The organism is Streptococcus oralis, from assembly GCF_021497885.1.
Taxonomy (GTDB): Bacteria; Bacillota; Bacilli; order Lactobacillales; family Streptococcaceae; genus Streptococcus; species Streptococcus oralis_BQ.
This window is the reverse complement of record NZ_CP046523.1, coordinates 1,487,273-1,544,943: the sequence shown is the minus strand read 5'-3', so window position 1 is coordinate 1,544,943 and position 57,671 is coordinate 1,487,273. Positions and strand designations below refer to the sequence as shown.

52 protein-coding genes, 20 tRNA genes, 3 rRNA genes and 2 pseudogenes (2 of these 77 running past the window's edge) are annotated in these 57,671 nt (G+C 41.2%); 68 read left to right on the top strand and 9 right to left on the bottom strand.

Annotation, left to right across the window (positions count from 1 at the left end; genetic code table 11):
* Positions 1-261 carry the 5' end (the start) of a bacteriocin secretion accessory protein gene (locus GOM48_RS07785; protein WP_235097044.1) on the bottom strand. The gene continues 1,101 nt to the left of window position 1, outside the view, so 261 of the gene's 1,362 nt are visible here — the first part of the coding sequence; the start codon lies at positions 259-261; its stop codon lies off the left edge, out of view.
* A gap of 10 nt (positions 262-271) precedes the next feature.
* A complete protein-coding gene (gene blpA, locus GOM48_RS07780) occupies positions 272-2,425 on the bottom strand; it encodes a peptide cleavage/export ABC transporter BlpA (RefSeq protein WP_235097043.1) in 2,154 nt (717 codons plus the stop codon).
* A 285-nt stretch (positions 2,426-2,710) separates the two neighbouring features.
* Between blpA and GOM48_RS07775 the strand changes: the two genes are divergently transcribed.
* From GOM48_RS07775 to GOM48_RS07615, 33 genes and pseudogenes are all read left to right on the top strand, one after another.
* Positions 2,711-2,947 carry a Blp family class II bacteriocin gene (locus GOM48_RS07775; protein WP_235097042.1) on the top strand — a complete coding sequence of 79 codons (237 nt, stop codon included), beginning with the start codon at positions 2,711-2,713 and terminating at the stop codon, positions 2,945-2,947.
* Positions 2,948-2,966: 19 nt separating this feature from the next.
* Positions 2,967-3,371: an immunity protein gene (locus GOM48_RS07770; protein ID WP_235097041.1), complete on the top strand. Its 405-nt coding sequence runs from the start codon at positions 2,967-2,969 to the stop codon at positions 3,369-3,371.
* A gap of 160 nt (positions 3,372-3,531) precedes the next feature.
* Positions 3,532-4,536 carry a thioredoxin domain-containing protein gene (locus GOM48_RS07765; protein WP_235097040.1) on the top strand — a complete coding sequence of 335 codons (1,005 nt, stop codon included), beginning with the start codon at positions 3,532-3,534 and terminating at the stop codon, positions 4,534-4,536.
* Between the two features lie 307 nt (positions 4,537-4,843).
* Positions 4,844-5,029: a bacteriocin class II family protein gene (locus tag GOM48_RS07760; protein WP_235097039.1), complete on the top strand. Its 186-nt coding sequence runs from the start codon at positions 4,844-4,846 to the stop codon at positions 5,027-5,029.
* A gap of 57 nt (positions 5,030-5,086) precedes the next feature.
* Positions 5,087-5,281, top strand: a complete 195-nt coding sequence (locus GOM48_RS07755; protein WP_235097038.1) for a hypothetical protein — start codon at positions 5,087-5,089, stop codon at positions 5,279-5,281.
* Positions 5,282-5,950: 669 nt separating this feature from the next.
* Positions 5,951-6,373: pseudogene (locus GOM48_RS07750) on the top strand (lysostaphin resistance A-like protein); the annotation flags it as partial.
* A gap of 162 nt (positions 6,374-6,535) precedes the next feature.
* Positions 6,536-7,330, top strand: a complete 795-nt coding sequence (ccrZ, locus tag GOM48_RS07745; RefSeq protein ID WP_000363015.1) for a cell cycle regulator CcrZ — start codon at positions 6,536-6,538, stop codon at positions 7,328-7,330.
* The gene (gene trmB / locus GOM48_RS07740) at positions 7,327-7,962 is read left to right on the top strand and encodes a tRNA (guanosine(46)-N7)-methyltransferase TrmB (protein WP_235097037.1); all 636 of its coding nucleotides are present in this window, start codon (positions 7,327-7,329) and stop codon (positions 7,960-7,962) included. The genes ccrZ and trmB overlap by 4 nt, the downstream gene beginning before the upstream one ends.
* A gap of 126 nt (positions 7,963-8,088) precedes the next feature.
* Positions 8,089-8,568 (top strand): ribosome maturation factor RimP, encoded by a 480-nt coding sequence (gene rimP, locus GOM48_RS07735; RefSeq protein WP_235097036.1) that lies wholly within the window; start codon positions 8,089-8,091, stop codon positions 8,566-8,568.
* Between the two features lie 43 nt (positions 8,569-8,611).
* The gene (gene nusA / locus GOM48_RS07730) at positions 8,612-9,748 is read left to right on the top strand and encodes a transcription termination factor NusA (protein WP_000032277.1); all 1,137 of its coding nucleotides are present in this window, start codon (positions 8,612-8,614) and stop codon (positions 9,746-9,748) included.
* A 21-nt stretch (positions 9,749-9,769) separates the two neighbouring features.
* A complete protein-coding gene (gene rnpM, locus GOM48_RS07725; protein ID WP_000857568.1) occupies positions 9,770-10,063 on the top strand; it encodes an RNase P modulator RnpM in 294 nt (97 codons plus the stop codon).
* Positions 10,056-10,355, top strand: coding sequence for a YlxQ-related RNA-binding protein (locus GOM48_RS07720; protein WP_235097035.1), 300 nt, complete (start codon positions 10,056-10,058; stop codon positions 10,353-10,355). The genes rnpM and GOM48_RS07720 overlap by 8 nt, the downstream gene beginning before the upstream one ends.
* 16 nt (positions 10,356-10,371) lie before the next feature.
* On the top strand, positions 10,372-13,167 hold the full coding sequence (infB, locus tag GOM48_RS07715) for a translation initiation factor IF-2 (protein ID WP_235097034.1): 2,796 nt from the start codon (positions 10,372-10,374) through the stop codon (positions 13,165-13,167).
* A gap of 166 nt (positions 13,168-13,333) precedes the next feature.
* Positions 13,334-13,684, top strand: a complete 351-nt coding sequence (gene rbfA, locus GOM48_RS07710; RefSeq protein WP_049549654.1) for a 30S ribosome-binding factor RbfA — start codon at positions 13,334-13,336, stop codon at positions 13,682-13,684.
* 201 nt (positions 13,685-13,885) lie between these two features.
* The gene (locus GOM48_RS07705; RefSeq protein ID WP_000368739.1) at positions 13,886-14,119 is read left to right on the top strand and encodes a DUF1858 domain-containing protein; all 234 of its coding nucleotides are present in this window, start codon (positions 13,886-13,888) and stop codon (positions 14,117-14,119) included.
* The gene (locus GOM48_RS07700) at positions 14,119-15,453 is read left to right on the top strand and encodes a DUF438 domain-containing protein (protein ID WP_235097033.1); all 1,335 of its coding nucleotides are present in this window, start codon (positions 14,119-14,121) and stop codon (positions 15,451-15,453) included. Before GOM48_RS07705 ends, GOM48_RS07700 begins: the two co-directional genes overlap by 1 nt.
* 9 nt (positions 15,454-15,462) lie before the next feature.
* On the top strand, positions 15,463-15,717 hold the full coding sequence (locus tag GOM48_RS07695) for a DUF1912 family protein (RefSeq protein ID WP_000119707.1): 255 nt from the start codon (positions 15,463-15,465) through the stop codon (positions 15,715-15,717).
* A 97-nt stretch (positions 15,718-15,814) separates the two neighbouring features.
* Positions 15,815-16,210, top strand: a complete 396-nt coding sequence (locus GOM48_RS07690; RefSeq protein WP_235097032.1) for a helix-hairpin-helix domain-containing protein — start codon at positions 15,815-15,817, stop codon at positions 16,208-16,210.
* Positions 16,211-16,491: 281 nt separating this feature from the next.
* Positions 16,492-17,052: a GNAT family N-acetyltransferase gene (locus tag GOM48_RS07685; RefSeq protein WP_235097031.1), complete on the top strand. Its 561-nt coding sequence runs from the start codon at positions 16,492-16,494 to the stop codon at positions 17,050-17,052.
* Positions 17,052-17,630 carry an AAA family ATPase gene (locus GOM48_RS07680; RefSeq protein WP_235097030.1) on the top strand — a complete coding sequence of 193 codons (579 nt, stop codon included), beginning with the start codon at positions 17,052-17,054 and terminating at the stop codon, positions 17,628-17,630. The genes GOM48_RS07685 and GOM48_RS07680 overlap by 1 nt, the downstream gene beginning before the upstream one ends.
* A complete protein-coding gene (locus GOM48_RS07675; protein ID WP_235097029.1) occupies positions 17,623-20,274 on the top strand; it encodes a valine--tRNA ligase in 2,652 nt (883 codons plus the stop codon). Before GOM48_RS07680 ends, GOM48_RS07675 begins: the two co-directional genes overlap by 8 nt.
* 73 nt (positions 20,275-20,347) lie before the next feature.
* A complete protein-coding gene (locus tag GOM48_RS07670; protein ID WP_158084953.1) occupies positions 20,348-21,925 on the top strand; it encodes an AAA family ATPase in 1,578 nt (525 codons plus the stop codon).
* A 9-nt stretch (positions 21,926-21,934) separates the two neighbouring features.
* Positions 21,935-22,894 carry a hypothetical protein gene (locus tag GOM48_RS07665; RefSeq protein ID WP_084917177.1) on the top strand — a complete coding sequence of 320 codons (960 nt, stop codon included), beginning with the start codon at positions 21,935-21,937 and terminating at the stop codon, positions 22,892-22,894.
* A 292-nt stretch (positions 22,895-23,186) separates the two neighbouring features.
* The gene (gene rpoE, locus GOM48_RS07660; protein ID WP_000418415.1) at positions 23,187-23,777 is read left to right on the top strand and encodes a DNA-directed RNA polymerase subunit delta; all 591 of its coding nucleotides are present in this window, start codon (positions 23,187-23,189) and stop codon (positions 23,775-23,777) included.
* A gap of 330 nt (positions 23,778-24,107) precedes the next feature.
* Positions 24,108-25,715, top strand: coding sequence for a CTP synthase (locus tag GOM48_RS07655; protein WP_235097028.1), 1,608 nt, complete (start codon positions 24,108-24,110; stop codon positions 25,713-25,715).
* Between the two features lie 175 nt (positions 25,716-25,890).
* The gene (locus tag GOM48_RS07650; RefSeq protein WP_084925594.1) at positions 25,891-26,190 is read left to right on the top strand and encodes a DUF4651 domain-containing protein; all 300 of its coding nucleotides are present in this window, start codon (positions 25,891-25,893) and stop codon (positions 26,188-26,190) included.
* The gene (locus tag GOM48_RS07645; protein ID WP_084948560.1) at positions 26,187-26,504 is read left to right on the top strand and encodes a thioredoxin family protein; all 318 of its coding nucleotides are present in this window, start codon (positions 26,187-26,189) and stop codon (positions 26,502-26,504) included. The genes GOM48_RS07650 and GOM48_RS07645 overlap by 4 nt, the downstream gene beginning before the upstream one ends.
* Positions 26,505-26,518: 14 nt before the next feature.
* Positions 26,519-27,145, top strand: coding sequence for a YtpR family tRNA-binding protein (gene ytpR, locus GOM48_RS07640; protein WP_235097027.1), 627 nt, complete (start codon positions 26,519-26,521; stop codon positions 27,143-27,145).
* Between the two features lie 41 nt (positions 27,146-27,186).
* A complete protein-coding gene (locus GOM48_RS07635) occupies positions 27,187-27,948 on the top strand; it encodes an SDR family NAD(P)-dependent oxidoreductase (protein WP_235097026.1) in 762 nt (253 codons plus the stop codon).
* Positions 27,949-28,024: 76 nt separating this feature from the next.
* Positions 28,025-28,420: a single-stranded DNA-binding protein gene (locus tag GOM48_RS07630; RefSeq protein ID WP_235097025.1), complete on the top strand. Its 396-nt coding sequence runs from the start codon at positions 28,025-28,027 to the stop codon at positions 28,418-28,420.
* A 159-nt stretch (positions 28,421-28,579) separates the two neighbouring features.
* Positions 28,580-28,864 (top strand): co-chaperone GroES, encoded by a 285-nt coding sequence (gene groES / locus GOM48_RS07625; RefSeq protein WP_235097024.1) that lies wholly within the window; start codon positions 28,580-28,582, stop codon positions 28,862-28,864.
* A gap of 15 nt (positions 28,865-28,879) precedes the next feature.
* The gene (gene groL / locus GOM48_RS07620; protein WP_235097023.1) at positions 28,880-30,502 is read left to right on the top strand and encodes a chaperonin GroEL; all 1,623 of its coding nucleotides are present in this window, start codon (positions 28,880-28,882) and stop codon (positions 30,500-30,502) included.
* A 125-nt stretch (positions 30,503-30,627) separates the two neighbouring features.
* A complete protein-coding gene (locus GOM48_RS07615) occupies positions 30,628-31,395 on the top strand; it encodes an epoxyqueuosine reductase QueH (RefSeq protein WP_000567567.1) in 768 nt (255 codons plus the stop codon).
* 69 nt (positions 31,396-31,464) lie between these two features.
* Here GOM48_RS07615 and GOM48_RS07610 read toward each other — a convergent pair whose 3' ends face one another.
* A complete protein-coding gene (locus GOM48_RS07610; RefSeq protein WP_000775318.1) occupies positions 31,465-31,998 on the bottom strand; it encodes a DUF402 domain-containing protein in 534 nt (177 codons plus the stop codon).
* A gap of 88 nt (positions 31,999-32,086) precedes the next feature.
* Positions 32,087-32,863 (bottom strand): recombination regulator RecX, encoded by a 777-nt coding sequence (gene recX, locus GOM48_RS07605; RefSeq protein ID WP_235097022.1) that lies wholly within the window; start codon positions 32,861-32,863, stop codon positions 32,087-32,089.
* A gap of 37 nt (positions 32,864-32,900) precedes the next feature.
* Here recX and rlmD point away from each other — a divergent pair, with 37 nt between their 5' ends.
* The 24 genes from rlmD to GOM48_RS07485 all read left to right on the top strand — a co-directional run bounded on the left by rlmD (position 32,901) and on the right by GOM48_RS07485 (position 41,179).
* Positions 32,901-34,262 carry a 23S rRNA (uracil(1939)-C(5))-methyltransferase RlmD gene (gene rlmD / locus GOM48_RS07600; protein WP_235097021.1) on the top strand — a complete coding sequence of 454 codons (1,362 nt, stop codon included), beginning with the start codon at positions 32,901-32,903 and terminating at the stop codon, positions 34,260-34,262.
* A 66-nt stretch (positions 34,263-34,328) separates the two neighbouring features.
* Positions 34,329-34,400: transfer RNA gene (locus tag GOM48_RS07595), tRNA-Glu, on the top strand.
* 242 nt (positions 34,401-34,642) lie between these two features.
* Positions 34,643-36,189, top strand: a 16S ribosomal RNA gene (locus GOM48_RS07590).
* Between the two features lie 51 nt (positions 36,190-36,240).
* A tRNA-Ala gene (locus GOM48_RS07585) sits at positions 36,241-36,313 on the top strand.
* Between the two features lie 121 nt (positions 36,314-36,434).
* Positions 36,435-39,337 (top strand): 23S ribosomal RNA (locus GOM48_RS07580).
* Positions 39,338-39,414: 77 nt separating this feature from the next.
* Positions 39,415-39,530, top strand: a 5S ribosomal RNA gene (gene rrf / locus GOM48_RS07575).
* The 16S, 23S and 5S rRNA genes sit together here with 20 tRNA genes alongside, the layout of an rRNA operon.
* Positions 39,531-39,534: 4 nt before the next feature.
* Positions 39,535-39,607: transfer RNA gene (locus GOM48_RS07570), tRNA-Val, on the top strand.
* A gap of 2 nt (positions 39,608-39,609) precedes the next feature.
* Positions 39,610-39,682: transfer RNA gene (locus GOM48_RS07565), tRNA-Asp, on the top strand.
* A gap of 22 nt (positions 39,683-39,704) precedes the next feature.
* Positions 39,705-39,777 (top strand) — tRNA-Lys (locus GOM48_RS07560).
* A 5-nt stretch (positions 39,778-39,782) separates the two neighbouring features.
* Positions 39,783-39,864, top strand: a tRNA-Leu gene (locus GOM48_RS07555).
* Positions 39,865-39,876: 12 nt separating this feature from the next.
* Positions 39,877-39,949, top strand: a tRNA-Thr gene (locus tag GOM48_RS07550).
* Positions 39,950-39,970: 21 nt separating this feature from the next.
* Positions 39,971-40,042 (top strand) — tRNA-Gly (locus GOM48_RS07545).
* Positions 40,043-40,049: 7 nt separating this feature from the next.
* Positions 40,050-40,135 (top strand) — tRNA-Leu (locus GOM48_RS07540).
* 11 nt (positions 40,136-40,146) lie between these two features.
* Positions 40,147-40,220 (top strand) — tRNA-Arg (locus GOM48_RS07535).
* 16 nt (positions 40,221-40,236) lie between these two features.
* Positions 40,237-40,310, top strand: a tRNA-Pro gene (locus GOM48_RS07530).
* A gap of 5 nt (positions 40,311-40,315) precedes the next feature.
* A tRNA-Met gene (locus GOM48_RS07525) sits at positions 40,316-40,389 on the top strand.
* Between the two features lie 13 nt (positions 40,390-40,402).
* Positions 40,403-40,476: transfer RNA gene (locus tag GOM48_RS07520), tRNA-Ile, on the top strand.
* A gap of 11 nt (positions 40,477-40,487) precedes the next feature.
* Positions 40,488-40,577, top strand: a tRNA-Ser gene (locus GOM48_RS07515).
* An 11-nt stretch (positions 40,578-40,588) separates the two neighbouring features.
* Positions 40,589-40,662, top strand: a tRNA-Met gene (locus tag GOM48_RS07510).
* Positions 40,663-40,665: 3 nt separating this feature from the next.
* A tRNA-Phe gene (locus tag GOM48_RS07505) sits at positions 40,666-40,738 on the top strand.
* A 15-nt stretch (positions 40,739-40,753) separates the two neighbouring features.
* Positions 40,754-40,824, top strand: a tRNA-Gly gene (locus tag GOM48_RS07500).
* A gap of 34 nt (positions 40,825-40,858) precedes the next feature.
* Positions 40,859-40,932 (top strand) — tRNA-Ile (locus GOM48_RS07495).
* Positions 40,933-40,938: 6 nt separating this feature from the next.
* A tRNA-Ser gene (locus tag GOM48_RS07490) sits at positions 40,939-41,026 on the top strand.
* A gap of 65 nt (positions 41,027-41,091) precedes the next feature.
* Positions 41,092-41,179: transfer RNA gene (locus GOM48_RS07485), tRNA-Ser, on the top strand.
* An 86-nt stretch (positions 41,180-41,265) separates the two neighbouring features.
* Here GOM48_RS07485 and GOM48_RS07480 read toward each other — a convergent pair.
* Positions 41,266-42,200, bottom strand: a pseudogene (locus GOM48_RS07480) (ISL3 family transposase); the annotation flags it as partial.
* Between the two features lie 220 nt (positions 42,201-42,420).
* On the opposite strand from GOM48_RS07480, the gene GOM48_RS07475 reads away from it, so the two are divergent.
* Entirely contained in the window at positions 42,421-43,125 is a 705-nt protein-coding gene (locus GOM48_RS07475) for a hypothetical protein (RefSeq protein WP_235097020.1), read from the top strand.
* 89 nt (positions 43,126-43,214) lie between these two features.
* Here GOM48_RS07475 and birA read toward each other — a convergent pair whose 3' ends face one another.
* Complete coding sequence (gene birA / locus GOM48_RS07470; RefSeq protein ID WP_235097019.1) at positions 43,215-44,153, bottom strand: bifunctional biotin--[acetyl-CoA-carboxylase] ligase/biotin operon repressor BirA; 939 nt, start codon at positions 44,151-44,153, stop codon at positions 43,215-43,217.
* A complete protein-coding gene (locus GOM48_RS07465) occupies positions 44,150-45,010 on the bottom strand; it encodes an AraC family transcriptional regulator (protein WP_235097018.1) in 861 nt (286 codons plus the stop codon). Before GOM48_RS07465 ends, birA begins: the two co-directional genes overlap by 4 nt.
* Positions 45,011-45,117: 107 nt before the next feature.
* Here GOM48_RS07465 and GOM48_RS07460 point away from each other — a divergent pair, with 107 nt between their 5' ends.
* The 9 genes from GOM48_RS07460 to GOM48_RS07420 all read left to right on the top strand — a co-directional run bounded on the left by GOM48_RS07460 (position 45,118) and on the right by GOM48_RS07420 (position 56,245).
* Positions 45,118-47,280 (top strand): alpha-galactosidase, encoded by a 2,163-nt coding sequence (locus GOM48_RS07460; protein ID WP_235097017.1) that lies wholly within the window; start codon positions 45,118-45,120, stop codon positions 47,278-47,280.
* Between the two features lie 12 nt (positions 47,281-47,292).
* Positions 47,293-48,543 carry an extracellular solute-binding protein gene (locus GOM48_RS07455; protein WP_235097016.1) on the top strand — a complete coding sequence of 417 codons (1,251 nt, stop codon included), beginning with the start codon at positions 47,293-47,295 and terminating at the stop codon, positions 48,541-48,543.
* An 18-nt stretch (positions 48,544-48,561) separates the two neighbouring features.
* On the top strand, positions 48,562-49,434 hold the full coding sequence (locus GOM48_RS07450; RefSeq protein ID WP_235097015.1) for a carbohydrate ABC transporter permease: 873 nt from the start codon (positions 48,562-48,564) through the stop codon (positions 49,432-49,434).
* Positions 49,435-49,450: 16 nt separating this feature from the next.
* On the top strand, positions 49,451-50,284 hold the full coding sequence (locus GOM48_RS07445; protein WP_000711270.1) for a carbohydrate ABC transporter permease: 834 nt from the start codon (positions 49,451-49,453) through the stop codon (positions 50,282-50,284).
* Between the two features lie 292 nt (positions 50,285-50,576).
* Positions 50,577-52,019 (top strand): sucrose phosphorylase, encoded by a 1,443-nt coding sequence (gtfA, locus tag GOM48_RS07440; RefSeq protein WP_044020299.1) that lies wholly within the window; start codon positions 50,577-50,579, stop codon positions 52,017-52,019.
* 131 nt (positions 52,020-52,150) lie between these two features.
* Entirely contained in the window at positions 52,151-53,344 is a 1,194-nt protein-coding gene (locus tag GOM48_RS07435; protein WP_008293041.1) for an O-antigen ligase family protein, read from the top strand.
* A gap of 143 nt (positions 53,345-53,487) precedes the next feature.
* Entirely contained in the window at positions 53,488-53,931 is a 444-nt protein-coding gene (locus GOM48_RS07430; protein WP_000872568.1) for a MarR family winged helix-turn-helix transcriptional regulator, read from the top strand.
* A 72-nt stretch (positions 53,932-54,003) separates the two neighbouring features.
* Positions 54,004-54,732, top strand: coding sequence for an ABC transporter ATP-binding protein (locus tag GOM48_RS07425; protein WP_084947165.1), 729 nt, complete (start codon positions 54,004-54,006; stop codon positions 54,730-54,732).
* A complete protein-coding gene (locus GOM48_RS07420) occupies positions 54,725-56,245 on the top strand; it encodes an ABC transporter permease/substrate-binding protein (RefSeq protein ID WP_235097014.1) in 1,521 nt (506 codons plus the stop codon). Before GOM48_RS07425 ends, GOM48_RS07420 begins: the two co-directional genes overlap by 8 nt.
* A gap of 90 nt (positions 56,246-56,335) precedes the next feature.
* On the opposite strand, the gene GOM48_RS07415 is transcribed toward GOM48_RS07420, so the two are convergent.
* Positions 56,336-56,668, bottom strand: a complete 333-nt coding sequence (locus GOM48_RS07415; RefSeq protein WP_235097013.1) for a glucuronide permease — start codon at positions 56,666-56,668, stop codon at positions 56,336-56,338.
* 26 nt (positions 56,669-56,694) lie between these two features.
* Positions 56,695-57,249 (bottom strand): TetR/AcrR family transcriptional regulator, encoded by a 555-nt coding sequence (locus GOM48_RS07410; protein WP_235097012.1) that lies wholly within the window; start codon positions 57,247-57,249, stop codon positions 56,695-56,697.
* Positions 57,250-57,381: 132 nt separating this feature from the next.
* On the opposite strand from GOM48_RS07410, the gene GOM48_RS07405 reads away from it, so the two are divergent.
* On the top strand, positions 57,382-57,671 hold the 5' end (the start) of the coding sequence (locus tag GOM48_RS07405) for a cation diffusion facilitator family transporter (protein ID WP_235097011.1). Its footprint extends 601 nt past the window's final position; only the first 290 of its 891 coding nucleotides appear in the window; its start codon is at positions 57,382-57,384; its stop codon lies off the right edge, out of view.

The following is a 57,671-nucleotide window of genomic DNA, read 5'->3' as shown; positions in this document are numbered from 1 at the left end:
AAGTAAGTCCCCTTTTTCAACTACTTGATTTGCCACTAAATGATTAGCAAGGATAGGATTATCACTGGTTGACTGAATGGATGCAATGACACTTGTAGGGGCGATTTCTCCTTGGGAAGTAACAGTAATTTCTTTTGTGGCAACAAGGGAGAAAATCAAGATGAAAGTAAACAGTAATGAAAGAGGTATAATTAACACTGTCGCATAGTTATGGTAACGTCTCTGATAAAACTCGACGCTTCTAAAAAGATTAGGATTCATGACATTCTCCTTATTTATTGAATAGATGATGGTAGAAGCCTTGCGCCTGCATTAACTCTTGGTGACTGCCAACTTCAATGATTTTCCCCTGGTCAAGAACAATTACACGGTTGGTTCGTTCGGCTATACTGAGACGATGGGCTACAAAGAGAATGGTTTTATCAGTTAGGGACATAAGATTATCTATAACTTTTTTCTCAGTCAAGACATCAAGACCGCTAGTAGCTTCATCTAGTATTAAAACAGGAGATTTAGTTAAAAGAGCACGAGCGAGGGCGATTCGTTGCTTTTGTCCTCCAGATAAGCCAGCTCCATCAGAGAGCTGAGTTTGATAGCCCATAGGCATTTTTTCGATATCTTGACGGATTTCGGCTAATTCACAAGCTTTTAGAATATCTTCTTGGCTAATCATATTATTACCGCCCAAGGTTAAGTTTTCCAAAATAGATCCATTAAAGATATAGGCTTGTTGGGGTAGGTAATTAATATGACGGCGCAAGACTTTTTTATCAATATTTTTAATATCCTGATGATTGATGGAAATATGTCCTTTGTAGGGTTCAAAGAAATTGACAATCATTTTGGCTAAAGTTGTTTTACCAGAACCACTAACTCCAACTAGGCTAACCTTATCTCCTTGTTTAATCGTGAGATTAATATCTGTTAAAGTATCTCGTCCAAAACCATACTTATAAGAAAGGTCATCAAATTCAATATCTCCCATCAAAAAATGCGAATGAACAGGGTTTTCTGGGGCTTGGAACTCAGATTCGACTAGATAGACTTCGTTCAAACGGTTATTAGCGACCTTCGCAGATTGGAGTTTGGTTTGGAGGTTGATAATATTTTCCATAGGAGTTGTAAAGTAAGAAAGGAGTGTGTTAAAGGTAATCAGCTGACCGATAGAAATTTTACTCGACATGACTAATTGAGCGCCAAACCATAGGATAAGGATATTCAGAACTAATTTTGTTCCCTGCTTTAAATTCGTTTGTAAAATAGAATATTTACTGAGCTTAAAGGATTTTTCCAAATAATCTACAAATTCGCTGTCTATATTTTGATAGCGATTTTCTTCACTCGTGAGCGACTTTATAGTTTCAATCCCATTGATATCTTCGATAATGGCAGAGCTAACCATAGAATTACTTTGCATGACATCATGGTTCATTTTTTCGAAAGGCTTCATAAAAGAAAAGATGATGAACACGTATATAGGAATGGAAATAAGAGAAAGAAGGAAGAGATTAGGGTTTTGTGCCAGTAAGACAGCCCCTACAAGAATCAGAATGGAAACATCAAGAAAAAGAGAGAGAATGGTAGAAGCCAAGGCATCTATGATAGAGTTGGCATCTGTGAACCGTGAAATGATTTCCCCTGTACGACGTGTCGCAAAGAAAGACATAGGAAGTTCAAAAATATGGCGAATATAGGATAAAATCACATCAATGCTTAATCTCTGACTCAGAACAGTTAGGAGATAATCACGGGAGAAGCCCATGACTTGTTGGAGGATATAAGTGATAACTAGACCGATTGAGATGATTCCTAAAGTTGATTTCATCTGATTTGGGATATACTCATCCAAGATTCCTTGGAGATAATAAGAACCACCGATATTGATAATAGTGACCAATAAGCTTGAGAGAACAATGTAAGTAATGAGAGATTTTTGTTTGAAAATCAGAGGAAGGAAGCTTAGTAGACCATTCTTTTTATCTTTATGGGGTTGATAGCTGGGTTTGGGAGCTAGAAAAATAGCTACTCCAGTCCATTCAGAGAAAAAGCGTTCTTTTGACATTTTGGTGATTTTTACAGAAGGGTCAGGATCACCAATAATCAGATAGTCTTTCTTTGTTTGATAGACAACATAGTAATGTTGGAGTTTTCCTTCTTTGTTAACGTGAACAATAAATGGATAGGGGACATCACTCATGTCAAAGAGCGTTTGATCTGCTTGAACAGGCCTTGTTTCAAATCCCATTTCATCAGCGGCTTTTACAATGCCAAGAGCAGTCGTCCCTTCTTTATTGGTCTTTGCAAGTTCTCTCAAGTGAGCTAGAGAAAAATCTGAACCATAGAATTTAGCAATCGAGGCTAAGGCAGCAACACCACAGTCTCTAGCATCTATTTGTGGAACAAATGTACGTTTATAAGAAGTCATTGGCAATTCCTTTCATATAATATAATGAGTTTATTATGCCATAATAATAAGTTTATATTTTATGAAATCTTGAATTGTCATTGAAACTTCCTGAATGGTAAAAAAGTAATTAGAAGCCATCTTTCTTTAAAAAGTTATAGAATATGCTTTGAAATAAAAAAGCTAATTCAAGACGTTTCGATGACAATTCAAGATTTGGATGAAAAATTTAAAAAAACAATGATATGCTAAACTTGTCAAAGTTGCAACAGGACAAAAATTAAAAATAAAAAAGGAGTATTTGTCATGAATACAAAAATGATGTCACAATTTGAGATTATGGATGCTGATATGCTTGCTTGCGTTGAAGGTGGAGATATTGATTGGGGAAGAACAATTAGTTGTGCAGCAGGGATTGCGTATGGAGCAATTGATGGGTATGCAACAACTTATGGTTCGACATTTCTATTGGGGCCATATGCTATAGGAACAGGTGCAATTGGTGCTGTACTAGGTGGGATTGGTGGTGCACTCACCTGTTAGTATAGGAAAGGAGATAGTAATGAAAAAAATATTTGCAACAAAACGCAATGTATTCTTAGTGAGGGTGTTGTTCGGACAGATACCTTTGGTTGTTTCTACTTATCTATTTCTATCTCGTCAGTTTTTAAATTTTTCCGTAGTTTTCCAATTTCTTTTAGTGGTTATTAACTTGGCTTCTATTTTGGTTACTGTTTATCTTACTAGGGAAATGAGATTAAGAGAGTTTGAAGATGATGATTTGGTTAGTCCTAGAACCAATCAACTCATGTTCATTGGTTTGACAGGCTTTATGTCTATTATTTGTCTGTATAGAGGTATCACAGCAGCAGAATCCTACCAACAAATAATCGCCTATATTGGCGCTGTTCTCTGCTTAATTATCATGTTTCTGCTTATGTGGGGTTTGAAGTATTATAAAAAGTAGAGCTTAATGAAGTATAAAGGGGTAAGTATTTTCGAAATACTTACCCTTTTATAATGAAGTTTTTGCAATTCAAGATGTTTCGATGACCATTTAAGATTTATATGAATTTGTAATCTTAAATAAGGTAAGATAAAGATAACAAATGTAAAGGAGTATTCTTATGAAGAAACAAAATATAAAATCGCTATTACTTGTACCACTTGTATTTGCATCTATTACTACGGGTGTTGTATATGCAGAAGAACAGCCTACTACTTCATCTATCCAGGCGAATGATAGTTCTGTTGTAGTACCAGATTTGCCATCGGATAAGGAAAAGGTGGAGCATAAACCTTCTGTTGTAACCCCAGAAGAGTATGAGAAGAATGTTACGGACTTTAAAAAGATAGGTATTGAAGCTGTACGTCAATCTTTTACAGAGGATCAATTGGAACATACTATTTATTTTGGTAGAAAAACTTGCTCTCATTGTCGTCAATTTTCTCCTGAATTGAAAGAATTTAATAACTTGATTGAAAAGAAGTTAGAGTATTATGATTTGGATGGTAAGGATTTTGATGGGGAAGCGAGAGAGTTTCTATTTAAAAAAGTCGGTATTCCAGGAACACCAACAATTTTGTATTTAAGAAATGGACATCCGATATCTGGATGGGTTGGTGGCGGAGCAACTGCACAACAGGTTTATGATTATATGTACTCGAGAAACTCACCTAAGCAAACGGAAACAGTAGCATCTTCTGAGGATACAGTAACAGAAAGTGTCCGTGATAAGAATACTAGAAGTGACAGCAAAGGTATGAGTGATGAAAAAAGAACCGAAATGAAAATATCCAATGATAATCCCAATTCTAATAGTAAAAATAGTGGGGGAGTGGAGAGTATAAACTCCACTTCTAAAGCTAAAACTACTCAATCTGGCAATTTAGCAATGTTAGACAATAAGAATCAATTGGAAACTCTCAAACCTATTTTTGATGTTGCTCAAGAAAATAAAACTTCTTTAACTGATGTTAAGGATGCTGATTATGTAAGCGAATCTATTACTTCGAATGAAAGATTATTACCGAAAACAGGAGAGGAAGAAAGTTACCAACTGCTTCGGCTGGCTATCGCGTTTTTTATGGCTTCTGTAATGATTAAAGTGAAACAAAAAATTCATAAATAAAAATAGATGGTAAACAGGTGAAATGATACTATTTGTTTTGTAATAACATATAGCTAGAATTTGCCTATAGACAAGAGTGAGGAAATAGATGTATTTAGTTTATATATAAAAGATTATAATTGTATATGAAATGAATGGTAAAAGGGTAAGTATGTTTTTCATGCTTACTTTTTAGATTCATTGTACAATTCAAGATGTTTCGATGACAATTCAAGATTTGGGTGAAAAATTTAAAAGAACAGTACTATACTAAACTTGTCAAGGTTGCAACAAGACAAAAATAAAAAATATAAAAGGAGTATTTGTTATGAATACAAAAATGATGGAACAATTTGAGAGTATGGATACTGATATGCTTGCTTGCGTTGAAGGTGGTAAAAAATTTGGTGATTGTGAAACTGCAATTGCTGCTGGAATTAGTGTAGGTGCTGTTTTTGGAGGTCCTTGGGGTGGTATAGGTTTAGGTATGGTAGCAGCCGCTTATTACTGTTAATAATTATTTGGACATTAGTATTTATAGTGATGTTAAACTGAATTTGGAGGTAAAAAAATGAATAAGGATAATATCAAGAAATTTGAAGTTGTTGATGTGGAGATACTCTCAACTTTTAATGGTGGAGACTGGCGTTGTGTAGTAGGAACAGCAGGAGGCGCGATATTTGGAGGTGCATTTGCAGGTCCTTGGGGTGCGCTTGGTGTAGGCACGGCGGCTAATATGTTTTTTTGTGCTACCCCTGTTAGTTGATACTTAATGAAAAACAAAGAATAAGCTAGAAGGCTGGTCACAGATAGCTCAAAATACTGTTTGTTGTGGATAAGGTTTACGAAGTCAGTAACATATACCTACTGAAAGGTGATGCCGATATGGTTTGAAGGGGGGCGAAGAGTATAAACAACAGATAATTTATAGGTTAATGTAAAATTTAGAGTTTTTATAGAAGTTTTTAAAATTTTTGAAGTTTATGCTAAGTAATATTGATATTGCTAAATAGTTTAAATATAGGTTAGTCAATAGATAACACTCCAGTACTCTTGTTTAGAGTGGGAGGGATGTTAGTTAGTATTAGAATTGAAAAATTACTTACTTAGTATATATTAAAGTAAAAGTGAAGGATGAAGTATCAATATGAAAAAGTGTGTAGATTTTTTAGATTTATTTGCCCGAGTTGTAGTAGTATTGACGTCTCTTTTTCTTTGTATAAGAGTACTCATGATTTCAACGGAACTCTGGAGAAATATTGTGGTACTGGTGAGTACTCCTGTTACAATCTATAGTCTGATAAAGCATAGATTAGATAAGAAAGTATAGAAAAATAAAGAACATTCATAGTAAGAAAAAGTTATGAAACTATTGATTTATAGAATTGTTTTACTTAATCTGTAAAAAACATAATGATAGTAGGTATTCTCAAATATTTTAAGTAAGAAACAACTCTTGCTGTTTATTGGAATCTTTCTTCTCGCTGTGCTTGTAAATATAGGCTATCATGCCTTTTTCTCAGTTGCTTCTGGTGCTTCAGCTCAACACCTTGAGAAAACGAGTAAAGGACTTTCGCTTTCCTTTATTGTCAGTGTCACAGATTTTGCACCTATTCAGGAGGAACTCCTGTTTAGAGGACTTCTCCAGGGTGCGGTTTTTGACAATTCGTGGTTAGGACTTGTGTTGACTTCCTCTCTCTTTTCTTTCATGCACGATCCTTATGATGTGCCTTCGTTTTTCTATTATCTACTTGGGGGGGTGTTGCTGGGCTTTGCTTATAAAAAGAGCCAAAACCTATGGGTTTCTACCCTAGTCCATATGTTTTACAACCATTTGCCACTTTTAACGTATTTATAAAAATCATGAAAAGGTAAGCAGAAGACGGTGCTTGCCTTTTTCAAGCTATAATGATAGCCCGAGCTAATCCAGATGCTTTTCTTTGAGAATTGGGTGTGGAGCGGTTGACGAATAGACCAAAAACTAGTAGAATAGTAAGGAAACTTTATACGGAGGAAAGAAATGGACTTGGGTGATAATGAGCTAACGCTGACCCCTATACCTGGGAAGAGCGGCAAGGCTTATATGGGAAGCTACCCTGATGGGAAGCGCGTCTTTGTAAAAATGAACACCTCTCCAATCCTACCTGGCCTAGCCAGAGAACAAATCGCTCCTCAATTACTATGGACTCGTCGTTTAGCGGATGGTCGTGATATGTGTGCCCAAGAATGGTTGACGGGCAAAATCTTGACTCCGTACGATATGAATCGCAAACAAATCATTACAATCTTGAACCGTCTCCACCGCTCGCGTCCCTTGATGAAGCAGTTGAGTCGTTTGGGATATACCATGGAAAAACCAGTTGATTTGTTGCGTTCTTGGCAACAAGAAGTACCAGAAATCTTGCAACAGAATCACTACTTGAACAGTGTGATTGCTGAACTAGGTAAGACGGTTCCTGGCTTTAGGGAAGATCATGCAACGATTGTGCATGGAGACCTTCGCCATAGTAATTGGATTGAGACAGAGAGTGGGCTTGTTTATCTAGTGGATTGGGATTCGGTTCGTCTGACGGATCGTATGTTTGATGTGGCGCATTTGCTATGCCACTACATTCCAGATCATCAGTGGCGCCAATGGCTGAGAGATTACGGCTATAAGTACAATCAGACAGTGTTAGATAAATTGTATTGGTATGGTCAGTATTCTTACTTGAACCAGATTGCCAAATACTGTGAAAATCAAGATTTAGACAATGTAAACCGGGAGATTTATGCCTTGCGTGTCTTCCGCGACAAGTATGGAAAGAAAAGATGAGAGTTAGAAATCGGAAAGGGGCGACAGAGTTACTAGAGGCTAATCCCCAGTATGTTGTCCTCAATCCCTTGGAGGCTAAAGGGAAATGGCGAGACTTGTTTGGAAATGATCATCCTATCCATGTTGAGGTTGGAAGTGGGAAAGGGGCCTTCGTATCAGGAATGGCCAAACAAAACCCTGACATCAACTATATCGGGATTGACATCCAAAAGTCGGTGTTAAGTTATGCCTTGGATAAGGTATTAGAAGTTGGAGTTCCTAATATCAAGTTGTTGTGGGTAGATGGTTCGGATTTGACGGACTACTTTGAAGACGGTGAGATTGATCGTCTCTACCTAAACTTTTCTGATCCCTGGCCTAAAAAACGTCATGAAAAACGCCGTCTGACCTATAAGAGTTTCTTGGATACCTTCAAGTGCATCTTACCTGAGAATGGGGAAATCCATTTCAAGACAGACAATCGTGGCTTGTTTGAGTACAGCTTGGTGAGTTTTTCTCAGTATGGGATGAAGCTCAATGGGGTTTGGTTGGACTTACATGCCAGTGATTTTGAAGGCAATGTCATGACGGAATATGAGCAAAAATTCTCCAACAAGGGTCAGGTGATCTACCGTGTTGAGGCAGAATTTTAAAAAATAGCTTGAAAACTAGTCGTTTGAGTGCTTATGCTTTACATAAATTGACAAACGTGCTATACTGATAGTAAGAATATAAGAAAGAGAGGCGGGGAAATATCTTCGCCTCTTGCTTATGAGGAGGTGGACGTAATCGCAACAATCGTAGAATTAGTCAGAGAAGTTGTAGAACCTGTCATCCAAGCACCTTTTGAACTCGTGGATATCGAGTATGGAAAGATTGGCAGTGACATGATTCTCAGTATTTTTGTAGATAAACCTGAAGGAATTACCTTGAACGACACGGCAGACCTGACAGAAATTATCAGTCCTGTCCTAGACACCATCAAGCCCGATCCCTTCCCAGAACAATATTTCCTAGAAATTACCAGTCCAGGCTTGGAGCGTCCTTTGAAAACCAAGGATGCCGTCGCTGGAGCAGTTGGGAAATACATCCATGTCGGGCTCTACCAAGCTATCGATAAGCAAAAAGTCTTTGAAGGAATCTTGCTATCCTTTGAAGAGGATGAGTTGACCATGGAGTATATGGACAAGACACGTAAGAAAACCGTCCAAATTCCATACAGTTTAGTATCAAAAGCACGTTTAGCAGTAAAATTATAGAAAAAGAAAGGATAGCTTTTGAGGATTCAAAAGTAAAAAGAACATGAGTAAAGAAATGCTAGAGGCCTTCCGCATTTTGGAAGAAGACAAGGGAATCAAAAAAGAAGACATTATCGACGCAGTAGTAGAGTCGCTTCGTTCCGCTTATCGTAGACGCTATGGTCAATCAGACAGCGTAGCCATCGACTTCAATGAAAAGACTGGTGACTTTACTGTCTATACTGTTCGTGAAGTTGTTGACGAAGTATTTGATAGCCGTTTGGAAATCAGCTTGAAAGATGCCCTTGCCATTAATTCAGCCTATGAGCTTGGTGACAAGATTAAGTTTGAAGAAGCACCAGCTGAATTTGGTCGTGTAGCAGCCCAGTCTGCCAAACAAACCATCATGGAAAAAATGCGCAAGCAAACACGTGCCATCACTTATAATACTTACAAAGAACATGAACAAGAAATCATGTCTGGTACAGTAGAACGTTTTGACAACCGTTTCATCTATGTCAATCTTGGCAGTATCGAAGCTCAATTGTCAAAACAAGACCAAATCCCTGGAGAAGTCTTTGCTTCCCACGATCGTATCGAAGTTTATGTTTACAAGGTTGAAGACAACCCTCGTGGTGTCAACGTCTTTGTCAGTCGTAGCCATCCAGAAATGATCAAACGCTTGATGGAGCAAGAAATCCCAGAAGTGTATGATGGAACTGTTGAAATCATGAGTGTAGCTCGTGAAGCAGGTGACCGTACTAAGGTTGCTGTTCGTAGCCACAATCCAAACGTGGACGCTATCGGGACAATCGTTGGTCGTGGTGGCGCCAACATCAAGAAAATCACTAGCAAGTTCCACCCAGCTCGCTACGATGCTAAGAGTGATCGTATGATTCCTGTTGAAGAAAACATCGACGTTATCGAGTGGGTAGCAGATCCAGCTGAGTTTATCTACAATGCCATCGCACCTGCAGAGGTTGACCAAGTTATCTTTGATGAAAACGACAGCAAGCGTGCCTTGGTCGTTGTACCTGATAACAAGCTTTCTCTTGCCATCGGTCGTCGTGGCCAAAATGTTCGCTTGGCAGCTCACTTGACAGGTTACCGTATCGATATCAAGTCTGCCAGTGAGTTTGAAGCTATGGAAGAAGCAGGTCAAGTTGATTACGCAGCTGCGGATGAATTGATCGAAGAATAAAAGCTGCTAGAGGAGGGAAAGATGAAAACAAGAAAAATCCCTTTGCGCAAGTCTGTTGTGTCCAACGAAGTGATTGACAAGCGTGATTTGCTCCGCATTGTCAAGAATAAGGAAGGACAGGTCTTTATCGATCCGACAGGCAAGGCCAATGGTCGAGGCGCTTATATCAAGCTAGACAATACAGAAGCCCTAGAGGCCAAAAAGAAGAAAGTCTTTAACCGCAGCTTTAACATGGAAGTTGAAGAAAGCTTTTATGACGAGTTGATCGCCTATGTGGATCACAAAGTAAAAAGAAGAGAGTTAGGACTTGAGTAAGCAAAAGATTAGCAATCTCTTGGGTCTTGCTCAACGAGCAGGTAGGATCATATCGGGTGAGGAATTGGTAGTCAAGGCTATTCAAGACCAGAAAGCCAAACTAGTCTTTCTAGCCCATGATGCTGGCTCTAATCTAACCAAGAAGATTCAAGATAAAAGTGACTATTATCAAGTAGAAGTTATTACCGTGTTTTCAACACTGGAATTAAGCATAGCAGTCGGAAAGTCAAGAAAGGTTTTGGCTGTGACAGATGCTGGATTTACAAAGAAAATGAGGTCTCTTATGGAATAGAAGAGGAGGACATGATTTGTCTAAGAAAAGATTGTACGAAATCGCAAAAGAACTTGGAAAAGAAAGTAAAGAAGTTGTAGCGCGTGCAAAAGAGTTGGGCTTGGATGTAAAAAGCCACTCATCGAGCGTGGAAACCGCTGCTGCTGAGCAAATTGCTGCCAGCTTTAAGTCTGCATCTGCTCCTAAAACAGAAGCAAAACCTGCAACACCAAAAGTAAGTGTAGAAAAGAAAGCGGAAAAGCCTGTTTCGGCTAAACCAGCTGCCGCAAAGGAAGAAAGCAAACCAGCTACACCTGTAGCTCCTAAGGAAGAAAAAGTGGTGGCTGCAAGACCACAGAGTCGAAACTTCAAGGCGGAGCGTGAGGCACGTGCCAAAGAGCAGGCAGAGCGACGCAAACAAAACAAGGGCAATAACCGTGACCAACAACAAAACGGTAACCGTCCGAAAAATGACGGCCGTAATGGTGGCAAACCTGGTCAAGGAAACCGCGACAATCGCCGATTTAATGACCAAGGGAAAAAACCACAAGGTCAAGGGAATCGTGGCAATGATCGCCGTCAGCAACAAGACTTCCAGTCAAAACAAGCTGGGCCACGTGTTGACTTTAAAGCCCGTGCAGCAGCCCTAAAAGCAGAGCAAAATGCAGAGTACGCACGCTCAAGCGAGGAGCGCTTCAAACAATCTCAAGCTGCTAAAGAAGCCTTGGCTCAAGCTAATAAACGCAAGGAGCCTGAGGAAATCTTTGAAGAAGCTGCTAAGTTAGCTGAACAAGCGCAACAAGTTCAAGCAGTGGTTGAAACAGCTCCTGTGAAAAAAGAAGCTGTAGTGGATACACGTCGTAAAAAACAAGCTCGACCAGACAAAGAACGTGACGATTATGATCACGAAGAAGATGGTCCTAGAAAACAACAAAAGAATCGAAGTAGTCAAAATCAAGTGAGAAATCAAAGAAATAGTAACTGGAATAACAACAAAAAGAATAAAAAAGGCAACAAGCAAAATAACCGCAATCAGGCGCCAAAACCTGTTACAGAACGTAAGTTCCATGAATTGCCAACCGAATTTGAATATACAGATGGTATGACTGTTGCGGAAATCGCAAAACGGATCAAACGTGAACCAGCTGAAATCGTTAAGAAACTTTTCATGATGGGTGTTATGGCCACACAAAACCAATCTTTGGATGGAGAAACAATCGAACTCCTCATGGTGGATTACGGTATCGAAGCCAAACAAAAGGTTGAAGTGGACAATGCCGACATCGAACGTTTCTTCGTCGAAGATGGTTATCTCAATGAAGATGAATTGGTTGAGCGTCCACCAGTTGTCACCATCATGGGACACGTTGACCATGGTAAGACAACACTTTTGGATACCCTTCGTAATTCTCGTGTTGCGACAGGTGAAGCGGGTGGTATCACTCAGCATATCGGTGCTTACCAAATCGTGGAAAATGGCAAGAAGATTACCTTCCTTGATACGCCAGGACACGCAGCCTTTACATCGATGCGTGCGCGTGGTGCATCTGTTACCGATATCACCATCTTGGTTGTAGCGGCCGACGATGGGGTTATGCCTCAGACTATCGAAGCCATCAACCACTCAAAAGCGGCCAACGTTCCAATCATCGTAGCTATCAACAAGATTGATAAACCAGGTGCCAACCCGGAACGCGTTATCGGTGAATTGGCTGAGCATGGGGTTATGTCAACGGCCTGGGGTGGAGATTCTGAATTTGTTGAAATCTCAGCTAAATTCAACCAAAATATCGAAGAATTGTTGGAAACAGTCCTTCTTGTAGCTGAAATCCAAGAACTCAAGGCAGACCCAACAGTGCGTGCGATCGGTACGGTTATCGAAGCGCGCTTGGATAAAGGAAAAGGTGCGGTCGCAACCCTTCTTGTCCAACAAGGTACCTTGAATGTCCAAGACCCAATCGTTGTCGGAAATACCTTCGGTCGTGTCCGTGCTATGACCAATGACCTTGGTCGTCGTGTTAAGGTTGCAGGTCCATCAACACCAGTTTCTATTACTGGTTTGAATGAAGCGCCAATGGCGGGTGACCACTTTGCGGTTTACGAAGATGAAAAATCTGCGCGTGCAGCAGGTGAAGAGCGTGCCAAACGTGCCCTTATGAAACAACGTCAAGCTACCCAACGTGTCAGCCTTGAAAACCTCTTTGATACACTTAAAGCTGGTGAGCTTAAGTCAGTTAACGTTATCATCAAGGCCGATGTACAAGGTTCAGTTGAAGCCCTTTCTGCCTCACTTCAAAAAATTGATGTGGAAGGTGTGAAAGTTACTATCGTTCACTCGGCTGTCGGTGCCATCAATGAGTCTGACGTGACTCTTGCCGAAGCTTCCAATGCCTTTATCGTTGGTTTCAACGTACGCCCTACACCACAAGCGCGCCAACAAGCCGAAGCTGACGATGTAGAAATCCGTCTCCACAGCATTATTTACAAGGTTATCGAAGAGATGGAAGAAGCCATGAAAGGGATGCTTGACCCAGAATTTGAAGAAAAAGTTATCGGTGAAGCAGTTATCCGTGAAACCTTCAAGGTATCTAAAGTGGGAACCATCGGTGGATTTATGGTTACTAGCGGTAAGGTTACCCGTGACTCTAAAGTCCGTGTAATCCGTGACGGTGTCGTTATCTATGACGGTGAACTCGCAAGCTTGAAACACTACAAAGACGATGTCAAAGAAGTTACAAACGGTCGTGAAGGTGGATTGATGATTGATGGCTACAATGATATCAAGATGGATGATGTGATTGAGGCATATGTCATGGAAGAAATCAAACGATAATAGAGAAACGATAGCCGATTTGACTCGTCGTCAACAGCGCCTTGATGAACCCCTAGTTCTATCTAAGGCTTGTTTCCTAGATTCAAATGGCTCTAGTTCCTCTATCTTCTAGAAATAGCTAGGTCTGCTGGCCTAGCTTTTGGTTCAAAGTAGAGAAAGGAATATCATGGCAAATCATTTCCGTACGGACCGTGTGGGCATGGAAATCAAGCGTGAAGTCAATGAGATTTTGCAAAAGAAAGTCCGTGATCCGCGTGTCCAAGGTGTGACCATTACAGATGTTCAGATGCTGGGTGACTTGTCTGTTGCCAAGGTTTACTACACCATTTTGAGTAACCTTGCTTCGGATAACCAAAAAGCTCAAATCGGGCTTGAAAAAGCAACTGGTACCATCAAACGTGAACTTGGTCACAATTTGAAATTGTACAAAATCCCAGATTTAACCTTCGTCAAAGATGAATCCATCGAATATGGAAACAAGATTGACGAGATGCTACGCAATCTGGATAAAAACTAAGAAGGAGGGGATACCCTCTTTTTTGGTGTATGCTAATCGTCCTTATGGTATAATATAAGCAGTAAAATCATTTTATACTCTTCGAAAATCAAATTCAAACCACGTCAGCTTCACCTTGCCGTACTTAAGTACAGCCTGCGGCTAGCTTCCTAGTTTGCTCTTTGATTTTCATTGAGTATTAGAACATACATGGAGGTCGTCATGGACAATATCATCGATGTGTCAATTCCCGTTGCAGAAGTGGTGGACAAGCATCCGGAAGTCTTGGAAATCCTAGTGGAGCTGGGTTTTAAACCACTTGCTAACCCCTTGATGCGCAACACAGTCGGTCGCAAGGTATCGCTCAAACAGGGTTCTAAGCTTGAAGGAACTCCTATGGACAAGATTGTCCGCACACTGGAAGCGAATGGCTATGAAGTGATTGGATTAGACTAATGGCAGATGAACGGATTCATATCCTACGGGATATTTTGTTAGAATTGCACAATGGTGCTTCTCCTGAGTCGGTTCAGGAGCGTTTTGATGCGACCTTTACGGGTGTTTCAGCCATCGAGATTTCCCTCATGGAACACGAGCTGATGAATTCAGACTCAGGTGTCACTTTTGAAGATGTCATGGAGCTCTGTGATGTCCATGCCAATCTTTTTAAAAACGCTGTTAAGGGCGTTGAAGTGGAAGATACCGAACACCCTGGTCACCCAGTTCGCGTCTTCAAGGATGAAAATCTGGCTCTCCGTGCAGCCTTGATTCGCATTCGGAGATTGTTAGATACCTATGAGTCTATGGAAGACGAGGAAATGCTGGCAGAGATGCGTAAGGGTTTGGTTCGTCAAATGGGACTTTTGGGACAATTTGACATCCACTACCAGCGCAAGGAAGAGCTCTTCTTTCCTATCATGGAACGCTATGGTCACGATTCACCCCCTAAGGTCATGTGGGGAGTGGATGATCAGATCAGAGAACTCTTTCAAACAGCTCTAGCGACGGCTAAGGCACTACCAGAAGTGTCGATTAACACTGTAAAAGAAGATTTCGAAGCTTTTGCGACAGAGTTTGAAAGTATGATTTTCAAGGAAGAGTCTATCCTCCTCATGATTCTTCTTGAGTCTTTCACTCAGGATGACTGGATTCAGATTGCGGAGGAGAGCGATGCCTACGGCTATGCCATCATTCGCCCGTCAGAGAAATGGGTGCCAGAGCGTCAGAGTTTCGTTGAGGAAAAGAGTGTAGAGGAACCCGTACAACTAGACACGACAGAAGGTCAAGTTCAGCAAGTTATCGATACACCAGAAGGTCAGTTTACTATTACCTTTACCCCTAAGAAAAAGGAGGCGGTGTTAGACCGTCATAGTCAACAGACTTTTGGAAATGGCTATCTCTCCGTCGAGCAGGCCAACCTCATCCTCAATCACCTCCCTATGGAGATTACCTTTGTCAATAAAGACGACATTTTCCAGTATTACAATGACAATACGCCAGCTGATGAGATGATTTTCAAACGGACGCCGTCCCAAGTCGGGCGCAATGTAGAACTCTGCCATCCGCCCAAGTACCTAGATAAGGTGAAGGCAGTTATGAAAGGCCTTCGTGAAGGTAAAAAGGACAAGTATGAAATGTGGTTCAAGTCGGAGTCGCGAGGCAAGTTTGTCCACATCACCTATGCCGCCGTACACGATGAAAACGGAGAATTCCAAGGCGTATTGGAGTATGTTCAGGATATCCAACCCTACCGAGAGATTGATACGGACTATTTCCGTGGATTAGAATAAGGAGAATCAATGAGTTACGAACAGGAATTTATGAAGGAATTTGAAGCCTGGGTCAATACCCAGATCATGATCAACGACATGGCGCACAAGGAAAGTCAAAAAGTCTACGAAGAAGACCAAGACGAGCGTGCTAAAGATGCCATGATTCGCTACGAAAGTCGCTTGGATGCTTATCAGTTCTTGCTTGGTAAGTTTGAAAACTTCAAGGCAGGCAAGGGATTTCATGATTTGCCAGAGGGATTGTTTGGCGAGAGAAATTATTAAAATAGTGATACTTTCTTGATTTTTTATCGAAATCTTGATAGAATATCTTTATTAAATCCTTGTCAGATCAGGGATTTTTTATTGAAAGGATTTTATCATGTCAAAGAAACTCCAACGTAAAAAACAATTGCGAAATAGCCTTCGCCGTTCAGGCGCATTTCCAAGTACAGTGACCAAGGTTGTGGAAGAAACCAAGAAAGTCGTGAAACATGCAGAGAAGTCTGCCAGCGAAGCTGGTAAAGCTGTTTCTAAAAAAGTTGAACAAGCAGTAGAAGCGACCAAAGAGCAAGCTCAAAAAGTAGCGAATTCAGTGGAAGATTTCGCAGCTACTTTGGGTGGTCTCTCAGTAGATCGTGCTAAGACTTTCTATGATGAAGGCATCAAGTCGGCTGCTGACTTTAAAAACTGGACGGAAAAAGAACTCCTTGCCTTGAAAGGAATTGGACCAGCTACAATTAAGAAATTAAAAGAACACGGAATCAGCTTCAAGTAATCTTTCTTGAGCCTTGCATTTCCGAGAAAAACTTGCTACAATAAAGCCATCAGAGGTGTTTTGAATCCCACATTTTACAGAAAGTGGCGGTGCTGAGAAATCCACAAATGTGTCAAAACTGGTTGCTGATGGATGAAAATGAAATAAAAGTGTCTTTGTATATCCTTCAAAGACAAGAGTTGCGGGCGTCTGCCCGAAATTGGGTGGTACCGCGGATAAGCACATTCGTCCCTGTCATGGATATGGCAGGGGCGATTTTTTGTAGAAAGCGAGGGAGAAGGATGACAAGAGCAGAGTTGCCAGAAAGAATCGAAACAGAACGTCTTCTTTTACGAGTCCGAACAGTGGCTGATGCCGAGGATATCCATGCCTACGCTAGTCTCCCAGAGGTCGCCTATCCAGCAGGCTTTCCGCCCGTCCAGACCTTGGAAGATGAGATTTATTATCTGAAGCATATCCTTCCTGAGCGTAATGAAAAGGAAAATCTCCCAGCAGGCTATGGAATTGTTGTCAAAGGGACTGACAAAATCATAGGCTCTGTCGATTTCAACCATCGGCACGAAGATGATGTCTTGGAGATTGGCTATATCTTACATCCAGACTATTGGGGTCTAGGTTATGTTCCAGAAGCAGCGTGTGCTTTGATTGACCTAGGCTTTAAAGATTTAGGTCTTCACAAGATTGAACTAACTTGTTTTGGCTACAATGTCCAAAGTCAACGAGTCGCTGAGAAACTTTGCTTCACTCTAGAAGCTCGTATCCGAGACCGCAAAGATGCCCAAGGCAACCGCTGTGATGATTTGAGATATGGCTTGCTTAGGAGTGAGTGGGAGGTGATTTGATGCATCTTTTCATCATTGGCGCTCCAGCTTCAGGAAAAATGACGATTGGGCAAGAACTATCTCGAAAGACAAATGCTACCCTCTTTTATAACCATCAAGCCATCGATTTTGCACTAGAAATCTATCAGGACTATACAGAGGAAATGTGGGAATTTGTTCGTGGAATTACCTTTTCTTTCCTTGGAGCAAGTGCTAGGAATCAGCGATCTGTGATTTTAACAGACGTAATTGATTTTTCAAATCAGTACCAGCTGCTGTATTTGAAGCAAATTCAGGATTTGTTGGATCACTATCATCAAAAGATTCTTTTTGTGGAGTTGGAAACAAGTCTTGAGGAGCGCTTACATCGAAATCGAACGGAGAATCGATTAAAGCACAAACCCTTAAAACGACATATTGAGGTGTCTGAAAGAGAAATTTTGGAGACTGCTGAAACACTTCAATTAAATTCCCAACATCAACCGAATGAGTTGCACCACTACCTTAAAATAAATAATACGAATCTGTCTTCAGAAGAGGTTGCTAAGCAGATTCAAGATAAAATGAATACAATAGAGAAAGGACAAACACATGTCTAAAGAACTTTCACCTAAATACAATCCAGCCGAGGTTGAGGCTGGTCGTTACCAGAAATGGCTTGACGCCGATGTTTTCAAGCCTTCAGGCGATCAAAAGGCTAAGCCTTATTCAATCGTTATTCCACCACCAAACGTGACTGGGAAACTCCACCTTGGTCACGCTTGGGACACGACTCTTCAGGATATCATTATCCGTCAAAAACGTATGCAAGGCTTTGATACGCTTTGGCTTCCAGGTATGGACCACGCGGGGATTGCCACTCAAGCTAAGGTTGAGGAGCGCTTGCGTGGTGAAGGCATTTCCCGCTATGACCTCGGTCGTGAAAAATTCCTCGAAAAAGTCTGGGAATGGAAAGACGAATATGCCACTACCATCAAGGAACAATGGGGCAAGATGGGGCTCTCTGTAGACTACTCTCGCGAGCGTTTTACCCTTGACGAAGGCTTGTCAAAAGCGGTTCGCAAGGTCTTTGTGGACCTTTACAAGAAAGGCTGGATCTATCGTGGTGAGTTTATCATTAACTGGGACCCAGCAGCCCGCACAGCCCTTTCTGATATCGAGGTTATCCATAAGGATGTCGAAGGTGCCTTCTACCACATGAACTACATGCTAGAAGATGGCTCACGCGCCCTTGAAGTCGCGACAACTCGTCCTGAGACTATGTTTGGGGACGTTGCCGTTGCGGTCAATCCAGAAGATCCACGCTACAAGGACTTGATTGGCAAAAATGTCATCCTTCCAATCGCTAATAAATTGATTCCAATCGTTGGAGACGAGCACGCAGATCCTGAGTTTGGCACAGGTGTCGTGAAAATCACACCTGCCCACGATCCAAACGACTTCTTGGTTGGTCAACGTCATAACTTGCCACAAGTCAATGTCATGAATGACGACGGAACTATGAATGATTTGGCCTTCGAATTTGCAGGTATGGACCGTTTTGAAGCTCGTAAGGCAGTCGTTGCTAAGTTGGAAGAAATCGGTGCCCTCGTTAAAATCGAAAAACGTGTTCACAGTGTTGGTCATTCAGAGCGTACAGGTGTTGTGGTTGAGCCACGCTTGTCTACGCAATGGTTCGTTAAGATGGACCAATTGGCTAAGAATGCCATTGCCAACCAAGATACAGAAGACAAGGTTGAATTCTACCCACCTCGTTTCAACGATACCTTCCTTCAATGGATGGAAAATGTCCATGACTGGGTAATCTCTCGTCAGCTCTGGTGGGGTCACCAAATCCCTGCTTGGTACAATGCTGAGGGTGAAATGTACGTCGGTGAAGAAGCACCAGAAGGTGACGGATGGACTCAGGACGAAGACGTCTTGGATACTTGGTTCAGTTCTGCCCTCTGGCCATTCTCAACCATGGGCTGGCCTGATATCGACTCAGAGGATTTCAAACGTTACTTCCCAACTTCAACCTTGGTAACAGGTTACGATATCATCTTCTTCTGGGTGTCTCGTATGATCTTCCAATCCTTGGAATTCACTGGCCGTCAACCATTCCAAAACGTCCTTATCCACGGTCTCATCCGTGACGAACAAGGGCGTAAGATGTCGAAATCTCTTGGTAACGGGATTGACCCAATGGATGTCATCGAGAAATATGGTGCCGATGCCCTTCGTTGGTTCCTTTCAAACGGTTCTGCACCTGGTCAAGACGTGCGCTTCTCTTATGAAAAAATGGATGCTTCTTGGAACTTCATTAACAAGATCTGGAACATCTCTCGCTACATTCTCATGAACAATGAAGGATTGACCCTTGAGCAAGCAACTGCCAATGTGGAAAAAGTTGTTAACAAGGAAGCTGGAAACGTCACTGACCGCTGGATTCTCCACAACCTCAATGAAACGGTCGGCAAGGTCACTGAAAACTTTGACAAGTTTGAGTTTGGTGTAGCTGGCCACATCCTCTACAACTTCATCTGGGATGAGTTTGCGGACTGGTACGTTGAGTTGACCAAGGAAGTCCTTTATAGCGATAACAAAGAAGAGAAAGTCATCACACGTTCTGTTCTCCTATACACTTTGGACAAGATCCTTCGTCTCCTTCACCCAATCATGCCATTCGTGACAGAAGAAATCTTTGGACAAATCTCAGAAGGCTCTATCGTCACAGCTGCTTACCCAACTGTCAACCCAGCTTTTGAAGACCTGGCAGCTCACACTGGTGTGGAAAGTCTCAAAGACTTGATTCGAGCTGTTCGTAATGCGCGTGCGGAAGTAAACGTAGCACCAAGCAAGCCTATCACAATTCTCGTAAAAACGAGCGATAGCGACTTGGAAGCCTTCTTTAACAGCAATGTCAACTACATTAAACGCTTCACAAATCCAGAACACTTGGAAATCGCATCAACCATCCCTGCACCTGAACTGGCTATGTCAAGCGTCATCACAGGAGCAGAAATCTACTTGCCACTGGCAGACCTCCTCAATGTCGAAGAAGAACTAGCTCGTCTCGACAAGGAACTGGCTAAATGGCAAAAAGAACTGGATATGGTCGGCAAGAAGCTCTCTAACGAACGCTTCGTATCCAACGCTAAACCAGAAGTCGTCCAAAAAGAACGCGACAAACAAGCCGATTACCAAGCTAAATACGACGCGACAGTCGCACGTATTGATGAGATGAAGAAACTGGTGAAATAAACACAGAAACACGGTGATAAACCGTGTTTTTTGATATAATGAAATTGACATATAAAAAGAAAGAGGAATGACTATGCTAAAAAATATTGGCATTAAGAGACTACGCTCATTATGGGATACAGATCTAATAAAGATTGCTCCACTCACTATTTTAGTCGGTAAGAATAGCTGTGGAAAAAGTACATGGTTAAGAAGTTTCCCTCTATTGTCTCAGACATTGCAAACAGATACGAATGAGCCTATTTTATGGTATGATCGAAATATGGTTGATTTTGGAAGTTTTGAAGAAAGTTTATCTAGATTTAAAAATTTTGGAGATACTCAAGATATTAATTTCACATTTGAAGTTACATCGACACGAGTTATAAAACCTATTTTCCCATATTTTCCCAGCAGTCAAAAAGAGTACTCAATTTTGATTTCAAAATACATTGATAAATCGAGTTTAACCAAAGAAATTATTGATATATTTGATTATAGTATTGAGGTTAATCTTAAAAAGAAAATCATAAGAGTAAAAATTGAGGATATTGGATTTGAAGAATCTTTTGGTATATTGGGGCGTATCGGCAAAGGATTTTTCTTACCAACCCTTTGGGGGCAAAAAGACGAGAAAAATCCTTCATTATTTCATAATATAATGAAAAACAAGTTGATAGAATTCATTCGTCCAAATCTTCATAGAAGCACTAGTACTGATACAATAGAACGTTCTCTAAGGGGGTTTCATTTATCATCTATCAATGATTTTGATAATCAATTACAAAAGCAAGTCAATGAGGCTAAGACTCAGAGTTTAAAACAATTTTATAATAATTTATTAAATAATAAAAACAAAAAGAATAAATTTATTTCTCTATTTATTTTATCCTCAATAGATAACATTTTAGAGATTGAAACAAGAGAATTACGTTCATTTTATGATAATCTAACATATATAGCCCCAGTACGTGCTAGTGCAGAAAGATATTATAGAATTCAAGGATTAGCGATTAATAAAATCGATCCTCTTGGAATAAATGTACCACTTTATCTCTATGACTTAAAACAAAAGAGAAAAAAAGATTATAATAATTGGACAGAATGGACACGTCAAAATTTTGGATTAGAATTTGATATAGAAGCAAATTTTGGACATATAAGTTTATTTTTTGTAGATGTAGATACTCAGGGAAAATATAATCTATCAGACGTAGGCTTTGGCTATTCACAGATTTTGCCTATTTTAATAAATCTATGGGATGCTCAAAACCATGACAGAAATCAATTAAGTTTTCATAATATTGCTTATAGAAAGAGAAAAAAAACAATAACAAAAACAAAAACAATTACTATTGAACAACCTGAATTGCATTTACATCCTGCAATGCAAGCTAAACTTATTAAAGTATTTTTCAATACTATAGTGTATGCTAAAGAAAATGATATAGATTTAAGAATTATAATTGAAACACACAGTGAAACTATGATTAATTATCTTGGGAGAATTGTAGCTGATTGTGGTATTGATGGGGTAGAAGAATTAATAAATATTCTGATTTTTAATCCAGAAACTCCGGAAAAATCAAATATCTCTATTTCTGGTTTTAATAAGCAAGGATATTTAAAAAATTGGCCTATTGGATTCTTTACCCCGGATTTAGATATATAGGTGGATGTTATGTTAATTGAACTTGATGATTCATTAAACGATATAGATTATTTAAATAGAAATTTAGAAAAATTAAAGTTAGTGATAGATGCACATATAAATGGTTTTCATTATTTATTTTTAAGTAAATCTTTAAGACAAACTTTACAAAGTATCTTTACAAAAGAACCTAAATATAAAAATGCAATAGAAAGAATATTTATCCACACAACTCAAACTGGATCGTTGAGAGAATTTGTAAAAAAAAGAGTATTAATTGTTAACGACATATCTTCTGGATTTATAGAAAAAGATAAAATTATTTATATAAAACTTTCTAAAATCATACCCAATATAAATGCAACCTGTTTGCTTGGAGAGAATATGCAAGATGCTAAATTTTATAAAAAATTATCTGAGCTTTACATAAGCAGAAAAAGAATTAATTACAGTGGAAAACTATCTTGCACATTGCGAGCAGGTGGAGGAGATACGACTGTAGATTCTTTAGAACAAATATCTAATGAAAAAAATTATTTTTGTTTATGTGTTCTTGACAAAGATAAAAAAGAAGATGGGCATTATGGTACAACTGCAAGCAAAGTTATAAATTTTTGTAAAGGATGTGAAGGAAGTTTTGATTATTTTGTAATCCCATGCTTGGAGATTGAAAATTTGATTTCACCAAAAATATATAAAGAAATTGCTTACGAAAATAATTTAGACTCTAATAAAATTGACTCTTTAAATCTCTTGGCTAACAAAGAATTTAATTTTGTTAAATTTTTTGATTTTAAAGAAGGGGATAGTACTCTAGAAGGTTTAGGGAATGATATTTTTAAAAAATTTCTTAATTGGTTGAAGAAAGGAAATGGAAAAAATGAGAATGAATTTCTTAAAAGTTTACCTAAAGAATACATAGACTTGCACTTGGAGGTTGTAACGATTGTTGTTAGTTGGACATGTGCACCAGAAAAAAGTATAATTTAAAATTAGAAAATAAGTAAGATATGATAAATTCTGTAAGTTCGAACCGCTTTAACAAGTACGACATTGTAGCTTAATTTTCATATATAACCAGCATCGAATTCATCTGGATTGATACCGAAAACCCACCAAGCGACACCATCGGCTGGGTAGCAAAGAAATAAAAAGTCCTGTCACTTTCTCCCATTTAACCTTTGACTATTCCGCAAAATTATCGTACAATAAAGAGTACATGATAAAATGAGGCCGGAGTCTGTTCGCTCTGGCGATAGTAGTAAAAATGAGGAGAAACGCTTTGGAATTAGAAGTATTTGCTGGGCAAGAAAAAAGTGAACTATCTATGATTGAGGTAGCGCGTGCTATCTTGGAACTTCGTGGTCGCGATCATGAGATGCATTTTAGTGATCTTGTAAACGAAATTCAAAACTACCTTGGAACATCAAACAGCGATATTCGCGAAGCTTTGCCTTTGTTCTACACAGAGTTGAACTTTGACGGTAGCTTCATCTCACTTGGGGACAACAAATGGGGGCTTCGTTCATGGTATGGTGTAGACGAAATCGACGAAGAAATCATCGCTCTTGAAGAAAGTGACGACGATGAAGTAGCACCAAAAGCTAAGAAAAAACGTGTCAATGCCTTTATGGATGGTGATTCAGATGCCATTGACTACAATGCGGATGATCCAGAAGACGAAGATGCATACGAAGCAGATCCAGCTCTTTCATACGATGATGAAAATCCAGATGATGAGAAAAATGAAGTGGAAGCTTACGATGCAGAAATCAACGAAATCGCTCCTGATGACTTGGGTGAAGATGTGGATCTCAACGAAGAAGACGACGAGTTTTCTGACGATGACGCTGAAACGAGTGAAGAAGAGTAAAAGACTTCACAAAGGAGATCGCCTGATCTCCTTTTTTGTTGCTTGGGCAAAGTAGTTGAGCAGGTCATCCGTTTGAATGCGGATCTTTAGTTGGTTTTCTGAAAGTAATCTTCTTATTTTCAGGTTTTACCGATTTGGGTTGACAAATGCTCTGCTTTAAGGTATCATATTGTTCGGGCACCTCTTTTAGAGGTCGGGGCTCCCTAGTTACTAGGGAGCTATTTTTGTTTTTCAGGAAGTTTTTCTTGAAAAGTCGTTATTCATAAGGGTCTTGTTTTCTATGTCCCCTCGTAGTTAACAAGGCCTTGAGCATTTTAGAAAGAGGAATCTATGTCTACGAAATATATTTTTGTAACTGGTGGTGTGGTGTCGTCTATTGGGAAAGGGATTGTGGCAGCAAGTCTGGGGCGTCTCTTGAAAAATCGTGGTCTTAAAGTAACTATTCAGAAGTTTGACCCTTATATCAATATCGATCCGGGAACCATGAGTCCTTACCAGCACGGGGAGGTCTTTGTGACGGATGATGGGGCTGAGACAGATTTGGACTTGGGCCACTATGAACGTTTCATCGATATCAATCTTAATAAATACTCAAACGTAACAACTGGTAAAATCTACAGTGAAGTTCTTCGTAAAGAACGTCGTGGAGAATACCTTGGGGCAACTGTTCAAGTCATTCCTCATATCACAGATGCTTTGAAAGAGAAAATCAAGCGTGCCGCTCTAACGACAGACTCTGATGTCATTATCACAGAGGTTGGTGGAACCGTTGGGGATATCGAGTCCTTGCCATTCCTAGAGGCTCTTCGTCAGATGAAGGCAGATGTGGGTGCAGATAATGTCATGTACATCCATACAACCTTGCTTCCTTACCTCAAGGCTGCTGGTGAGATGAAGACCAAGCCAACTCAACATTCTGTAAAAGAATTGCGTGGTTTGGGAATCCAGCCAAATATGTTGGTCATTCGTACCGAGAAACCAGCTGGCCAGGGCATTAAAAATAAACTAGCTCAGTTCTGTGACGTGGCTCCAGAAGCCGTTATCGAGTCTTTGGATGTTGAACACCTTTACCAAATTCCATTGAACTTGCAGGCACAAGGTATGGACCAAATTGTTTGTGACCATTTGAAACTAGATGCACCAGTAGCGGATATGACAGAGTGGTCAGCCATGGTGGATAAGGTCATGAACCTGAAAAAACATGTCAAAATTTTCCTTGTCGGTAAGTATGTTGAGTTGCAAGATGCCTATATTTCTGTGGTCGAAGCCTTGAAACACTCTGGTTATGCCAACGACGCAGAAGTGAAGATTAATTGGGTCAACGCCAATGATGTGACAGCAGAGAATGTAGCAGAACTCTTGTCTGATGCGGACGGAATCATCGTACCAGGAGGCTTTGGCCAACGTGGTACGGAAGGAAAAATTCAAGCTATCCGTTATGCGCGTGAAAATGATGTTCCAATGTTGGGTGTCTGCTTGGGAATGCAGTTGACTTGTATCGAGTTTGCTCGTCACGTTTTAGGTCTTGAAGGTGCCAATTCTGCAGAACTTGCACCAGATACAAAATACCCAATCATCGATATCATGCGTGACCAGGTTGATGTTGAGGATATGGGTGGAACCCTTCGTTTGGGACTTTATCCATCTAAGTTGAAACGAGGTTCTAAGGCAGCGGCTGCTTATCACAATCAAGAAGTGGTGCAACGCCGTCACCGTCACCGTTATGAGTTTAACAACGCCTTTCGTGAACAGTTTGAAGCAGCAGGCTTTGTCTTTTCAGGAGTTTCTCCAGACAATCGTTTGGTAGAAATTGTGGAGATTCCTGAGAATAAATTTTTTGTGGCTTGTCAGTATCACCCTGAACTTTCCAGCCGTCCAAACCGTCCAGAAGAACTCTACACCGCCTTTGTTACAGCAGCAGTTGAAAATAGTAACTAGTTATCTTCTAATCTCTGAGAGCAATCTCAGAGGTTTTTAAATCCATTCAGGAAATTCTTGTTAACTCAGGCGCTTGGCGATAAGAATCCGAAGTTTTCTTTTCTCACTGAGGGAAGTGATTTTCCTTGCTCCTATACGGCTTCCCTATTTGTCCTAGAGCCCTTTTTGTGTTACAATGAATGGTATGAAAGCTAAGAAATTATGGATGACTGGCTTGACTGTGGCTGGTCTAAGTGCCCTCGCTTTGGGTGCCAAAAAAGCAGCAGATAACCACAAACTGATGAAGACGCAAGAAGAGTTGACCGCTATCGTGCGCGAACTTTTCTCAGATATGGGTGAGATTGCGACTATCTATGTTCAAGTCTACGAAAGTAGCCTAGAGCGACTCGTCGGAGGAGTCGTTTTCGAGGATGGTCGTCACTATACCTTTGTCTATGAAAATGAAGACCTGGTCTATGAGGAGGAAGCCTTATGATTACTCCCGATAGTATAGAAGAACTAGCAGGTTTTGTCGAGCAAGATGGCAAGAAGGTCTTCCTTTTTGTGGCGGACTGGTGTGGCGATTGTCGTTATATCTATCCATCCTTGCCAGAGATTGAGGAGACCAATCCAGAGTTCACCTTTATTCGAGTGGACCGAGACCAGTATCTGGATCTGGCTAAACTCTGGGATGTGTACGGCATTCCTAGTCTTGTTGTTTTAGAAAAGGACAAGGAAATCGGCCGTTTTGTCAATCGTGACCGTAAAAGCAAGGAAGAAATTAACGACTTTTTAGCAGGACTGAAATAGGAGAAAAGGAAAGAATGATTTTTACATATAACAAAGAACATGTTGGCGATGTCCTTATGATCATCGCGAAAAACAGCGGAGATGCCAAGTTGGACGTGGAGCGCAAAGGAAAGGTAGCCCGTGTTTTCCTCAAAGAAAATGGAGAAACAGTAGCTTGGAATATTTTCGAAGTTTCAAGTTTGTTTGAAATTGCAGAGCGCGGTCAAGTCTTTTTATCAGATGAGCAAGTGGAACGTTTGAACCAAGAATTGCAGACGGAAGGCTTTGCAGAAGAAATTGTCAATGACAAGGAACCTAAGTTTGTCGTCGGTGAGATTGTTGAGATGGTAGCCCATCCAGATAGCGACCACCTCAACATCTGTCAAGTGGCCGTTGCAAGTGATAAGACAGTGCAAATCGTTGCAGGGGCTCCCAATGCGCGTGTTGGGTTGAAAACCATTGTAGCTCTTCCTGGAGCTATGATGCCCAAAGGCAATCTCATTTTCCCAGGCGAACTTCGTGGTGAAAAGAGTTTTGGCATGATGTGTAGCCCTCGTGAGTTGCATCTACCAAATGCTCCGCAAAAACGTGGGGTTATTGAATTATCAGAAGACCAAGTTGTCGGAACTCCATTTGACCCAGCCAAACACTGGACTGCCTAAGAAATTGTTAGTGTTTTATAGACCAGATAGAAGGAAATAAGATGGCAAAAAATGTAGTGATTACAGGGGCGACATCTGGAATCGGTGAAGCCATTGCGCGTGCTTATCTGGAGCAGGGGGAGAATGTCGTTCTAACAGGGCGACGGACAGACAGACTAGAGGCCCTCAAGTCAGAGTTTGCAGAAATTTTTCCAAATCAAACAGTTTGGACCTTTCCACTGGATGTCACGGATATGGCTGTGGTCAAGACTGTCTGCTCCGATATTTTGGAAACGATAGGGCAGATTGATATCTTGGTCAATAATGCTGGACTAGCTCTTGGCTTGGCTCCCTATCAAGACTATGAAGAATTGGATATGCTGGCCATGTTGGATACCAATGTCAAGGGTTTGATGGCGGTTACTCGCTGTTTCTTACCAGCAATGGTAAAAGTCAATCAGGGGCATATTATCAATATGGGATCGACCGCAGGAATCTATGCTTATGCGGGTGCAGCAGTTTACTCAGCCACCAAGGCGGCAGTTAAAACCTTTTCAGATGGACTGCGAATCGATACCATTGCGACAGACATCAAGGTGACCACCATTCAGCCAGGGATTGTCGAAACAGATTTCTCTACAGTTCGTTTTCACGGTGACAAAGAGCGGGCTGAGGCGGTCTATCAGGGAATTGAAGCCCTGCAAGCACAAGACATCGCAGATACAGTGATCTATGTGACCAGTCAGCCCCGCCGTGTGCAGATTACAGATATGACCATTATGGCCAATCAACAGGCGACAGGTTTCATGGTTCATAAAAAATAAAAAATTTTCTCGAAAAGTTACAAATTTCTGTAACTTCTTTTGATTTCCTGCGAATAGATAAGTAGGAGGATGAAAAATGTATAATAAAGTTATCTTAATCGGGCGTTTGACGTCTACACCAGAACTGCACAAAACCAACAATGACAAGTCAGTAGCGCGTGCAACTATCGCTGTGAATCGTCGTTACAAAGACCAAAACGGGGAACGTGAAGCTGACTTTGTCAATCTTGTTTTTTGGGGAAAATTGGCTGAAACCTTAGCAAGTTACGCAACCAAAGGTAGTCTTATTTCTGTTGATGGGGAGTTGCGTACCCGTCGCTACGAGAAAAATGGTCAGATGAACTATGTGACCGAAGTTCTCGCCACAGGATTCCAACTTTTAGAAAGCAGTGCCCAACGTGCCATGCGTGAAAATAACGCGGGTCAAGACTTGGCAGACTTGGTTTTGGAAGAGGAGGAATTGCCATTTTAGTACTCAACGAAAAGTCTGAGTTGGTCTCAGGCTTTTTTATCTTGAGAAAGTCAGACTTTTTTCTTGACTATTTCTGACCAAGTGATACAATAGAACTATGAATTAGCACTCGAATATAAAGAGTGCTAATAATATGTAGTTTATCATGGAGGAAAACAGATGTTGAAACCATTAGGAGACCGTGTTGTCTTGAAAATCGAAGAAAAAGAACAAACTGTTGGAGGCTTTGTCCTTGCAGGCTCAGCCCAAGAAAAAACAAAAACAGCTCAAGTTGTAGCTACTGGACAAGGTATTCGTACCTTGAATGGTGACTTGGTTGCTCCAAGCGTCAAGTCTGGAGACCGTGTCTTAGTTGAAGCCCACGCTGGTATTGATGTCAAAGATGGAGATGAAAAGTACATCATCGTTGGAGAAGCTAACATCTTGGCAATCGTGGAAGAATAATAGGAGGAAATAAGTATGTCAAAAGAAATTAAATTTTCATCTGATGCTCGTTCAGCTATGGTTCGTGGTGTCGATATCCTTGCAGACACTGTTAAAGTAACATTGGGACCAAAAGGTCGTAATGTCGTTCTTGAAAAATCATTTGGCTCACCATTGATTACCAATGACGGTGTTACTATTGCTAAAGAAATTGAACTAGAAGACCATTTTGAAAATATGGGTGCCAAATTGGTATCAGAAGTAGCTTCAAAAACAAATGATATCGCAGGTGACGGGACTACGACTGCAACAGTCTTGACTCAAGCGATCGTCCGCGAAGGAATCAAAAACGTTACTGCAGGTGCTAATCCAATCGGCATTCGTCGTGGGATTGAAGCAGCAGTTGCCGCAGCTGTAGAAGCCTTGAAAAACAATGCTATCCCTGTTGCCAACAAAGAAGCTATCGCTCAGGTTGCTGCCGTGTCTTCTCGTTCTGAGAAAGTCGGCGAGTACATTTCTGAAGCTATGGAAAAAGTTGGCAAAGACGGAGTCATCACCATTGAAGAGTCACGTGGTATGGAAACAGAGCTTGAAGTCGTGGAAGGAATGCAGTTTGATCGCGGTTACCTATCACAGTACATGGTGACAGATAGCGAAAAAATGGTGGCTGACCTTGAAAATCCATACATTTTGATTACTGATAAGAAGATTTCAAATATCCAAGAAATCTTGCCACTCCTAGAAAGCATTCTTCAAAGCAACCGTCCTCTCTTGATTATTGCGGATGATGTAGATGGCGAAGCTCTTCCAACTCTTGTATTGAACAAGATTCGTGGAACATTCAACGTAGTAGCAGTTAAGGCACCTGGCTTCGGTGATCGTCGTAAAGCTATGTTAGAAGACATCGCTATCTTGACAGGCGGAACAGTCATCACAGAAGATCTTGGTCTTGAGTTGAAAGATGCGACAATTGAAGCGCTTGGTCAAGCAGCGAGAGTAACTGTGGACAAAGATAGCACTGTTATCGTAGAAGGTGCTGGAAATCCTGAAGCTATTTCTCACCGTGTTGCGGTTATCAAGTCTCAAATCGAAACTACAACTTCTGAATTTGACCGTGAAAAATTGCAAGAACGCTTGGCAAAATTGTCAGGTGGTGTCGCAGTCATCAAGGTCGGAGCTGCAACTGAAACTGAGTTGAAAGAAATGAAACTCCGCATTGAAGATGCCCTCAACGCTACTCGTGCAGCCGTGGAAGAAGGAATCGTTGCTGGTGGTGGAACTGCTCTTGCCAATGTCATTCCAGCAGTGGCTGATTTGGAATTGACAGGAGACGAAGCAACAGGACGCAATATTGTTCTCCGTGCCTTGGAAGAGCCTGTTCGTCAAATCGCCCACAATGCAGGATTTGAAGGATCTATCGTTATCGATCGTTTGAAGAATGCTGAAGTTGGTACAGGCTTCAATGCAGCAACTGGCGAGTGGGTTGATATGATTGATCAAGGAATCATCGACCCAGTTAAGGTTAGTCGTTCAGCCCTTCAAAATGCAGCATCTGTAGCCAGCTTGATTTTGACAACAGAAGCAGTCGTAGCTAATAAACCAGAACCAGTAGCCCCAGCTCCAGCCATGGATCCAAGCATGATGGGCGGGATGATGTAAAAGTAACTTATAAAAAAACACAAAAGGAGGGAACATGCATCCCTCCTTTTATGGTTTTCTCTTCTAAATAGATTTGAGCTCTCCTAACTTATATGATAAAATAAGACTAGAAGAAGGAGAAGAACATGATCGATGTAGAAGAAATTCTGAGCAAGATGAATCCCAATCAGAAGATTAATTATGACCGTGTCATGCAGAAAATGGTTCAGGTTTGGGAGAAAAATGAGCAACGTCCCACTATTCTCATGCATGTTTGCTGTGCTCCTTGTAGTACCTACACCCTAGAATACCTGACAAAATACGCTGATGTGACCATCTATTTTGCCAATTCCAATATCCATCCCAAGGCAGAATACCACAAGCGAGCTTACGTCACCAAGAAATTTGTCAGTGATTTCAATGAGCGAACAGGCAATACGGTTCAGTACCTTGAAGCTCCCTACGAACCAAATGAATACCGGAAGTTAGTCAGAGGACTGGAAGAAGAACCCGAAGGTGGTGACCGTTGCAAGGTTTGTTTTGACTACCGTTTGGACAAAACAGCACAGGTAGCTATGGACTTGGGCTTTGACTACTTTGGTTCAGCCTTGACCATCAGTCCCCATAAGAATTCTCAAACCATCAACAGCATCGGAATCGATGTGCAAAAGATTTACACAACCCACTATCTTCCAAGTGATTTCAAGAAAAATCAAGGCTATAAGCGCTCGGTGGAGATGTGCGAGGAGTATGATATCTATCGTCAATGTTATTGTGGATGCGTCTATGCAGCTCAAGCCCAGAACATTGATCTTGTCCAGGTTAAGAAGGATGCCACGGCTTTCTTGTTAGATAAGGATGTTGAAAAAGACTATTCCCACATCAAGTTTACTGTCACTAAATTAGATATATAGAGATCAACCTAGCTACAAAGCTAGGTTTTTAAAATAAAAAACCAGGGTTCTCACCCCGGTTTGACAACTTTACCGATTCTTTAGTTCTATGTAGCGTTTGTACCAAATGTTGACATAGGCCTCTGAGAAAGGACCGCGTCCATTGTTGATCCAATCAACAAGGATTTTAACATGCTCCTTCAAAATATAGTCTAAATCATCAGAATACTTCATTTTGCGTTTATGGCGCTCATACTCTTCAACGTCCAAGAGACGCTTTTCACCATCAGTGAAGACCTTGACATCCAAATCATAATCAATGTATTTCAGGGCTTCTTCATCTAGATAGTAAGGACTTGCCATATTGCAATAGTAGGAAATCCCATTATCACGAATCATAGCAATGATATTAAACCAATATTTTTTGTGAAAGTAAACAATAGCCGGTTCTCGAGTCACCCAACGACGACCGTCACTTTCGGTAACAAGTGTGTGGTCGTTGACGCCAATAATAGCGTTCTCTGTTGTTTTTAGTACCATGGTGTCCCGCCAAGTACGGTGGAGACTCCCATCATGCTTATAACTTTGAATTGTAATAAAGTCGCCTTCTTTTGGAAGTTTCATAACTAACCAACTTTCTACAATTTATAAGTTTATCGTCAACTATTATATCATAAATTGGTCTAATTTTTTTGAATTTTACATGAAAATGTTAAAGATATTCTCTAAGAGCGCTCGCTATATCCGAAAAATCATAGCCTTTTCTAGCTAAAACTTGGGTTAAACGTTGTTTAAGTTCGTATCCTTCATACTTTCGAGCATACTTAGCATATTGTTTGTCTAGTTCTTTAAAAATGAGTTCCTGAGTCGTTTCTTGGTCAACTTGACTATCCAAGCTGTCAAAGGCATTTTTAGCATCAGAATAGGAGAAGCCTTTGTTCGTCAAGTTTTGAATAATCTTATCCTGCAAGGCACGAGCGGGAAGTTTTCCATTGTATTTTTTAAGCAGTTTTTCTGCAACACGTTGAGCAACCTCTGAAAAATCAAAATCCTTTAAAACATCTTCAATAGTTGATTTGGCAATCCCTTTTTGAGACAGTTTTTGAGCTAGCACATAAGGTCCCTTATCTCCAGAAAGTTGATTTGCATTGATGATAGAGTAGGCATACTGACGATCATTAATCCAGTTATCTTCTTTGAGGTTGGCGATAACTTGACTAGTGATTTTTTCATCCAGATCATACTTCTTCAAATATTCTCTTACTTCCTTTTCAGTACGAGCCTTGAAGGATAAATGGTAGAGAGCGAGGTTCTTACCATAAGAAAACTGAGCAAAGTCCTGAATCTCGATTAATTCTTCCTTGCTAACCACCTTATCTTTAGACAACATAAAACGGACAATGGTATCTTCCGTGATATAAGAGGTTTGCTGTCCATCTAGTTCCATCAAGTAGAGGCGTTTTTTCTTTTCAAGTTTTGTGATTTTCATAGTTCTATTATACCCTAAAATGTGATAAGATAGGGGTATGAATCTGAAAGTCAAACAAAAAATACCTTTAAAAATTAAGCGGATGGGCATCAATGGTGAGGGAATCGGTTTCTACCAGAAAACCCTCGTTTTTGTGCCAGGCGCCCTCAAAGGAGAAGATATCTATTGTCAGATTACTTCTGTTAAACGTAACTTTGTTGAAGCCAAATTACTAAAGGTTAATAAGAAGTCTAAATTTCGAGTCGTACCAGCTTGTACGATTTATAATGAATGTGGTGGTTGCCAAATCATGCACCTTCACTACGATAAACAGTTAGAGTTCAAAACGGATTTGCTCCACCAAGCCCTGAAAAAATTTGCTCCTACAGGATATGAAAACTATGAAATCCGTCCAACTATCGGAATGCAGGAACCAAAGTACTACCGTGCTAAGCTTCAATTCCAGACTCGGAAATTTAAAAATCAGGTCAAGGCAGGTTTGTATGCGCAAAACTCTCATTATCTCGTGGAGTTGAAAGACTGCTTGGTGCAAGATAAGGAAACCCAAGTGATTGCGAATCGCCTAGCTGAACTTCTTACTTATCACCAAATTCCAATTACAGATGAGAGAAAAACGCTCGGTGTTCGCACCATCATGGTGCGTCGAGCAAGAAAGACTGGACAAGTCCAGATTATCGTCGTAACTAACCGCCAGTTGAATTTGAATCACCTAGTCAAAGACCTAGTCAAGGATTTTCCAGAAGTCGTCACAGTTGCAGTCAATACAAATACAGCAAAAACAAGTGAAATCTATGGTGAAAAGACAGAAATTATCTGGGGCCAAGAGAGTATTCAAGAAGGAGTACTCGACTATGAGTTTTCTCTCTCGCCTCGAGCTTTTTATCAGCTTAATCCTGAGCAGACAGAAATTCTCTATAGTGAAGCAGTTAAGGCACTGGAGGTTAGCGAAGAAGATCATCTGATTGATGCCTATTGCGGTGTTGGGACAATCGGATTTGCCTTCGCAAATAAGGTCAAGAGTCTCAGAGGAATGGATATTATTCCAGAAGCCATTGAAGATGCCAAGCGAAATGCTAAAAAAATGGGATTTGGCAATACCCATTACGAAGCGGGAACAGCAGAAGAGATTATTCCACGCTGGTATCAAGATGGCTACCGAGCTAATGCACTGATAGTAGACCCTCCTCGTACGGGCTTAGATGATAAGTTGTTGGATACCATCCTGACTTATGTTCCAGAAAAAATGGTCTATGTATCCTGCAATGTTTCGACCTTGGCACGAGATTTAGTTAAACTAGTAAAAGTCTATGATCTCCAGTATATCCAGTCGGTCGATATGTTTCCCCACACCGCACGGACAGAAGCAGTCGTGAAGTTAGTGAAGAAAAGAAAAAATTAAATTCACTGAAAAATCCCTTGACAAAGAGGAAAAAGTAGGTATAATAGAAAGAGTTGAAAAACTCAAGGTCCGTTGGTCAAGGGGTTAAGACACCGCCTTTTCACGGCGGTAACACGGGTTCGAATCCCGTACGGACTATGGTATGTTGCGGATGGAACACTTGATGAAAAAAGTTCAAAAAAGTTTCAAAAAAGTGTTGACATAGGTCGACAGCTGTGATATACTAATATAGTTGTCGCTTGAGAGAGATTGAGTGACAAAGACCTTTGAAAACTGAACAAGACGAACCAATGTGCAGGGCGCTACAACTGACGTTGTAGTACTGAACAATGAAAAAACAATAAATCTGTCAGTGACAGAAATGAGTGAGAACTCAAACTTTTAATGAGAGTTTGATCCTGGCTCAGGACGAACGCTGGCGGCGTGCCTAATACATGCAAGTAGAACGCTGAAGGAGGAGCTTGCTTCTCTGGATGAGTTGCGAACGGGTGAGTAACGCGTAGGTAACCTGCCTGGTAGCGGGGGATAACTATTGGAAACGATAGCTAATACCGCATAATAGCAGTTATTGCATGATAACTGTTTGAAAGGTGCAATTGCATCACTACCAGATGGACCTGCGTTGTATTAGCTAGTTGGTGGGGTAACGGCTCACCAAGGCGACGATACATAGCCGACCTGAGAGGGTGATCGGCCACACTGGGACTGAGACACGGCCCAGACTCCTACGGGAGGCAGCAGTAGGGAATCTTCGGCAATGGACGGAAGTCTGACCGAGCAACGCCGCGTGAGTGAAGAAGGTTTTCGGATCGTAAAGCTCTGTTGTAAGAGAAGAACGAGTGTGAGAGTGGAAAGTTCACACTGTGACGGTATCTTACCAGAAAGGGACGGCTAACTACGTGCCAGCAGCCGCGGTAATACGTAGGTCCCGAGCGTTGTCCGGATTTATTGGGCGTAAAGCGAGCGCAGGCGGTTAGATAAGTCTGAAGTTAAAGGCTGTGGCTTAACCATAGTACGCTTTGGAAACTGTTTAACTTGAGTGCAAGAGGGGAGAGTGGAATTCCATGTGTAGCGGTGAAATGCGTAGATATATGGAGGAACACCGGTGGCGAAAGCGGCTCTCTGGCTTGTAACTGACGCTGAGGCTCGAAAGCGTGGGGAGCAAACAGGATTAGATACCCTGGTAGTCCACGCCGTAAACGATGAGTGCTAGGTGTTAGACCCTTTCCGGGGTTTAGTGCCGCAGCTAACGCATTAAGCACTCCGCCTGGGGAGTACGACCGCAAGGTTGAAACTCAAAGGAATTGACGGGGGCCCGCACAAGCGGTGGAGCATGTGGTTTAATTCGAAGCAACGCGAAGAACCTTACCAGGTCTTGACATCCCTCTGACCGCTCTAGAGATAGAGTTTTCCTTCGGGACAGAGGTGACAGGTGGTGCATGGTTGTCGTCAGCTCGTGTCGTGAGATGTTGGGTTAAGTCCCGCAACGAGCGCAACCCCTATTGTTAGTTGCCATCATTTAGTTGGGCACTCTAGCGAGACTGCCGGTAATAAACCGGAGGAAGGTGGGGATGACGTCAAATCATCATGCCCCTTATGACCTGGGCTACACACGTGCTACAATGGCTGGTACAACGAGTCGCAAGTCGGTGACGGCAAGCTAATCTCTTAAAGCCAGTCTCAGTTCGGATTGTAGGCTGCAACTCGCCTACATGAAGTCGGAATCGCTAGTAATCGCGGATCAGCACGCCGCGGTGAATACGTTCCCGGGCCTTGTACACACCGCCCGTCACACCACGAGAGTTTGTAACACCCGAAGTCGGTGAGGTAACCTTTTAGGAGCCAGCCGCCTAAGGTGGGATAGATGATTGGGGTGAAGTCGTAACAAGGTAGCCGTATCGGAAGGTGCGGCTGGATCACCTCCTTTCTAAGGATAAGGAACTGCGCATTGGTCTTGTTTAGTCTTGAGAGGTCTTGTGGGGCCTTAGCTCAGCTGGGAGAGCGCCTGCTTTGCACGCAGGAGGTCAGCGGTTCGATCCCGCTAGGCTCCATTGGTGAGAGATCACCAAGTAATGCACATTGAAAATTGAATATCTATATCAAATAGTAACAAGAAAATAAACCGAAACGCTGTAGTATTAAAAGAGTTTATGACTGAAAGGTCAAAAATAAGGTTAAGTTAATAAGGGCGCACGGTGGATGCCTTGGCACTAGGAGCCGAAGAAGGACGTGACAAACGACGATATGCCTTGGGTAGCTGTAAGTGAGCGATGATCCAGGGATTTCCGAATGGGGGAACCCAACAGGTACTACCTGTTACCCATATCTGTTAAGGATATGAGGAGGAAGACGCAGTGAACTGAAACATCTAAGTAGCTGCAGGAAGAGAAAGCAAAAGCGATTGCCTTAGTAGCGGCGAGCGAAACGGCAGGAGGGCAAACCGAAGAGTTTACTCTTCGGGGTTGTAGGACTGCAATGTGGACTCAAAGATTATAGAAGAATGATTTGGGAAGATCAGCCAAAGAGAGTAATAGCCTCGTATTTAAAATAGTCTTTGTACCTAGCAGTATCCTGAGTACGGCGGGACACGAGAAATCCCGTCGGAATCTGGGAGGACCATCTCCCAACCCTAAATACTCCCTAGTGACCGATAGTGAACCAGTACCGTGAGGGAAAGGTGAAAAGCACCCCGGGAGGGGAGTGAAATAGAACCTGAAACCGTGTGCCTACAACAAGTTCGAGCCCGTTAATGGGTGAGAGCGTGCCTTTTGTAGAATGAACCGGCGAGTTACGATATGATGCGAGGTTAAGTTGAAGAGACGGAGCCGCAGGGAAACCGAGTCTGAATAGGGCGCATTAGTATCATGTCGTAGACCCGAAACCATGTGACCTACCCATGAGCAGGTTGAAGGTGCGGTAAGACGCACTGGAGGACCGAACCAGGGCACGTTGAAAAGTGCTTGGATGACTTGTGGGTAGCGGAGAAATTCCAAACGAACTTGGAGATAGCTGGTTCTCTCCGAAATAGCTTTAGGGCTAGCGTCGACATTAGAGATTCTTGGAGGTAGAGCACTGTTTGGGTGAGGGGTCCATCCCGGATTACCAATCTCAGATAAACTCCGAATGCCAAAGAATTATGGTCGGCAGTCAGACTGCGAGTGCTAAGATCCGTAGTCGAAAGGGAAACAGCCCAGACCACCAGCTAAGGTCCCAAAATAATTGTTAAGTGGAAAAGGATGTGGGGTTGCACAGACAACTAGGATGTTAGCTTAGAAGCAGCTATTCATTCAAAGAGTGCGTAATAGCTCACTAGTCGAGTGACCCTGCGCCGAAAATGTACCGGGGCTAAAACAATTTACCGAAGCTGTGGATACCTTTATAGGTATGGTAGGAGAGCGTTCTATGTGTGATGAAGGTGTACCGTGAGGAGTGCTGGAACGCATAGAAGTGAGAATGCCGGTATGAGTAGCGAAAGACAGGTGAGAATCCTGTCCACCGTAAGACTAAGGTTTCCAGGGGAAGGCTCGTCCGCCCTGGGTTAGTCGGGACCTAAGGAGAGACCGAAAGGTGTATCCGATGGACAACAGGTTGATATTCCTGTACTAGAGTATGTAGTGATGGAGGGACGCAGTAGGCTAACTAAAGCAGACGAATGGAAGTGTCTGTCTAAGCAGTGAGGTGTGATATGAGTCAAATGCTTATATCTATAACATTGAGCTGTGATGGGGAGCGAAGTTTAGTAGCGAAGTTAGTGACGTCACACTGCCAAGAAAAGCTTCTAGCGTTAAACATACTCTACCCGTACCGCAAACCGACACAGGTAGTCGAGGCGAGTAGCCTCAGGTGAGCGAGAGAACTCTCGTTAAGGAACTCGGCAAAATGACCCCGTAACTTAGGGAGAAGGGGTGCTGACTTTAAGTCAGCCGCAGTGAATAGGCCCAAGCAACTGTTTATCAAAAACACAGCTCTCTGCTAAATCGTAAGATGATGTATAGGGGGTGACGCCTGCCCGGTGCTGGAAGGTTAAGAGGAGTGCTTAGCGGTAACGCGAAGGTATGAATTGAAGCCCCAGTAAACGGCGGCCGTAACTATAACGGTCCTAAGGTAGCGAAATTCCTTGTCGGGTAAGTTCCGACCCGCACGAAAGGCGTAATGATTTGGGCACTGTCTCAACGAGAGACTCGGTGAAATTTTAGTACCTGTGAAGATGCAGGTTACCCGCGACAGGACGGAAAGACCCCATGGAGCTTTACTGCAGTTTGATATTGAGTGTCTGTACCACATGTACAGGATAGGTAGGAGTCTATGAGATCGGGACGCCAGTTTCGAAGGAGACGTTGTTGGGATACTACCCTTGTGTTATGGCCACTCTAACCCGGATAGGTTATCCCTATCGGAGACAGTGTCTGACGGGCAGTTTGACTGGGGCGGTCGCCTCCTAAAAGGTAACGGAGGCGCCCAAAGGTTCCCTCAGAATGGTTGGAAATCATTCGCAGAGTGTAAAGGTATAAGGGAGCTTGACTGCGAGAGCTACAACTCGAGCAGGGACGAAAGTCGGGCTTAGTGATCCGGTGGTTCCGCATGGAAGGGCCATCGCTCAACGGATAAAAGCTACCCTGGGGATAACAGGCTTATCTCCCCCAAGAGTTCACATCGACGGGGAGGTTTGGCACCTCGATGTCGGCTCGTCGCATCCTGGGGCTGTAGTCGGTCCCAAGGGTTGGGCTGTTCGCCCATTAAAGCGGCACGCGAGCTGGGTTCAGAACGTCGTGAGACAGTTCGGTCCCTATCCGTCGCGGGCGTAGGAAATTTGAGAGGATCTGCTCCTAGTACGAGAGGACCAGAGTGGACTTACCGCTGGTGTACCAGTTGTCTTGCCAAAGGCATCGCTGGGTAGCTATGTAGGGAAGGGATAAACGCTGAAAGCATCTAAGTGTGAAACCCACCTCAAGATGAGATTTCCCATGATTATATATCAGTAAGAGCCCTGAGAGATGATCAGGTAGATAGGTTAGAAGTGGAAGTGTGGTGACACATGTAGCGGACTAATACTAATAGCTCGAGGACTTATCCAAAGTAACTGAGGATACGAAAGCGAAAGGTTTTCTTGGTATTTGATAGATATTCAATTTTGAGTAGGTATTACTCAGAGTTAAGTGACGATAGCCTAGGAGATACACCTGTACCCATGCCGAACACAGCAGTTAAGCCCTAGAACGCCGGAAGTAGTTGGGGGTTGCCCCCTGTGAGATATGGAAGTCGCTTAGCTCTAGGGAGTTTAGCTCAGCTGGGAGAGCATCTGCCTTACAAGCAGAGGGTCAGCGGTTCGATCCCGTTAACTCCCATAGGTCCCGTAGTGTAGCGGTTATCACGTCGCCCTGTCACGGCGAAGATCGCGGGTTCGATTCCCGTCGGGACCGTAAGATAACGGAAGTTATTTTAGACTCGTTAGCTCAGTTGGTAGAGCAATTGACTTTTAATCAATGGGTCACTGGTTCGAGCCCAGTACGGGTCATATTTGCGGGTTTGGCGGAATTGGCAGACGCACCAGATTTAGGATCTGGCGCTTAACGGCGTGGGGGTTCAAGTCCCTTAACCCGCATAGTAGAAATTAGCCGGCTTAGCTCAGTTGGTAGAGCATCTGATTTGTAATCAGAGGGTCGCGTGTTCAAGTCATGTAGCCGGCATTAGAACTAGAAGAGGTCGATGCGAACGTAGTTCAGTGGTAGAACACCACCTTGCCAAGGTGGGGGTCGCGGGTTCGAATCCCGTCGTTCGCTTAGAGAGGCCGGGGTGGCGGAACTGGCAGACGCACAGGACTTAAAATCCTGCGATTGGAAACGATCGTACCGGTTCGATCCCGGTCCTCGGCATATAATAATGAGCACCCTTAGCTCAACTGGATAGAGTACCTGACTACGAATCAGGCGGTTAGAGGTTCGAATCCTCTAGGGTGCATTTTTTCTATTTAACTCGGGAAGTAGCTCAGCTTGGTAGAGTACTTGGTTTGGGACCAAGGTGTCGCAGGTTCGAATCCTGTCTTCCCGATTGATGGCGGTGTAGCTCAGCTGGCTAGAGCGTCCGGTTCATACCCGGGAGGTCGGGGGTTCGATCCCCTTCGCCGCTATAAAGATCTTGTTGGACCTTTAGCTCAGCTGGTTAGAGCTCTCGGCTCATAACCGAGTGGTCGTAGGTTCAAGTCCTACAAGGTCCATTGTATATTTTGGAGGATTACCCAAGTCTGGCTGAAGGGAACGGTCTTGAAAACCGTCAGGCGTGTAAAAGCGTGCGTGGGTTCGAATCCCACATCCTCCTTTTATTATTAACGCGGGATGGAGCAGCTCGGTAGCTCGTCGGGCTCATAACCCGAAGGTCGTAGGTTCAAATCCTGCTCCCGCAATTTGGCTCGGTAGCTCAGTTGGTAGAGCAATGGATTGAAGCTCCATGTGTCGGCGGTTCGATTCCGTCTCGCGCCATTTTATAATAGTTATGCGGGTGTAGTTTAGTGGTAAAACTACAGCCTTCCAAGCTGTTGTCGCGAGTTCGATTCTCGTCACCCGCTTTGAACTTTGTTCAAATTACCAAGTTTTTGACTTGGGCGCGTAGCTCAGGTGGTTAGAGCGCACGCCTGATAAGCGTGAGGTCGGTGGTTCGAGTCCACTCGTGCCCATTAATAGGAGAATTACTCAAGAGGCTGAAGAGGACGGTTTGCTAAATCGTTAGGTCGGGTAACTGGCGCGGGGGTTCGAATCCCCCATTCTCCGTATACAGGAGCTATAAAGCGAGTGTAGGAGTTTAAATCAACTTATACCTATTAATTAAATATTTTGGAGAATTACTCAAGAGGCTGAAGAGGACGGTTTGCTAAATCGTTAGGTCGGGTAACTGGCGCGGGGGTTCGAATCCCCCATTCTCCGTGATATAATTTGAGAATCTTTGTCAACTCTAGTGGGTTGGTGAAAAGCCATATTCTGGAGAGAGCCACATTGTCACTCTCTTTTTTTTGCTCTTTATCCTTGAGAAAGATTTGAACGACAGCTTGAAAGCGAGGGTGGACCATCTTGAGATTATTTTTGATGAGTTCGAAAAAATTCTCTGCCTCCTTGTTCTGAAAGTTAAAAAGCAAGAGCTGATAGAGATTATAGTGTTTTTTCAGGTCTGGCGATAAAAGCGTTTATGACTTAGTTTCCGACTCTCCTGTTGGATGAGTTTCCAGTAGCGTTTGATTGCCTTATATTCGTGCGATCTCCTATCAAACTGATTCATGATTTGGATGCGAAGGCAGCTCATAGCACGGCCGAGATTTTGTACAATGTGAAAATAATCGAGGATGAATTTAGCAGAAGGAAAGAGTTTCTTAGCGATGTCGTAGTAGGAGCTAAATATGTCCATTGTAATGACTTTCATTCCATTTCGGACCTGTCTAGAATAACGAAGGAAATGATTGCGAATCGTTGCTTGAGTCCGTCCGTCTAAGATAGCTAGGATCTTATTTGAATCAAAATCTTGTGCAATGAAGCTCATCTTGCCTTTCTTGAATCTGTATTTATCCCAAGACATGTGAGTTGGAAGATAAATCTGTCTTGAATTTAAACTCTTTCAGTTTACGAATGATGGTGGAAGTGGAGATAGCCAAGCTTTCAGCGATGACCGTCATAGGGACTTTCTCGATTAATTTTTGAGCGATTTGGTGGTTTTTCTTGACTAAGGGATTCTCTGCGACAGCCATTTTTTACAGACTTTACAGCGGAAGCGCCGTTTCCTTAGACGAATTAGAATTTTGTATCCCGCACATTCTAGATAAGGGATTTTAGTTCTTTTGAAAATCATATTTCTTCAGTGATTTCCTTGTGGGGGATTCATATTGATAATATCTACACTCTTGATATTAGGGTCTTTAATGTCTAGTAATTTTGTGATGAAATGTAATAGTTCCATAAGATTCTTTCTAATGATGGTTTGGCCGTTTTTCATTATAGATCTTTTGGGACTTTTTTCTAGGCTATGTAATCTCCATAGTGGTTTTGCTCATTACAGAATTATAGAGCTCTATTATCTAATGCTGTTTCACTAACTTTCATACTAGAAAAAATCATAAATAGACTAGATTTAGTGGTATACTAAGGTTAGGGACTGTTAGTGGCTGGGGATAATCGAGATGAAAAATGGAGTAAAATTTCACAGTATTTTTTATAGATTTATACTATTTATCTTTCTAGTATTTCTAACTGTGATTTCAATGATCTTAGATGCAAAAAAAGCGCAAATTTGCTTTTTTAACCTATCTTTGACTATCGGGCAAGAGGAGTTGAAGATTGTTACAGTTGCGGTTTTGCTCTTTACTTTTCTTTTATCTTTCATGTTCAAATGGAAGTGTTTAATCCATAAAACTGGGATTTATCTAAGAAAAATTGATTTATTTATAGCTTGGGATGAGATTAGAGGTCTTTGCCATGTCTGGATAAATGAATATCATCGTGGACCTCATGGTTTCTTGTTCTATAATCGTAAGACGCTGGTTATTTATAGAGAAAATTATCAACCGATTTGCCTTTATAATATCTCAATATTGGCCTTATATGTGGCTAAATGTTATCATCCAAAATTGAAAACTAATATAGTCTCAGCAACGTTAGCAAGTCTCTTCAATATGGCTTTAAATGCATGCTTCTTGTACGAGATGTTTAGTAAAAATTTGGTGAATATAAAAGCTGAAGTCTTTATGTTTTGGCTGCTCTTGTATGCTGTTAAAGTTTTTGCACTTCCATTGGTCATGCTTGGACACGAAAATCACTGCTATGGGGTTTCTTTGGCACATAGCACGGCATATAAAAAGAATGCCTCGAAAGCTATTCACCTGTAAAGTGTTGGAAGGAAGCCAGCTATTTATATATCTGTTGCTTTCTACATTCAAAAAGCACTATATGTTGCTAGTTGCATATAGTGCCGTTGTTAAGTCCAGCTAGTGAGTGAGATTTCACCACTATTGAGCCAGATTTCTGTCTGGTCATCAAGCTGGATAAGGAGTTGTCCTTTGTCGGAGATGTCCTTGGCGACTCCTTTTTTTTCAGTCTGTTCTTGGATAAAACTGACCTCTCTTCCTAGAACAAGAGAGTGTTCTTTATAAAGATAGAGTAGTTCTTCGGGTGCTGTTTGGTAGAAACAACGCCAAATTTCTGAGATTAGTTCGTTTCGTGTGATAGGAGCTGGTGGTGTAAAGAGACTTCCAGCTTTTTCTTTTATCTCTTTGGGAAAATCGCTGATGGCAAAGTTGATTCCAACGCCGATAATGACATCTGTTACTAGACCTGTTTCCACGGACGTCATGGCTTCGGTGAGGATACCTGCTATTTTTTTATTTTTAAAGTAGATGTCATTTACCCATTTGATACCCACGTCAATCAAGGTGAGGTTTTTAATAGCTTTGTAAATGGCACCTGCTGTAAGTAATGTGTAGGCAGGAAGCTGGTCATAGGTGAGATTTGGCTGAATATGTAATGACATATAAATACCTCCCTGAGCAGGAGAGTAGTAAGGGCGCTGAAAGCGGCCACGACCTGCTGTTTGACATGTGGAAAGATAGAGACTATTTCCCTGGCTTCCACCTTCAATACCTTCTTTTGCATCTGTTTGAGTAGATTTTGTTTCAGGCTTGTAGAGAATGCTTAAGTTGGTTTTCTCTTGAATCAAATCAGGTAGGATCAAATCGCCTTGAATAAGTTTGTAACCTTTATTTTTAATACTGTCAATCACGAGCCCTTCTTGTTGGAGGCGTTGAATTGCCTTCCATATGGATGTACGACTTAACGACAGTTCTTCTGCAATTTTTTCTCCGCTAACATAATCGTTTTCTCTAGCTAATATTTGGTAGACTAGTTGGTGTGATTTCATTGATTTTCCTTTCTAGCTAAGAGGGAGTGAGAGAGTTCTTTTCGAGTTTGACTCGGTGTTTTATGAAAAAACTGCTTGTAGGCTTTTGAGAAATGGAGAGGATCTGAAAAGCCGACGGAGTACGCAATGACTTTAATAGATTCTTCAGTATGTTCCAGAAGTTGTTGTGCACGATGCATCCGAACGTAGAGTAGATACTCTTTTGGAGAGAGTTGGTGAAATTCTTTAAACACACTAGTTAAGTAACTTCTATGAACCGATAGCTCTTTAGCTAAATCTTGAATGGTGAGCGATTGAGGGTAGTGACTATCTATCAATCGTTTGCAGTCAAGATAGAGTTGGTGGGTTGATGAAATATTCTCTTTTTTCTGATTGGGAGCAATCGTTCCTAGATGAAACATTAGTTCATGGAGTTGCCCCATGATGTGGAGTTGAGCCAATTCATTCGATTTTGTAATCTGAGCGAAACGGACAATACTATCAACGAGTTTTGCAGTTGTATGCGTATGACAGTTTTTTGACTGGATGAGGTAGGATTGGTCAGAAATTTGAGATAGAGCAAAGTAGTCAGGTGCCCTCCCTCCAGTGATCCCTAACCAGTAGTAAGCCCAAGGATTCTGGCTATCTGCTTGATAGAAGGTTAATTCATCTGGTTTTAGTAAAAAGAAATCTCCTGCCTTTAAATCAACAATTTTACCCTTATAGTGGAATTGACCTTTTCCTTTAGTAATGTAATGTAGTACATAGGTGTCACGAATGGCTGGACCAAAAGAGTAGTTAGGCGTGCATTCTTCATAGCCGTAAAAGCTAAGAGAAAGGTCAATTGTTCCAGTCTGGTATTCTGAAAAAACGAGCATGGGCCACCTCCTACCTAACATTTTACCATACTTTGTAGACATTTCTCTATTTTAGAAAGCGCTTTTATTTGATAAAATTTTATCAAGAAATCGAAGAGGTGAAATATATGGGAGTTCGAATAGAGAATAATCTATTTTACGTTGAGAGTAAAGGTCTAAGTTTGATTATTGAAAATAGGGATGGGTTCTTATTATTAAAACATTTAGGAAAGACTATTAAGAACTATAGAGAAGCTAATAGTGTTTATGAACGCGATCATGCTTTTTCACCTAATCCAACAGCTACTAATCGAACCTTTAGTTTAGATACGCAACGTCAAATTTTTGGACAACATGGTTTGGGTGACTTTAGAAAACCAACTTTACTGGTTCAACATGATGCAACTGAAGTAACAGACTTTCGATTTGTAGAAGCAAAGATTTTAAAAGGTCAGAATGGTCCACAGGGCTTACCTTCTCCACATAGCATGGACGATACAGAGACTCTTGCCTTGATTTTAAAAGATTCTCAAGCTAAACTTGATCTGACGCTTTATTATACTGCTTTTGATAATGATGCGACAATTGCTAGCTACAGCAAATTGGAGAATAATAGTAATCAGGAAGTTATCATCCACAAGAACTTTTCTTTTATGGCTGATTTTCCCGCTGCGGCTTACGAAATTGTAACTCTGCAGGGTGCTTATGCTCGTGAAAAGACTGTTCGACGTCAACAGGTAGAACAAGGAATCTTTTCAATTAGTTCGAACCGTGGTGCTTCTGGTCATGCTCAAACACCAGCTCTTCTATTATGTGATCAAGGAGTCACAGAGGATGCTGGGAATGTGTTTGCCCTGCAACTACTGTATAGTGGAAACTTTGAAGCTTTTGTTCAAAAGAATCAGTTGAATGAAGTTCGGGTGGCTATTGGCATTAATCCAGAAAACTTTTCTTGGAAGTTAAATCCTGAGGAAAATTTTGAAACACCGGTAGCTTTAGTGACTTATTCAGATAAGGGATTAACTGGTATTAGCCATGAAAGTAAAAATTTTGTACTTAAGCACATTATGCCAAGTCAGTTTTCTAAAAAAGAACGTCCAATTCTAATCAATAACTGGGAAGCAACTTACTTTGACTTTCAGAGAGAAAAACTGTTAGAACTAGCTGATGAAGCTAAGAAAGTTGGAATTGAACTTTTTGTATTAGATGATGGGTGGTTTGGTAATCGCTTTGATGATAATCGTGCTTTAGGTGATTGGGTTGTTAATGAGAAAAAACTGGGTGGAAGCCTAGAAAGTCTGATTTCAGTGATCCATGAAAGAGGTTTGCAGTTTGGGCTTTGGTTAGAACCGGAGATGATTTCTGTAGATAGTGATTTGTATCGCAAACATCCTGACTGGGCCATCCAGGTCCAAGGATATGAGCATACTTACTCTCGGAATCAATTAGTGCTTAATCTTGCAAATTCTCAGGTAGTAGAATATTTGAAAAATGTATTAGATGAACTCCTCTCTCATCATAAAATTGACTACATCAAATGGGATATGAACCGCAATATCACTAACCTAGGAAATGGCTTAACTTATCTGGAAACCCAGATGCAGTCTCATCAGTACATGCTGGGGCTTTATGAACTTGTTTCTTATCTGACAGAGAAGCACAACCATATTCTCTTTGAGTCCTGCTCTGGTGGTGGAGGACGAAATGATCTTGGTATGATGCGTTATTTCCCACAAGTCTGGGCTAGTGATAATACTGATGCTATTGCACGTTTACCAATTCAATACGGTTCATCCTATCTCTATCCAACCATTTCTATGGGGGCTCATGTGTCAGCAGTACCAAATCATCAGATGGGACGAATGACACCATTGGAAACTCGTGGTCATGTGGCAATGATGGGGAATCTGGGTTATGAGCTTGATTTGACAAGTTTATCAGATGAGGAGAAAGTTGAGATTGCTAATCAGGTGAACTTGTATAAAGAAGTGCGGCCAGTAGTCCAGTTGGGAAACCAGTATAGGTTAATCAATCCCGATGCTGCATCCAATGAAGCAGCTGTACAATTTAACTATGGAAATCAAACGATTGTAACCTACGTCCGAGTCCTATCAGTTGTGGAAACAATGGAAACAACTTTAAAGTTAAAAGATTTGGATGAAGAGGGACGGTATGAATTACAGGAAAATGGTGTAGTTTACTCAGGTGCAGAACTCATGTATGCGGGTATTACTATGGAGCTTCCGCAGGGAGATTATCTCAGCAGGCAGTTACATTTCATTAGAAGATAAGGAGATAAAATCATGAGATGGTATAAAAAGATGAGCTTAATTGCTACTACAGGACTCTGCCTTTTGGGACTGTCAGCTTGTAGTAGTCAAGAGGAGTCAACTGATGGCAAGGTAACGATTGAGTTTTTTAACCAGAAGACCGAGATGGCAGATACCTTGCAAAGAATAGTGGATGATTTTGAGAAGGAATATCCTAATATTGATGTGAAGTTGACAACAGTGCCCGCAGCAGGTATTGTCCTAAAAACGCGTGTTTTATCAGGGGACGTGCCAGATATTGTCAATATCTACCCTCAAAATATGGATTTCCAAGAGTGGGCGAAGGCAGGCTATTTTGCAGATATGACAGGAAAAACCTATCTTGAGAACATCAAGAATGACTATGCCGAAAAGTATGCAATCAATAACAAGATTTATAGTGTGCCTTTAACGGCCAACCTTTATGGAATCTATTACAATAAAACGAAGTTTAAAGAATTAGGGCTTGAGGAACCGAAGACTTTTAAAGAGTTTCAAGAGATTGTTAAAAAGATAAAAGATAATGGGAATTCTCCATTTGCAGTTGCAGGCAATGAAGGCTGGACATTAAATGGTTACCACCAACTTTCTCTCATTACTATTACAGGTAGTGGAGATGCGGCTAATAACTACCTTCGCTTTTCAAAACCAAACGCTATCTCTGCAGATGATGCTGTTTTAAAAGCCGATGCAGAACGACTAGATTTATTGGCAGATAATGCTCAAGATGGTTGGCGTGGTGCTTCTTATAATGATGCGGTGGTAGCATTTTCGAGTGAAACAGCTTTGATGATGCCACAAGGATCATGGGCATTAGCGGCAATTAATCAACAGGATCCAAAATTTGAGGTGGGGATGTTTGCCTTCCCAGGAGAAGAAGTAGGAAAAGAAGTTACTGTTGGTGCAGGGGACATGGCATTATCAACTTCGGCTACTACTAAACATCCGAAAGAAACCGAAGAATTTATCAGCTATATGACTAGTCCAAAAGCTATGCAGTCATATTATGATGTAGATGGATCACCAGTTGCTGTAAAAGGCATACAGGAAAAAGAAGACTCAGCGCTTGCAGATATTTCTAAACTGGCATTTACGGATAAACATTATGTTTGGTTGGGCCAACACTGGAATTCTGAAGAAGATTTTTTTAATCTAAGTGCAGGTTACTTGATGGATAAAAATCTGAAAAATATGGCAAACAATCTCAATGCTTTCTTTAATCCAATGAAGGCAGATTTGGACTAGAATAGGAGTTAAGATGATATGGCTATTCGAAAATTTTTAAATAAATACTGGGGTTGGACTTTTTTGCTCATCCCGCTTGCTTTACAAGCTGTCTTCTTTTACTTTCCGATGGTGCAAGGTGCTTTCTATAGTTTGACTAACTGGACTGGATTAACCTATAATTACAAATTTGTTGGTTTGAATAACTATAAGCTGCTGATGATTGATGGGAAATTCTTCACAGCCATAGCCTTTACTTTGATTTTAACTCTGGCATTGATTATTGGAGAGATTACAATTGGAATGGTTGTGGCTCGAGCCTTAAATTCTAAGATGAAAGGGCAGACCTTCTTTAGAGCTTGGTTCTTTTTCCCAGCTGTTTTGTCTGGTTTGACAGTTTCCTTGATTTTCAAGCAATTCTTCAACTATGGTCTTCCAACAATTGGAAGAATTTTAGGGATTGGTTTTTTACAAGAGAGTCTATTAGGAACACCTGTCGGAGCGGTAGTAGAAACTATTTTTGTTCTTCTATGGCAAGGAGTAGCAATGCCAATTATTCTCTTTCTTGCTGGTCTTCAGAGTATTCCAAATGATATTTTAGAGGCGGCATCAATTGATGGTGCAACAAGCAAACAAACCTTTTGGAAGATTGAACTACCATATTTGCTGCCAACGATTTCTATGGTTTTTATTCTGGCTCTTAAGTCCGGTTTGACAGCCTTTGACCAGATTTTTGCCTTGACGAGTGGTGGTCCAAATAATGCTACAACGTCTCTTGGACTTTTAGTCTACAACTATGCCTTCAAGAGTAACCAATATGGATATGCGAATGCAATTGCCTTGATTTTATTCTTAATTATTGGAATTGTTTCTATTATCCAAATCAAACTATCAAAGAAATTTGAAATCTAATAGAGGAGTCCTACACATGAAAAAAGAAGAAAAATTGAATCAGTTTTGGAAATATGTCCTCTTGATAGTCGGTGGTATTCTTATACTTGTTCCTTTGTTGGTAACAGTATTTAGTTCTTTCAAAACAACTAAGGATATCATGAATCATTTCTTTAGTTTGCCCAATCCTTTTACGTTGAGTAATTATGAACGATTGATTTCGGATGGAATTGGAGGCTATTTCTGGAATTCAGCTGTTATTACGGTGTTATCATTGATTGTAGTAGCTTTCTTTATACCAGCTGCAGCTTATTCCATTGCTCGAAATATGTCCAAGAAAAAAGCCTTTGCAATTATGTATTCGCTCTTGATCTTAGGGATATTTGTTCCATTTCAGGTGATTATGATTCCCATCACAGTTATGATGAGTAAACTCGGTCTAGCAAATATGTGGGGGCTAGTAATACTCTACCTAACTTATGCTATTCCACAGACTCTCTTCTTGTATGTTGGTTATATAAAAATCAGTGTACCAGATAGTTTGGACGAAGCTGCGGAAATTGATGGGGCTGATCGTTTTACAATTTATCGTCGAATCATTTTTCCAATGTTGAAGCCCATGCATGCGACAACTTTGATTATCAATGCTCTCTGGTTCTGGAATGACTTTATGTTGCCACTCTTGATTCTGAATAAGGATTCCAAGATGTGGACTTTGCCTCTCTTCCAATACAACTACCAAGGTCAGTACTTCAATGACTATGGTCCAAGTTTTGCATCTTATATTGTGGGAATTGTAACGATAACCATTGTCTACCTCATCTTCCAAAAACATATCATTTCAGGAATGAGTAACGGGGCAGTGAAGTAACAAGATACAAAGCCCGTTAAAAGCTCACAGTGAAAATAGGGAATCTGAATAAGAAGCCTTGGCTTCTTGGAAGATTCATCTTTTTCACACAGAGCTTAGGGCGTGTTCAATTAAGATACAAAGGAACGGTTCAGCTTACTGACAATTCTATGTAGAAAACAAGAAAATAGTACTTAATTGCTTGCAGTCTATAGTAGTACGAGTTCAATATGAACAAAAACCTAAAAATATCTTTCATTTACGAAGCCAGGTCATATAAGACTTGGCTTTCATCAGAAAAAGGAGACCATCTATGACCATTCAAAATAAAACCATGTTGATTACTTACTCAGATAGTCTTGGAAATAACCTTAAAGACTTGTATGAGAATTTGGAAGAACATTTTGGCGATGCTATTGGAGGAGTTCACCTTCTACCATTTTTCCCGTCAACAGGAGATCGTGGATTTGCACCAGTTGACTATGATGAAGTGGATCCAGCGTTTGGTGATTGGGAGGATGTTAAGCGTTTAGGTGAGAAATATTATCTTATGTTTGACTTTATGATTAACCATCTTTCTCGTCAATCGAAATATTATAAGGACTATCAAGAAAAACATGAAGCTAGTGAATTTAAAGATCTCTTTTTAAACTGGGATAAGTTTTGGCCGGAAAATCGTCCGACACAAGCTGATGTAGATTTAATTTACAAGCGTAAGGATCGTGCACCAAAGCAAGAGATTGTTTTTGCAGATGGTTCAGTAGAACATTTGTGGAATACCTTTGGTGAGGAGCAGATTGATCTTGATGTGACCAAAGAAGTAACGATGGCATTTATCCGTAAGACGATTCAACATCTAGCAAGTAACGGGTGTGATTTGATTCGTCTAGATGCTTTTGCTTACGCAGTGAAGAAATTGGATACCAATGATTTCTTTGTGGAACCAGATATTTGGAATTTATTGGACAAAGTTCGAGATATCGCTGCTGAGTATGGGACAGAGCTCTTACCTGAGATTCATGAACACTATTCGATTCAGTTTAAAATAGCGGACCATGATTACTATGTTTACGATTTTGCCCTTCCAATGGTGACCCTTTATACTCTTTACAGTTCCAGAACAGAGCGTTTGGCTAAGTGGTTAAAGATGAGCCCGATGAAGCAATTTACGACACTAGATACCCATGATGGGATTGGAGTGGTGGATGTCAAGGATATCCTGACTGATGAGGAAATTGACTATGCTTCAAATGAGCTCTATAAGGTTGGAGCGAATGTCAAACGTAAGTACTCTAGTGCAGAGTATAACAACCTAGATATCTACCAAATCAATTCAACCTACTATTCTGCGCTTGGAGATGATGATGTCAAGTATTTCCTCGCTCGTTTGATTCAAGCTTTTGCTCCAGGCATTCCTCAGGTTTACTATGTGGGTCTATTAGCAGGAAAAAATGACTTGAAATTATTAGAAGAAACTAAAGAAGGTCGAAATATTAATCGTCATTACTATAGCAACGAGGAAATAGCAGAAGAAGTTCAACGTCCTGTGGTGAAGTCCCTTCTCAATCTATTTTCTTTCCGTAATCAATCAGAGGCCTTTGACCTAGAAGGGACTATTGACGTTGAAACACCAACAGCTCATAGCATTGTAATCAAACGTCAAAATAAAGACAAGTCTGTAACAGCAGTAGCAGAAATTGATCTGCAAAGTCAGACCTATCAAGTAGTGGAAAACGGCAGAAAAATTCAGTTCTAGTGCTATATTGATGATAGAATTTTTTGTGGTGAAAACGTGTTCATTGTTCCCAAATGACGGAAAAAATGGTAGAATATAAAGATAGTTTAGCATTTATCTTCTGGAGAAATCCAGAACAGAAAGGATCCGTTTTGAAATCAATTGGATTACTGGATAAGATAAGAGGGCTTTCGAAAAAAGATTTCTTTTTATATTTGATGATCATAAGTATCTTTTTACCTTTTTATTTATTCTTAGGGCTCTTTGCTTTATATTTGATAGGTTTACTTGTTACTGGGGAGATGAAGGGAATTATCAAAGGATTGGCCAAACATCCTGTACTTCTCTTTTTTATTGCCTACAGTAGTATCATCTCTATCGTCGCTAAGAATTGGCTTGGATTGGTTGCATCTTTACTGATGTTTCTCTTCCTCATTTTCTTTAGTTTCTACCAGAAACGTCTGACACATGCTTTCTTTCGACTGATACTGCAGACAATCTTGTTTGGTAGTGTGCTCTCTGCGGCTTTTGCTACTTTGGAGCATTTCCAAATTGTAAAGAAATTTAACTATGCCTTTCTTTCGCCCAATATGCAGGTATGGCATCAGAATCGGGCAGAAGTGACCTTTTTTAATCCTAATTACTATGGAATTATTTGTTGTTTCTGTATCATGATTGCCTTCTATCTCTTTACAACGACCAAGTTGAATTGGTTGAAGGTATTCTGTGTGATTGCAGGCTTTGTTAATCTCTTTGGATTGAACTTTACGCAAAATCGAACTGCCTTTCCTGCTATTATCGCTGGAGCCATCATTTATCTCTTTACAACCATTAAAAACTGGAAGGCCTTTTGGCTTAGTATCGGGGTCTTTGCGATTGGCTTGAGTTTCCTTTTTTCTAGTGATTTGGGAGTTCGGATGGGGACTTTAGATTCCTCTATGGAAGAACGCATTTCTATCTGGGATGCTGGGATGGCCTTGTTTAAGCAAAATCCTTTTTGGGGGGAGGGGCCATTGACCTATATGCACTCTTATCCTCGGATAAATGCTCCTTATCATGAACATGCTCACAGCCTTTATATTGATACGATTCTGAGTTACGGAATTGTGGGAACCATTTTATTAGCTTTGTCTTCTGTTGCTCCTGTTCGTTTGATGATGGATATGAGTCAGGAGTCGGGGAAACGTCCAATTATCGGTCTTTATCTATCTTTCCTTACAGTGGTTGCTGTGCATGGAATCTTTGACTTGGCCCTTTTCTGGATTCAGTCAGGCTTCATTTTCTTGTTAGTTATGTGCAGTATTCCATTGGAGCGTCGAACTTTGGTATCAGACATGACGGATTAAGTTTATAAGATTGAAATCTTCTACCTTGAGTAGGAGATTTTTTACTGAGAAAAATTAGTTCTAAATCGAAATAGTTGACAGTTAGAATAATAAGTATTATAATGTTTTCATTCGTATCGATATGGAAATAAATTGGAGGTTTCATGAAATATTGTCATTTGGTAGCCCATCATATTCGTTTGTTGAATGGGCGGATTTTTCAAAAGTTACTGAGACAAGACCCTGACTCTCTTTATCGGAGTGAGCAGGGAAAGATTTTAGCGGTTTTATGGAATAGTAAGACGGGCTGTGCAACTGCGACAGATATTGCGCTTGCGACTGGGCTTGCTAATAATACGCTGACGACTATGATAAAAAAGCTAGAGGAACAAAATCTTATAACTGTCAGTCCGTGTGGAGAAGATAAGCGTAAGAAGTATTTAGTTTTAACAGAGTTGGGCAAGTCCCAGAAAGAAGTTGGGCAACGTGTCAGTCAGAGATTGGATACTATCTGTTACAAAGGATTTTCAGAAGAGGAAATTAGGCAGTTTGAAGCCTTTCAAGAAAGAATTTTGGCTAATCTGAAAGAGAAGGAAAATGAGGTTTAGAGTGGGATAAATTAGTTATTAAAAGTTTGGTAACTTGACCAATCGAGGAAAATTTTAAATTGAGGACTAAGAATGATTGAATACAAAAATGTAGCGCTACGCTACACAGAAAAAGATGTTTTGAGAGATGTCAATTTACGAATTGAGAATGGGGAGTTCATGGTTTTAGTTGGGCCTTCTGGGTCAGGTAAGACGACCATGATTAAGATGATTAATCGTCTCTTGGAACCAACTGATGGAAATATCTATATGGATGGTAAACGCATCAAAGACTATGACGAGCGTGAGCTGCGCCTTTCCACAGGCTATGTCTTACAAGCGATTGCTCTCTTTCCCAATCTAACGGTGGCTGAAAATATTGCCCTCATTCCGGAGATGAAGGGCTGGACTAAGGAAGAAATTGCTCAGAAAACAGAAGAGCTTTTAGCTAAGGTTGGTTTACCAGTATCCGAGTATGGACATCGACTTCCTAGTGAATTATCTGGTGGAGAACAGCAACGGGTTGGTATTGTCCGTGCTATGATTGGTCAGCCTAAGATTCTCCTCATGGATGAGCCTTTTTCAGCCTTGGATGCTATTTCGAGAAAACAGTTGCAGGTTCTGACGAAAGAATTGCATAAAGAGTTTGGGATGACAACTATTTTTGTGACCCATGATACGGATGAAGCTTTGAAATTGGCAGACCGTATTGCTGTCTTGCAGGACGGAGAGATTCGTCAGGTGGCGAACCCTGAGACCATTTTAAAAGCTCCTGCAACGGACTTTGTAGCAGACTTGTTTGGAGGTAGTGTTCATGGCTAATTTGATATCAACTTTTCAGGATCGTTTTGGTGATTGGGTAACAGCCCTATCTCAACATTTGCAGTTGTCACTTTTGACCTTGTTACTAGCTATTTTTATCGCTATTCCCGTGGCTGTTTATCTTTGCTATCATGAGAAGTTGGCGGACTGGGTTTTGCAGATTGCAGGAATTTTCCAGACCATCCCGTCTCTGGCCTTGTTGGGACTCTTCATCCCCTTGATGGGAATTGGGACCTTGCCAGCTTTGACGGCTCTGGTGATTTATGCGATTTTTCCGATTTTGCAAAATACCATCACTGGACTAAAGGGAATTGATCCAAGTCTGCAAGAGGCTGGAATTGCCTTTGGGATGACTAGATGGGAGCGACTCAAGAAGTTTGAAATTCCACTTGCCATGCCTGTCATTATGTCTGGGATTCGGACGGCAGCGGTCTTGATCATCGGTACGGCGACCTTGGCTGCCTTGATTGGTGCAGGGGGACTGGGTTCCTTTATCCTTTTGGGAATTGACCGCAATAATACTAGTCTGATTTTGATTGGGGCACTTTCTTCTGCAGTGCTGGCCATTGCCTTTAACTTCCTACTAAAAGTGATGGAAAAAGCAAAATTGCGGACGATTTTCTCTGGTTTTGCCTTGGTGACCTTATTGCTGGGTCTGTCTTATAGTCCAGCCCTCTTAGCTCAAAAAGAGAAAGAAAACTTGGTGATTGCTGGAAAATTGGGACCAGAACCCGAAATTTTGGCCAATATGTATAAGTTACTGATTGAAGAAAATACCAGTATGACTGCGACTGTTAAACCGAATTTTGGGAAAACAAGCTTCCTCTATGAAGCTCTGAAAAAAGGGGATATTGATATCTATCCTGAATTTACCGGTACGGTGACTGAAAGTCTGCTTCAACCATCTCCTAAAGTAGGTCATGAGCCAGATCAGGTTTATCAAGTGGCGCGTGATGGCATTGCCAAACAAGATCATCTTGCCTATCTCAAGCCTATGTCTTATCAAAATACCTACGCTGTAGCTGTTCCGAAAAAGATTGCTCAAGAATATGGCTTGAAGACCATTTCGGACTTGAAAAAAGTAGAAGGACAGTTGAAGGCAGGCTTTACTCTCGAGTTTAATGATCGTGAGGATGGAAATAAGGGCTTGCAATCAATGTATGGACTCAATCTTAATGTAGCAACCATGGAGCCGGCCCTTCGCTATCAGGCAATTCAGTCAGGCGATATTCAAATCACAGATGCCTATTCGACCGATGCAGAGTTGGCGCGTTATGATTTACAGGTCTTGGAAGATGACAAGCAACTCTTCCCACCTTATCAAGGGGCACCACTTATGAAAGAAGCTCTTCTCAAGAAACATCCTGAGTTGGAGACAGTTCTCAATAAATTGGCTGGTAAAATCACGGAAAGCCAGATGAGCCAGCTCAACTACCAAGTGGGTGTCGAAGGCAAGTCAGCAGAACAAGTAGCCAAGGAGTTTCTACAAGAACAAGGTTTGTTGAAGAAATAAATGGAGAGGAAAGCCAGTGGAAGCCACTAGCAATTTTCTTCAGCAGATAAAATCCCATCTCGAATTATAGACGAGATGGGATTTTTAATGTTAGAGTAAGATAAACAAGAGAGCAATCAAAGCCGCTAGTGTGCCCCTTATAATGTGGTGCGATATATGTTGATTTTCTTGCTGTCGCCCATTCCAGTAAGCACCGTAGCAGATGATGCTAGAGCCCACTATCCATAAGATGATCGTTGCCAGTGGGACGAAGTAAAAGATAGCTAGAGCCAGAGAAGTGATGCAACTGCCGACCAAGATGCACGTGTTTCCCAGACTGTAGTTATTTTGTTTCATGGCTGAAAAAGCAGCAGCAAGGTGAAGTAATGAGAATGCGAGAGCTAGTACGATTGTTAGTATTCCTAGAATCATCGAAGTTAACATAGTTGGTTCCTTTCTGAGTTACAGGCTTAGTTATCAAGTGGAGTTGTAGAGGTCATCTCCATTACATCAAGGTAAAATTTCACCACTTGGTCTTCAGTATAAGATTTTCCTTTTTTTAGCCACCAAGTTAGAGTCTCGATAAAGTTCGTCACAACAAAATGCTGGAGGTAGGAGGCCGGAATGTTTGGATAGGCCTCTTGCAAGTCATCCGCCACCATGGGATAGACGTGGTGTTCGAGTTCCTTGTGTAGTTGGCGGTGAAAGTAGTCGTTTTTGGAAAAAAGGAGACTGGTAACATGGTCCTGGTTTTTCTGAAAATGTGAAAAGATATGTGTGAGGTAGTCCTCGGTAGTAAAGTGTTCTTCCCTTTCAAAGAGATGATGAAAGAGGTAGCGACAGAGTTCATCTAAAAGCAGTTCCTTGCTCTCGTAGTGACAGTAAAAGGTTGAGCGCCCAACATCTGCCAAGTCAATGATATCTTGGACAGTAGTAGCATCATAGCCTTTGTCGTTCAAAAGTTGTAAAAAAGCTTGATAGATAGCTTGTTTAGTCTTGCTGACTCGACGGTCTCTATTTGGCATATAGACACTTGAGACAAACTGTTCAGAACTGAACAGGACTGACAGTTTGCTTCTATCCTTTCTTTGGATTTTATTAGATAATACAAATGAAGGAAGTATGTATATACCCATTATACCAAAGGAGGGAGAGAAATGAGTTCTAAAACATCTATCTGGTTAGCTTTTTTCTTAAATTTAAGCTATGCGATAGTCGAGTTTATCGCAGGAGGAATCTTTGGTTCGAGTGCAGTTCTTGCTGATTCTGTTCATGACATGGGAGATGCTATAGCCATTGGCATATCTGCCCTTTTAGAAACGATCTCCAATCGTGAAGAAGATAGGCAGTACACCTTGGGTTACAAACGTTTTAGTCTTTTAGGAGCCATGCTAACGGCTGTGATTCTTATGATAGGGTCTGTCCTAGTGATTTTGGAAAATGTCAC

Excerpts from the sequence above, each read along its gene's own strand:
- GOM48_RS07635 (WP_235097026.1), top strand. The coding sequence starts at position 27,187 with ATGGCAAAAAATGTAGTGATTACAGGGGCGACATCTGGAATCGGTGAA.
- GOM48_RS07685 (WP_235097031.1), top strand. The coding sequence starts at position 16,492 with ATGACAAGAGCAGAGTTGCCAGAAAGAATCGAAACAGAACGTCTTCTT.
- GOM48_RS07610 (WP_000775318.1), bottom strand. The coding sequence starts at position 31,998 with ATGAAACTTCCAAAAGAAGGCGACTTTATTACAATTCAAAGTTATAAG.
- GOM48_RS07705 (WP_000368739.1), top strand. The coding sequence starts at position 13,886 with ATGGACAATATCATCGATGTGTCAATTCCCGTTGCAGAAGTGGTGGAC.
- ccrZ (WP_000363015.1), top strand. The coding sequence starts at position 6,536 with ATGGACTTGGGTGATAATGAGCTAACGCTGACCCCTATACCTGGGAAG.
- GOM48_RS07630 (WP_235097025.1), top strand. The coding sequence starts at position 28,025 with ATGTATAATAAAGTTATCTTAATCGGGCGTTTGACGTCTACACCAGAA.
- GOM48_RS07450 (WP_235097015.1), top strand. The coding sequence starts at position 48,562 with ATGGCTATTCGAAAATTTTTAAATAAATACTGGGGTTGGACTTTTTTG.
- GOM48_RS07755 (WP_235097038.1), top strand. The coding sequence starts at position 5,087 with ATGAATAAGGATAATATCAAGAAATTTGAAGTTGTTGATGTGGAGATA.
- GOM48_RS07465 (WP_235097018.1), bottom strand. The coding sequence starts at position 45,010 with ATGCTCGTTTTTTCAGAATACCAGACTGGAACAATTGACCTTTCTCTT.
- GOM48_RS07770 (WP_235097041.1), top strand. The coding sequence starts at position 2,967 with ATGAAAAAAATATTTGCAACAAAACGCAATGTATTCTTAGTGAGGGTG.
- rbfA (WP_049549654.1), top strand. The coding sequence starts at position 13,334 with ATGGCAAATCATTTCCGTACGGACCGTGTGGGCATGGAAATCAAGCGT.
- GOM48_RS07410 (WP_235097012.1), bottom strand. The coding sequence starts at position 57,249 with ATGCCAAATAGAGACCGTCGAGTCAGCAAGACTAAACAAGCTATCTAT.
- GOM48_RS07430 (WP_000872568.1), top strand. The coding sequence starts at position 53,488 with ATGAAATATTGTCATTTGGTAGCCCATCATATTCGTTTGTTGAATGGG.
- recX (WP_235097022.1), bottom strand. The coding sequence starts at position 32,863 with ATGAAAATCACAAAACTTGAAAAGAAAAAACGCCTCTACTTGATGGAA.
- blpA (WP_235097043.1), bottom strand. The coding sequence starts at position 2,425 with ATGACTTCTTATAAACGTACATTTGTTCCACAAATAGATGCTAGAGAC.
- groES (WP_235097024.1), top strand. The coding sequence starts at position 28,580 with ATGTTGAAACCATTAGGAGACCGTGTTGTCTTGAAAATCGAAGAAAAA.
- GOM48_RS07425 (WP_084947165.1), top strand. The coding sequence starts at position 54,004 with ATGATTGAATACAAAAATGTAGCGCTACGCTACACAGAAAAAGATGTT.
- GOM48_RS07445 (WP_000711270.1), top strand. The coding sequence starts at position 49,451 with ATGAAAAAAGAAGAAAAATTGAATCAGTTTTGGAAATATGTCCTCTTG.
- rlmD (WP_235097021.1), top strand. The coding sequence starts at position 32,901 with ATGAATCTGAAAGTCAAACAAAAAATACCTTTAAAAATTAAGCGGATG.
- GOM48_RS07680 (WP_235097030.1), top strand. The coding sequence starts at position 17,052 with ATGCATCTTTTCATCATTGGCGCTCCAGCTTCAGGAAAAATGACGATT.
- birA (WP_235097019.1), bottom strand. The coding sequence starts at position 44,153 with ATGAAATCACACCAACTAGTCTACCAAATATTAGCTAGAGAAAACGAT.
- GOM48_RS07665 (WP_084917177.1), top strand. The coding sequence starts at position 21,935 with ATGTTAATTGAACTTGATGATTCATTAAACGATATAGATTATTTAAAT.
- GOM48_RS07690 (WP_235097032.1), top strand. The coding sequence starts at position 15,815 with ATGTCAAAGAAACTCCAACGTAAAAAACAATTGCGAAATAGCCTTCGC.
- nusA (WP_000032277.1), top strand. The coding sequence starts at position 8,612 with ATGAGTAAAGAAATGCTAGAGGCCTTCCGCATTTTGGAAGAAGACAAG.
- GOM48_RS07760 (WP_235097039.1), top strand. The coding sequence starts at position 4,844 with ATGAATACAAAAATGATGGAACAATTTGAGAGTATGGATACTGATATG.
- GOM48_RS07700 (WP_235097033.1), top strand. The coding sequence starts at position 14,119 with ATGGCAGATGAACGGATTCATATCCTACGGGATATTTTGTTAGAATTG.
- rnpM (WP_000857568.1), top strand. The coding sequence starts at position 9,770 with ATGAAAACAAGAAAAATCCCTTTGCGCAAGTCTGTTGTGTCCAACGAA.
- GOM48_RS07655 (WP_235097028.1), top strand. The coding sequence starts at position 24,108 with ATGTCTACGAAATATATTTTTGTAACTGGTGGTGTGGTGTCGTCTATT.
- GOM48_RS07615 (WP_000567567.1), top strand. The coding sequence starts at position 30,628 with ATGATCGATGTAGAAGAAATTCTGAGCAAGATGAATCCCAATCAGAAG.
- GOM48_RS07415 (WP_235097013.1), bottom strand. The coding sequence starts at position 56,668 with ATGTTAACTTCGATGATTCTAGGAATACTAACAATCGTACTAGCTCTC.
- GOM48_RS07650 (WP_084925594.1), top strand. The coding sequence starts at position 25,891 with ATGAATGGTATGAAAGCTAAGAAATTATGGATGACTGGCTTGACTGTG.
- GOM48_RS07765 (WP_235097040.1), top strand. The coding sequence starts at position 3,532 with ATGAAGAAACAAAATATAAAATCGCTATTACTTGTACCACTTGTATTT.
- GOM48_RS07675 (WP_235097029.1), top strand. The coding sequence starts at position 17,623 with ATGTCTAAAGAACTTTCACCTAAATACAATCCAGCCGAGGTTGAGGCT.
- GOM48_RS07455 (WP_235097016.1), top strand. The coding sequence starts at position 47,293 with ATGAGATGGTATAAAAAGATGAGCTTAATTGCTACTACAGGACTCTGC.
- ytpR (WP_235097027.1), top strand. The coding sequence starts at position 26,519 with ATGATTTTTACATATAACAAAGAACATGTTGGCGATGTCCTTATGATC.
- GOM48_RS07475 (WP_235097020.1), top strand. The coding sequence starts at position 42,421 with ATGAAAAATGGAGTAAAATTTCACAGTATTTTTTATAGATTTATACTA.
- GOM48_RS07645 (WP_084948560.1), top strand. The coding sequence starts at position 26,187 with ATGATTACTCCCGATAGTATAGAAGAACTAGCAGGTTTTGTCGAGCAA.
- GOM48_RS07420 (WP_235097014.1), top strand. The coding sequence starts at position 54,725 with ATGGCTAATTTGATATCAACTTTTCAGGATCGTTTTGGTGATTGGGTA.
- trmB (WP_235097037.1), top strand. The coding sequence starts at position 7,327 with ATGAGAGTTAGAAATCGGAAAGGGGCGACAGAGTTACTAGAGGCTAAT.
- GOM48_RS07775 (WP_235097042.1), top strand. The coding sequence starts at position 2,711 with ATGAATACAAAAATGATGTCACAATTTGAGATTATGGATGCTGATATG.
- GOM48_RS07670 (WP_158084953.1), top strand. The coding sequence starts at position 20,348 with ATGCTAAAAAATATTGGCATTAAGAGACTACGCTCATTATGGGATACA.
- gtfA (WP_044020299.1), top strand. The coding sequence starts at position 50,577 with ATGACCATTCAAAATAAAACCATGTTGATTACTTACTCAGATAGTCTT.
- GOM48_RS07460 (WP_235097017.1), top strand. The coding sequence starts at position 45,118 with ATGGGAGTTCGAATAGAGAATAATCTATTTTACGTTGAGAGTAAAGGT.
- GOM48_RS07695 (WP_000119707.1), top strand. The coding sequence starts at position 15,463 with ATGAGTTACGAACAGGAATTTATGAAGGAATTTGAAGCCTGGGTCAAT.
- groL (WP_235097023.1), top strand. The coding sequence starts at position 28,880 with ATGTCAAAAGAAATTAAATTTTCATCTGATGCTCGTTCAGCTATGGTT.